The organism is Sutcliffiella halmapala (assembly GCF_050107295.1).
Classification (GTDB): domain Bacteria; phylum Bacillota; class Bacilli; order Bacillales; family Bacillaceae_I; genus Sutcliffiella_A; species Sutcliffiella_A halmapala_A.
In genome coordinates this window covers 230,102-287,772 of sequence record NZ_JBNIKR010000006.1, presented here as the reverse complement: position 1 = coordinate 287,772, position 57,671 = coordinate 230,102, and the positions used below count along the sequence as shown (strand labels likewise).

Genomic DNA, 57,671 nt, shown 5'->3' with positions numbered 1-57,671 from the left:
GAGAAAATGGAGTACGTTAGAATAACCAGTATTGAAGATCCCTTATTTAAACAGATGCATCAGTTAATGCAGCGGGTGTTTCCTGGTGAAGAGGTATTGGATTTCCATCTATGGAAGGAACCGCTGGAGGACCCTGGAATCCGAGTATTTGTCGCAGTGGAAAATAATCAAGTACTTGGAGCTACAGAATACCGTTATTATGAGGATTTCAACGTAGCTATGACCGATTTTACAATTATCGGGAAAGACGGACTTGGAATAGGGGCATTTTTAGCCCACAATCGTGCGCAGGATCTACAAACATTAGCAAAAAACAATGGAAAGGATCTCCGTGGCATGTTTGCGGAAATATACGACCCTTACAAGGTGGACTCCTATGAATTTGGTGGGGTAAGATCCATGAACCCTTATGTACGGAGGGAGGTATTATCTCACCTTGGCTATAGGCGGTTGGACTTCAGTTACGTTCATCCTTCATGGAACAATGATGGAGAGGCTGTCGAAGGACTGGATCTGTGTTTCTTAACTATGACTGCAAACAATGAAACATTGGAAGCTGATTTAATTGTGGCATTTCTAAAACGTTACTATACTGTATTACCAAATAAGCCACAGGCATGGTTACAAATGATCGAGAAATTGGAGAATGCGGAAACCATTATGTTGAAGGCAATCTGATATGAATAATCGAGTAGTCAGGGATGACTAACCCCCGACCTCTCACACCACCATACGTCCCGTTTGGTAAACGGCGGTCCAATTAAAAATGACGTAGACTTGGATATCTTGCATATAGACTTTGTGCCCTTGGGAACTTCAATAGGAGGTCCCAAGGGTTTTGTGTAAGAGTGAACTGTTGGAGATTCGCCAGTATTTCTTTTTAAGCTACCCCATTCGTATGCTTTAGGTGGGTGAACTCCTAAATTGTAATAATACATACCTCACGTTACTTTTACATCTACTTTAACTTCTTTATTACGAATTGAATCATTCGATTATCTTATTGGTAATAGGATTCTGGAGATGACAAGCATTCTTTATTATGCCATCATATAGTAAAGAAACATTAGGAGGATTCACTAATGGTCGATGTAATAACTGAAATTGATATACATGCTCCTTTGAACAAAGTTGCCGAATATGCAACCGACCCAGACAATGCTCCAATATGGTATGACAATATTCAGTCTGTGGAGTGGAAATCTCCAAAGCCCTTGAAAATAGGATCATTGGTTGCTTTTAAAGCTAACTTTCTTGGGAGAGAGCTTGCATACATTTATGAAATAGTAGAGTTTACTAAAGGGGAAAAGCTGGTGATGAAAACATCAGAAGGTCCATTTCCTATGGAGACAACATATAAATGGGAAACCAAAGGTGCAGATTTAACCACAATGACTTTGCGTAATAGAGGAGTACCTTCAGGTTTTTCAAAACTCCTGGCACCTTTAATGGCTTCTATGATGAGAAAAGCCAATAATAAAGATTTGAAAAAAATCAAAGCACTTCTGGAAAAAGAGTAAAAATATAAAAATGGATAGAATAAGCAGCATTTTGCAGCCTATTCTATCCATTGTCCTATTAATTAGCCTTTAGCAGCTTGAAGTTGAAGTTCCACTTTAATTTGGTCCCCAACAAGTACGCCGCCAGCTTCTAGTGGTGCATTCCATGTTAGGCCATAATCACTGCGCTTGAGTTTGCCTGAAACAGCAAATCCTGCTTTTTCATTTCCCCAAGGATCTAATCCGGTACCCTCAAAGGTCACAGCAAAGGTTTCAGGTTTTGTTGTACCGCGAAGGGTCAATTCGCCTGTAATATTATATTCATTGTCATCCGTTTTTTCGATGTTTGTTGATTTGAATGTCATTTTCGGGTGGTTTTCAACGTCAAAGAAGTCTGCTGAACGCAAGTGAGCGTCGCGGTCATCGTTGCGAGTATCAATGCTCGCTACATCTATCGTAAACTCTATATCCCCTGTTGTTAAATCTGTAGGATCCGCTACAATTGTCGCGTCAAATTCCTGAAAAGCCCCCTTTACTGTTGCGAACATCATGTGTTTCACAGAAAAATCCACTGAACTGTGTGCTTTGTCTACATTCCAATTTGTTTTTGCCATTAATTATTCCTCCTAATTTCCCTTGGTTTTAATTATCTTTAATTCAAGATTTATAACTTCAAGATAAATTATATGCTCTGTTGGATATATTGTCAACAATGTTTTTCCTTAAATTAACTTCAAAAAAAGTGTATATTTAATATATTGTATTTGGCATAGTTTGAGTCATAGCCAATTAAGCGTGGAAGAGGGTGATTAGATGAAAAGAGAGGAAGAAGAGGATTACATAAAGAGAAATCAGGATTTTGAGGAACCACCTCTAGAAGATTTTTTAGTGAATGAGGATGATATCAGAAGAAAAGAAGAAACATCAAAGAAAAAGAAAAAAATGATTAAACTTGTAAGTCTGATCATTATCCTGGTTTTGTCCGTTAATGTCTGGGGAATATTCCCGAAGCTATTTAACCTCCCATCCATACAATTTTTATTAAAATCAAAGGAATTATCAAATGATATTAGGATAGAAGAATGGAAAAAGGCTGTCGTTTCGATAAACGGTAATGGAATTAAAGGAACAGGTTTCAACATCGATCCATCTGGAAGAATCCTTACAAATTCTCATGTTGTTGAAGAGATGGATTCGATCATGGTAACTTTCCCTGATGGCCAACCTTTTTCAGCAGACGTTATCTCTGACTACCCGGAATATGATTTTGCCCTACTGGAAATAAAAGGTGACAGCCTTCCTACTTTAGATTTATATAGATCAACCGATCAGGAAGAGGTTGGCAAACATATCTATATCATCGGAAATCCCCTTGCCCATTCTTTCATTGTGATGGAAGGGGAGACTGCAGGATTATACCATAGTAGCCTTCCTAAACCGGTTCTACTTTTAGATGCTCCCATTCAATCCGGCAATAGTGGAAGTCCCGTGATTAATGAGGATGGTGAGGTGATTGGGGTCGTCTATGCCAGTATAGAAAAAATAAAGAACAATCAAAGATTCGGACTTGCCATACCTATTGAAAATATCATCCAAGAACTTGACATAGACTAACATGCAGTCTCTGAAATACTTGGCCAAGAAGGGAGACTTCCAATGAATCAATTAAATATCTTGTATCCGATAGCTGTAGATCAAACAAAATATAAAATTCAGGAAGACATTCAGCAATTTTTGGAAACAAAAGAAGAACTGCCGACATTTCAGGAGTATTTAGAAGAACGAGGCCATTATATTCAACAAATTTGGATAAATGTCTGGTTGAATAAGGTGACAAATGATGTGGCCAGAAAAGAAAAAAAGGCTTTCCTAAGTGAACGCGGCTATGAGGTGGAAGGGGTAGACAGAAAGCTTATTAACCAGCTGTTTCGTAATGAAATGCGTGAATACCAGCCTTTTGCGGCCCTGGAATGGGTAAGAGGGTTGGAAAAGGATAACTCCCTGGCTTGGGAACAGCAATATAAGAAGGCAAGGACCCTTTTTGAACAAAGGATCAAAGAAAAGCGGGCACAGTCTGAGCGGGAAGAGGTTGTCAATGCCTTGGAACTCCAAGCCCATCAAATAGTGGAAAAAAGCCAGCATGAATACTACCTGATTGTAAGGAATTTTGTTGCCGATAAACTTGATACCGATTTACATGAAGCTATTAAGTTTGAGGAGGTTGATACGTATAAGCTCGAGGAGCTGTTATTGGAGGCAGGACCCTTCAACCCGAAGGATTATTCCACAGTCGCTTCCTTTTTCACAGAGCTGACCGGAGCTGTACACAAAACCTACCATTACGGAGAACGCTATTTCGAATATGAAACGTATTATTTTAAATATGAAAAGCGGATAACGGATTTCCTGTTCGGAGTTATTCCTGAAAAGGTCCTGAAAGTGTTGGATACAGAAATTTTAAAAAGATATGAAGATGTAATGGGCGAGAGAGTTAATCCATCAAAGCTCAGAAAGATGTTGGCAAATGCCCTTCATTTAATCATTCATAGCTATATGGAAGAAGTACAGGAGGAATATGTTTCTGATTTGCTGGCATTAGTGCCTATTCCTTACGAAAAGGCAGTCCATCAGAGCATTTATGAACACGACGTTCTGGAACGTGAGCAAAGAAAGGCAGCAGAACTGGCGGAAATCGAGCGAAAAAAACAAGAAGAAGAACGGATGCTAGACGATATTTTCGGCAGGGAATATATCCCTTCGGCAGACAGGGACATCCGTTATATTCTTCACGTCGGAGAAACAAATACAGGGAAAACATACCAGGCACTTAAAAAAATGCAGGAAGCGGAAAGTGGTTTATATCTTGCTCCGCTCCGTCTCCTGGCTCTCGAAGTATATGACGTCCTGAATGCAGGCGGGATTCCATGTTCACTGAAGACAGGAGAAGAGGAAAAAATTGAACCGGGAGCCAGCCACATCTCTTCCACGGTTGAAATGTTTCACGAAAAGGATTTTTATGAAGTGGTAGTGATTGACGAAGCTCAAATGATAGCAGACAAGGACCGTGGTTTCTCCTGGTATAAGGCCATAACTAAAGCTAATGCCAAGGAAGTCCATATCATTGGCAGCTATAACATGCAATCCATGATCCTACAGCTTCTGGGGGAAGTTGATGTGGAAGTCCACCGTTATAGTCGGGATACTCCGCTGCAGGTGGAGTCCAGGATTTTCACTCTGTCTGATGCGAAGAAAGGAGATGCCCTTGTTTGCTTTTCCCGAAAAAAAGTGTTGGAAACCGCATCAGCACTTCAGCAAAGAGGTTTTTCCGTCAGTATGATATATGGAAGCATGCCACCAGAGACAAGGAAAAAGCAGATGCAAAACTTCATAAAAGGGGAAACATCTGTCATCATTGCAACAGACGCAATCGGGATGGGACTGAACCTGCCGATCAGAAGAATTGTTTTTCTTCAAAATGATAAATTTGATGGTATAAGAAGAAGGCGTCTAACTTCACAGGAAGTGAAACAGATAGCAGGGAGGGCAGGAAGAAAAGGCCTCTACGATATCGGGAAAGTGGCTTTTACGAATGATATCCCTGCAATGGCTCAGCTTCTTGAAAAAAAAGATCAAGAGGTTCACACCTTTGCAGTTGCTCCAACAAGTTCCGTTTTGGAGAGATTTCAGAAATATTCCAGAAGGCTAGGCACATTCTTTGAATTATGGGAGAAATTCGAAAGTCCGGAAGGCACTGAGAAAGCATCCCTTTCAGAAGAACAGTATTTATATGAAACAATTAAAGATACTGAAATTGAAGCCCGTCTTTCAGTCAATGATCTTTATGGATTTCTGCATCTCCCATTTTCAACGAAAGAGCAGGTATTGGTGAACCAGTGGCAGGAAACGATGTTTGCAATCGTACATGGCACGGAATTGCCAGAACCATTTATGAGAAAAGGTAGCCTGGAGGATGGAGAACTATCCTATAAGGCGGTTGGGCTGCATCTTTTGTTTCTTTATCGCCTGGATAGGAGGACGGAAGCGACCTATTGGGAGCGCGTCCGCGAAAGCTTCAGCGATGAGGTACATGAACGATTAAAAACGGATGTAAAAACTTTGACCAAACAATGCAGGAATTGCGGAGAAAAGCTTTCCAAGGACTTTAAGTACGGAGTTTGCGATCGTTGTCATTTTAATAAAATATATCGTAAGCATAGAAACTTAAAAAAATCCCCATGAAAATGAAAAGTTGATTCCTATTTGGAGTCAACTTTTTTTCTGGATTTTTTTTCAAAGGAGAGAAACAGGTTGGTCAACCATTTGGCAAGACAGAATATCACAATATAGAAAAGAAACAGAAAAAATGGGTTGACCCATTTATGCCAAATTATCAAATCAAAATATAAGAGAATCGGCTTAAAAAGAAAGGCTAGCACCGTTGATGATAAAAGGGAATATATATAATAATTCTTTTTATTCTTCAATGTCCATTGATATAGAAGCATAAAAATAACCGGAATCAAAGAAACATCCAGGCCGAAATTGACAGGAATGAAAGGAATTCCCTGATATGGATACGTCAATAACCCATACCTAACCAGTGCAGTATCGAAATAGGTAAAAATGATATGCACTGCAAAACCATAAAAACCAAAATGAAATGCCTTACTTCGATCAATTTTGAACCAAAGTATGATTAAGGGAAGCAAGAGAAATAATAGGTTCACCCAAAATTGCCAAGTTTCCAAAGAAGAATACTGTTGCCAGTATTCAATCCATCCATTTGAAACCTCTTCTTGTTGAGAAGTCAATTTTCTTATGGTTTCAATTTGATTTTTGGTCATAACGAAGTCACCCTTTTTGTTTTTGCTTATTCTTTTCTATAACATGATAATAATGCATATTACCAATATTAAGTTTAAAGTAAGACCACAAATGTACAGTCAGTTTCAAGCAAGCCAATGAATGGAAAATTAGTTCCCTTCAATTATTTCGAATGATTTACTTTCACTCTAATAAATTATAGGAAGAGACTATATTTATTGAGGAGAGAATTTTATGGCGTATTGGATCTTCCAGGGAAGCCCCTCCCATTTTGACTCATTTAAAGAATATACAACTATGTGGCCAATCCAATCAGCCTATCACGCAATGAAAGTACTCAAAGGGGATAGATTTTTCTTTGTTCAATCGGATAAGAGGGAAGTTGGGAACAACGCAATCATAGGTTTAGGAGAGGCTGCGGCAGATGCAGTATTAGAAGAAGAACAGTGGAAGATTTCATTTCATATCGAAGAGAAGAGAATGGTTGAAACCGAAAAAGTACTTTTTCTACATGAATTGAGTCAAGTACCTGTTGTAAAGAATCTTGAGCTTTTTAAAATAAAGGATAAAGAAATGTACGTTTTAACGGAAACAGAATTTAATCTGCTACATACCTTATGGCTCTCTCCCCAACTAATTAAAATCAAATCAAAAAACCCACAAATTGACAAATATCTATTTTTGTTCCAGCATTCAACTAGAGACAAATTCGAAAACGTACACAAGGCTGAAAAAAGATTTCAATTTTTTAAGCAGTTCAGCATCAAGGAATTTTTAGAGACGCTGCAATTGAAGGAAATACAAAAACTAAAGGAATTTCTACCTTCCTTTCAATTGCCATATTACCACGAGATGGTCTTATTCCATAATCCAGTGGAGCGGTATAGGGCCAGTTTACTATACCTTATATTTGGTGAGGATTCTCTAGAGCAGCGCATGGAGGCGCTGATAACGGATGACAGATATAAATTGAAGTGGTTTGGGGCAAATGCCATATGTGATCTTATCTCACATATTTTTCCGGAAACGTATTGCAGTTTTTCTCCTACCCGTTTAAAGGCCATGCAACTCATTCAAGAGATGTCTACTAAGGAGGAGGAAAAGGGGAGTTTCGCTAAAAATTTCATGTCCTATCAACATACTATTTCTCATAGTGGAATAATGGAAAAATATGAGGATATTGTAGGCGCTCAAACTGGATTACCGCTCCTATATGAAGTAGGTTGCTTTTTGGATTTTGTTTATGAAGAATTCAACTTGAAGAATTCCATCGAAACAGCACAAAAGAAAAGTGCCGCCACACCCAAAAACTATTGGATGTTTTCTTTGGATAAAGAATACCTCCCGTGGGAGCAATTAAGAAAAGAATCGATCCTCTTTTTGGAAAGTCATGGTTTAGGAGATTTTCTTCAATACAAAAGCAAAAAGGAAATGGAAGAAGCCTTAAAGGCAAATAAAAACATTCCACAAACTAGCACATACGATGCTCAAGTTTATTTTCAATTTAGCCACGAAATGCAAGTAGGAGATTTTGTCTTTGTGAAAAGTGGCCCGCATCGGATTATTGCACTTGGCATCATCGCTTCACACTATTGCTTTCATGATTCGCAAAGCGTACTCAAGTCATTTAGAAAAATGAAGTGGTTGGCAATAGGGTGCTGGGAAGTTAAAGGACATTTTATATTTACAAAAACCTTAACCAAAATTACTTCATATGAAGATTTTGTCACGTATCTCCTTGATTTGCTTTCAAAGGATTACCGTCCAATTGCAAACGGGGAGAGAGAAGAGATGGAAGTCTTGGACAAAATGGATGAAACATCTGAAAGAACAACTGATAAGGATAACTCTCGTAAATTTCAAACCTTACAGCCTGTAAAATCCTTAAATAATGCCTCACTAAACTATACACTAGATGAGTTCTTAGAAGAAGCATTCATTTCTGAAGAAAGAGCTATAGACATACTGGACGCTCTGGATACTAAAAAGAATATCATTCTTCAGGGGCCTCCGGGAGTGGGAAAAACCTTTCTTTCAAAAAGATTAGCGTATGCTCACATGAAAAGTATGGATGATAATAAAATTGTGATGATCCATTTTCACGAAGAATTTCAATATGAAGATATAATGCTTGGAGCCAGACCTAACAAAAGAGGACTCTATATCATCAAAGAAGGAATATTTTATCAGTTTTGCCAAAAGGCATTTGATGATCCTGAAAATAACTATTATTTCATTGTTGACGATATTCATCGTGGAAACTTCATTCATGTGCTAGGGGAGGCACTTTTTCTAATCGAGGCGGATAAAAGGCATCATAGGTATGCAGTAACACTTGCAAAAAATGTGAAAGAGACCAGCTTTTTTGTCCCTAAAAACGTATATATTATCTGTACTCAAAGTCCGGAATTCCCGACGGATCCCACGTTTCGCAGGAGATTTGCCACTATTAAGGTGGAACCTGCCTTTGGATCCGTAAAATTTCAATCCTTCCTTTTAAATAGAGGGCTAAGCGCATCATTTGTGGAACAGTTTGTTCTGTTGATGACGCAGATTAATAACAAACTGAAACAGAATCATAGGAAGAAAAAGGGTTGCTTTCAGATTGGTCATAGCTATTTCTGCACTTCTGCAGAACTAGTGCAGGATGAACAGAAATGGTTTGAGCAAATTGTTCAATTTGAAATCGGTCCTGTTTTATCAGATTATTTGGGGAATGAGAAGGATAAGTGGGAAGATTTTATAGGAGAATTAAGAGAAGAGTGAATCATCAAAAAAGGACGGCTGCGAACCATTCGCTATCCGTCCTTTTTTATTAATATTTAGAAATCATAATCATCGATATTATCCTTCGTAAATACCACACGCTCAGGAAGAAGAATGATTCCGCTATCTTCCGCTTCATAGTCATACCCCTGGATGGAGTTCGGTTCAATTTTCACTTTTCCGATATCCGGAACTTCAAATTCGTCTCCAACCTTCAGCTCTTTTCCTTCAACCGTCATAAGATAGGCCACATAAGCCGCTAAGGCACCCTGCTTTTTCACATCCCACAGACCGAATTGCTTGACCGTGTCTCGCTTTACATAGTCTCTCATAACATTTGGTGTAGAGAAACCTGTGATCACAACTTCGCCGTCCTTACCAAGATTCTCTGCTGCCTGAGCCATGGCAGGCAGGGCGGTTGCGTCTGGACAGATGATGGCATCTATATCCTGATAGGTTTGAAGAATGCTTTCCCCGACGGATAATGATTTTTGAGCATCATTTTCTCCAAACTGGGTGGTCACAATTTCCCAGCCAGGATAGTCTGCTGCAATGATTTCCTTCGCTTTCGTTACCCATTGATTTTGGTCGGTAACGGTTGGGCTGGAATAGAAGAACGCCACTTTTCCTGTATCACCAATCTGGTCGGAAGTCATTTTGATGAGCAATTCTGCCAGCTGTTCCGGGGTTCCTTGATTGATATAGAAGGACCGATCCTCCGGATTCACATCGGAATCCCATGTCAAAATTTTCACGTCTTTATCCTTGGCTCTCTTTAACGCCTGGCTCAGACCATCAACAGAGACGGAAGAAATCATCAAGGCATCATAGCCCTGATTCACGAAATTGTTGATGTATTGAACCTGGCCTGCAACAGTCGCTTCACTTGGACCATCATATTTCAATTCCACTTCCAGAGAATCTGCCATTTCTTTTGCACCTTGCCCCCCGGATGTGAAGAATCCTACTCCTGTCAGCTTAGGGATGAAGGCAAGCTTCACATCATCTTTACTTTTCTCCCCATTGTTGCACGCCATCAGGAAGCTGCCTAAAACCAGAATAATAATGAATATACCGACTAATTTAATTCGTGACATGTGATATCCCCCTTATTTCTTTTCTAGAAGATGTTTATTTTTTCTGATGCTTGTGAATAGAAGATTCAGTGAATGCCAATTGGAGTATTTCAAAATTACAGCAAGAATCAAGATTGTGCCTATCACGACACTGATGTATGAACTCGAAAGCCCAAGCATCTGGAGACCATATTGCATGATTCCGATGAAAATACAAGCAATCGCTGTTCCTAATACACTTCCTTTACCGCCGAAAATGCTCGTTCCTCCCAGAACTACCGCTGTAATAACAGGCAGGACCGCTTCAGAACCAAGATCCGATCTGGCGGAACTGAAATAGGATGTTAAGATGATTCCTCCGATACCACCTCCAAGGCCGGATAGCATATACGTACTCATGACCGTCCACTTGATAGGAATGCCACTGTACCGTGAAGCTTTTATGTTGATCCCCACCAGGAACACGTTTCTTCCATAACGTGTGTAATGGAGTAGAATCCCGAAGAATATAACACTTCCAACAATCAGCCAGATCGGATTCGGCAGGTTCAGGAATTGACCGTTGGCGATATCCACAAAGGAGGAAGGAAAACCGCTGATGCCTTCATAACCTGAGGCACTCGATCCACCAGAGATCACCAGACCTACTCCTGAAAACAAAAACATGCCGCCTAACGTTACTACCAAAGGCTGAACATTTGAAAAAGCAACTAAACTTCCATTTATTCCGCCTGCAATGACCGCAATGAAAAGTGCCAACAGGAGGGCAATCCAGATAGAGATTCCGTTCATCCATAGGACACCAAGAACGATGGAAGTGAGACCCATAATGGATCCGATAGAGACGTCGATGCCACCAGTAATTATGACAAATGTCAATGGTATGGCAGCAAGCGCGATATAGGAAAAGTCATTCATGCTATATAAAAGATTATTAAATTGCAGGAAACCGGGAGAGAGCATTCCGAACAAGAAACATTCAACTAGTATGAGCAAGAGAAGAATGCCCTCCCATTTACGTAAGATCATTAAGCTCTTTTTCAGAATCACCACCCCCATTGATTATGGATTTGTCTGCTAATCTTTTATGATGTTCCCGTTTTTTTAAGCTCTGACTTTTAATGATAGATTGAAATTTCGAGTCGCCAATGACAATCAATAAAAGCAATAAGCCAAAAATGGCATTGTTCCAGTATGCAGGTATTTTTAAATAGATTAAGGAATTTGTAATGGTTGTCAGAAAGAGTGCACCAAGCCCAGCACCAAGGACGGTTCCTAACCCACCGGTTAAACTGACACCACCAAGAACAGCAGCTGCAATAACCTGCAGCTCTATGCCTGTTCCGGTTTGATTGGGAACAAATCCGATATTCATAACAAATATCAAACCGGCTATGGCAGCAGATATCCCAGAAATAATGAATGCCAATACGGTTACTTTCTGTACAGGAATACCTACAAGACTCGCGCCGTCCTTGTTATCTCCAACCGCAAAGAAGTATCGGCCAAATCGAGATTTAGTAAGCCAGACATGCGCGAACACCAACAGTAGTAGGACAATCCAGACAGAGAGGTTGATTCCCATAAGCTTGAGATTTGCCAACTTTTTATAGTAGTTCGGGATATTTTCAATCCACATGCCTTTGGTATAAATCAGCATGATTCCTCTGATTACACCAAGCATCCCAAGTGTCATAATGATCGAAGGAACCTTCAGATAAGATACCCCGATGCCATTCACCAATCCAACCAGACAGCCCACGAAAAGTACAACAGGAAGAACAATCCAAAGTTCCACACCCGAAGTTAAAAGAACCCCGCATACTGCTGCTGACAATCCCATGGAGGATCCTACCGATACATCTATATTTGAGGTGAACAGCACAAAAGCCTGGCCAACTGCCAAAACAAGGAGAATGACACTTGCTTTTATTAACAGGGAAAATGAGTCCCTGGAGAAAAAATCAGTATTGATGCTGCTTACAAAGAGGACGTAAACAAATAATAATAAGACTATTGAGATCTCCCTGGCCCTGAGTATCCGCAAGAATAGAGGGCTCATTTATGAATCACCTCACTATTTACTCCAAATGCATATGCAGCGATAGTATCAGGTGATAGCTCTTCTTTTTGCATGGTCTTTACAAGCTTTCCTTCATAGAGGATGACGACCCTTTCGCTAAGGCTGACAATTTCTTCGATGTCAGACGAAATGAGAAGAACTGCCAACCCCTGCTGACTTAATAGATGGATAATATGATAGATGTCTTTTCTGGCATTGGCATCAATTCCACGAGTAGGTTCATCGAAAATAATTACTTTGGGATCGGCAGCAAGGCATCTTGAAAGCACTACTTTTTGCTGATTTCCACCTGATAGGTCTTCCAAAAGCTGAAGAGTGGAAGTAGCTTTTATTTGAAATTTCGAGACATAATCCGACGCAAGGGAGCTTTCTTTACTAAAAGGCAAAAATACTTTACTGAGGCGATGAAGGATGGTGGAGGATATATTGCTTTGAATAGAAGTAAGAGAGAAGATGCCATGTTTATGCCTGTCCTCAGGTACATAGATTAAACCTTTATCAATCCTTTTCCTTATGGGTAAGTTGCCGATCTCTTCATTATTTAAGTTGATTGAACCGCCTGAGGGTTTGGATATTCCAGCAATGGTCTCAGCAAGTTCTGTCCGTCCAGCACCAACCACTCCTGCAATTCCTAATATTTCTCCAGGTGAAAGGGAGAGGGAAATATCTTCGAATCCTCGTCCTGTCAGGTTGGTGACTTCCAATATGCTGGTTGCCTTTTGCCCTTTTGCGTAACTATGGAAATCACCTGCAATCAATTCAGCTCCCGTATTTTCGGGCAGTAAACTGGCTAAAAGCTTTTCATACGTAAATTCTTTAACATGTCCTTGAGCGGAAATGACTCCATCACGCAAGACGGAAATTTTATCTGCCATCTGGAAAATCTCTCCAAATCGATGAGTGATGTAGAATATTCCGATTCCATCTCGTTTCAGATGATTGATTGTGGAAAAAAGGGAGTCGATTTCACCAAATGTAAGAGTAGAGGTAGGTTCGTCAAAAATTAAAATGTCCGCCTCCCTGACAAGCCCTCGAATGATCTCCACCAACTGTTTCTCCGCAATGGATAATGACAGAGCTGTTTCTTGAAGGCTCAGCTTCCAACCCAGCTTTGAAGTAAGATCTTTGATTTTGTTCTGCAATATGTTTTTTTTCCCAGGGATACCTATGAGAATGTTCTCTTCAACCGTCATATTGGGAAAGATGAGAGGTTCCTGTGGCACAAGGTATATTCCATGTTGATGTGCTTCATGTGTGGACGAAAATTGTATCGTTTTTCCTTTGACGATAATCCTGCCGCTATCCGCTTTATATAAACCGGTAATTATTTTCATCAAAGTGGATTTACCAGCTCCATTTCCACCAACTATGGCATGGACCTCTCCACTAGCCAAGGATAAAGAGACTCCTCTTAGTACTTGATTTCCTGAAAATTTCTTAGTTATTGCTTCCACTTGCAGAAGTGGATCGGATTTGCCAGTCATTATTGCCTTCACCACCTTCATCGGGGTTCAAATGGAATTTAAGCGCTTTCAATTGAACAAATAAAGCCGCACTCATAATTTGTTCAAGTGTCTTTGCATGCTTGTTATTTATTTACACAGCAGATATAGCATTTATTCCAGCAACTTCATTATTTTTTCCAAAAGATTTTTTTCAGTTCTTTTATAAAATCATGATGGATATATTGGTCATAAAGCACGAACATTAGTTTACATGGCGCACATTTGTTGAGGAGTGTACAGCAGATGATACAGGATAAGTTTACCGAAAACCTTCTAATAAAAGTTGCATGGTATTACTATAAGGACAATTTGACCCAACAAGAAATTGCTAAAGCTTTGGAGATTTCACGTACAAAGGTGGTAAGACTACTCGAGCGGGCCAGAATGGAGGGCGTTGTCCAGTTCAATATTAAAGGGATGGGAACGAATTGCTTAAGCATGGAGAAAGAATTCAAAGAGGCTTTTTCATTGGCAAATGCTTTTATCGTTCCGACACCTCCCAATATGGAGGATTTGAGTGATAGTCTATCAAGGGCAGCTTCACAATATTTGCATCACAAGCTCCAGCCGGATGACTTGATAGGACTCGGTTGGGGTAAAGCGGTTTCCCGTACCATCGACTATTTGACATTGGATCCCAGCTTAAATGTAGGTGTCGTCACATTGACAGGCGGGGTCAACTATTATCTCCATAATCGAAGTTCCAACGATAGAGGGATGGAGAAATTCCACCATATATCCGTTATTCCGGCACCTTTCCTTGCTTCATCGGAAGAGATGGCGGAAAGCTTTTTGTCGGAGCCTTCCATCAAGGAAATTCTGGAGCTTGGCACCCTATCCAAGTACATTTTGGTAGGGATAGGTGGGGTATCTCCTGACGCCACAATCATCCAGGAAGAAAAAATGACACTGAATGAACTTACTTTTATCAAGCAGCAGCATGCAGTCGGAGACATACTGGGACAATTTTATGATCGGGAAGGAAAAGTGATTGCACTGCCTCACCATAACAGATTAATAGGATTGAATATTAACAGATTGAAAGAAATGAACAATGTCCTTGCAGTTGCCGGAGGGGATAAAAAGGTTGATGCCATTTATGGAGCTTTAAAGGGTGGCTATATTCATACATTAGTAACAGATGAAACGACTGCAAGAGCATTAATGAAAATGGAGGTGAACGTATAGCATGGAATACGTATTGGCTTTTGATGCAGGAACAGGGAGTATTAGAGCCGTCTTATTTGATCGTAACGGAAAACAAATAGGTGTGTCGCAAAAAGAATGGAACCACCTTTCAGAAGAGGATGTTCCGGGATCGATGAACTTTGATACCGTTTACAATTGGAATCTGGTCATTCAATGTGTCAAAGAAGTGTTGCAGGACACAGGTATCTTTTCATCAGAAATAAAAGCAGTAAGTGCAACAAGTATGAGGGAAGGGCTTGTCTTATACGACCGGAACGGCCAGGAAATCTGGGCATGTGCCAATGTTGACGCAAGAGCGGGAGAAGAGGTTTCGGACTTAAAATTGATGGATGAAAAATTGGAAATGGAATTGTATGCCGAGTCCGGTCAGACTTTTGCGCTTGGTGCCATCCCGCGCCTGTTGTGGTTAAAAAGGCATAAACCTGAAATCTACGAGGCAACCACTTTTATAACGATGATAAACGATTGGATACTCTATAGATTGTCAGGCGTCCTTCAAGTGGATCCATCCAATGGGTGTACGAGTGGAATTTTTGATCTTGAGACAAGACAGTGGCAAAAACAAATAGCTACAAGATGTGGAATCAAAGATACTTTCTTTCCTAAGGTACATGAAGCAGGAACTGTTATAGGAAAAATCTCAAAGGAAGCAGCATCTCTAACTGGATTAAGCCCGGAAACACTGGTTGTTTCAGGTGGAGGGGATGCACAGATGGCATCAGTGGGTGTTGGTGCCATTGAGACAAACCAGACAGTCGTCTCCGGAGGGTCATTTTGGCAACAAGAGGTGAACGTGGAAAAACCATATTTTGATCCCAAAGGCAGGCTAAGAGTAAATTGTCATGCAGTAGATGGACAATGGCAATTGGAAGCCATTGCATTTTTCCCGGGACTTGTTATGCGTTGGTTCAGGGATGCCTTTTGCGAGAAGGAAGTGGAAGAGGCAAAAATAACCGGCAGGGATGCCTATGAAATATTGGAAGAGAAAGCCAAACTCGTACCTGCTGGATCTAACGGGATCATTCCTATATTCTCAGATGTCATGAATTATATATCCTGGCGCCATGCAGCACCATCCTTCATTAACCTCAGCATCGATCCTCAAAAGACCGGAAAAATGGAAATGTTCAAATCACTCCAGGAAAACGCAGCACTTATTACTCTAGGAAACTTAAAGCTAATAGAAGAGGTAACCGGTCACTATCCGGAAGAAGTAATATTTGCAGGAGGAGCTTCCAAGGGGAGATTGTGGAGCCAGATCCTTGCCGATGTTCTTGGTGTCCCGGTAAAAGTGCCTGTGATAAAAGAAGCCGCCGCACTGGGTACCGCTTTATATGCAGCTATTGGAGCAGGAATCTATTCATCTATCAAGGATGGAGTAGATCAAGTTGTCGTTTGGGAGCGTACCTTCCAGCCAAGAATGGCCAATCATCAGGAATATGCAAAAATCTATGAGAATTGGCGGAGGGTGTATGAAGCACAGCTGAAACTTGCTGATAGGGGGTTAACAGCACATATGTGGAAGGCACCAGGATTATAGAGACGAGCGAAAGGAGGGATAAACATGAAGAAGGTGAATGAAAATGATTTTGAATATCGTTTTGGTGATAACGGTCCCAAATATTTGACAAAAGGCCCGAATGTGGATGTCGGAGTTGTCGTATTGAAGCCTGGTCAGGATTTCCCCAACCATTATCATACCGAGTGCGAGGAGATTTTCTACATTTTAGAAGGAAAGATTGATTTCTATATTAATAGTGAAAGGGTGGAAGCGAAACCGGGAGATATGATCCAATGCAGTCCCGGCGACTCCCACTATCTGATTAATCAGTCCAGTGAACTTTTTAAAGCTGTCTTCATCAAATCACCGCATATAGGAAAGAATGACTCAGTTGTCATCAATAAACCACAAATATAGATTTAAGAAGGAGTGAAGTGCAATGACATGGGGTTTTAAAAACAGACTAAATAAAATACTTCCAAATGGAAGGGCAGTTATGCTTGCGATAGATCATGGATATTTTCTAGGGCCGATATCCGGTCTCGAAAAGCCGGGGGAAACAGTCAAGAACCTTCTACCATATACGGATTCCTTATACCTGACCAGAGGTACCCTTGCTGCATGCATACCCGAAGATACAGAAAAGCCGATGGTGCTCAGAGTATCAGGTGGGCCTACAGTGTTGAATGATCTGTCCAACGAAACCATCGTCACTTCTATGAAAGAGGCAGTCCGCCACAATGTTGTGGGAGTAGGAGTTTCCGTTTTTGTAGGGTCGAAATACGAAACACAGACAATAACCAATCTCGCCCACGTGGTAAGTGAAGCGCATGATTTCGGCATCCCTGTCCTGGGAATAACGGCAGTGGGGAAGGAGCTTGAAAAAAGGGATACCAGATTTCTGGCACTTGCATCCCGGGTGACGGCTGAAATGGGAGCAGATATTGTAAAAACCTATTACTGCGAAAATTTTGAACAGGTAACAAGTAAATGTCCTGTCCCGATTGTCATAGCAGGAGGGCCAAAGTTCGATACAATTAAGGAAGCGCTGGAAATCACCTACAATGCCATGAGGCAGGGAGCAGCGGGAGTGGATATGGGGCGGAACATCTGGCAATCCGAGCAGCCGGAAGCAATGATTAAGGCCATTCATGCCATAGTCAAGAAAAACTACAATGTCAAGGAAGCATTGGAGCTATATGAATCTTCCGCAAAGGTGAAGGCCTGATCTGAGGAGATGTATATAATCATAAAAATGATAAAAGCCCCCATTTGAGTTCAATTGGGGGCTACTGCTTTATTTATTCACCTTTCGACTTCTGATTCTCGAAGTCAACATTACAGAGAAACCTACCACAAGCATCCCTGACCCCATAACCAGATAGTTATAAGAGTTGGTAGCTGTATTCGGAAGCTTATTACCATTTGTCGGCTTTTTCGTTTCCTCTTTAACTGGTGGTTTCTCTTCCTTAGGTTCTTCTTTTAAAGGAGGCTTTTCTTCTTCAACCGGGGGCTCTTCCTCTTCCACAGGGGGCTCCTCTTCCTCTACCGGCGGTTCTTCCTCTTCGACTGGCGGAGCTTTGATATTTTCAATGGTGAACTCCAATAGAACAAATTCTTCATAGGATTCTACATAGACGGTGTACGTTCCATTCTCGGTGACTGTAAAAGAGAAGGTTTCCATACTGATTTCATTGCCTTCACCGATGAAATTTTCCTCTGTCAAACCAGATCCCTTGAGCCACTTGAGTGCAGTAACATAGTCATTTTTGTTGGTTTCGATAAAGACTTCAATTGGACCTTCTGTTTCTTCTTCATCAGAAACCGATAATTCCACTTCCAAGGACGGGACCTCTTCTTCTGGATAGAGAATCGCCAATTGTTGATCAGCTAATCCCGCAAGAACTTCGTGACCAACTTGGTTAGGGTGAATGTCACCAGGGATGACAAGGTTCATTTGATTTCCAGAAAACGCACTATAGGAATCTATAATATAGGTCTCTGAGATTGCTACCATTGGATTAATAACCGTTTGATTTACAGTCTTTGAAATCGCCTCGCCAAAAATATGTATCGAGCCAGCGAACGGATCTTGACTTACAGCAAAAGGGTTATAAATATTGTATAAAAAGATTGGGGCATCAGTCTGTTGTCGAATAGTTTGAAGGATAACACCTAAATTACTTCCCAGTTTCTGAGCGGCAACTGTTGCTTTCTGCATAAGTTCCAATTTCTTCGCTTCGTCAATCGGAACACCAGAAGCTAAAATCTCAGAGAATTCCACTGCTTGTAGTAGATCGTTACTTCCAATATTCAAAGTAATTAGATCCGCACTTTCCAATGTCATTAACACTTCTTCATTCATACCAGCCAAAAGGACATCTGATGTTAACCCGGGTTTACTCAGATTAAGAACATTTGGATATCCCCCTGCTATTAGATTTGGAAAAGCTAAACTGGAAGGAATAGAGTTATCACCAGACAAGTTATATCCATAAGGAATGGAATCACCCAACGCAACAATCGTTGGTGGTTCTTCCGCATCGCCCTCCGCAAAAACAGAGGTGGAAGCAAAAACATTAAATACTAGCAAAATAGTAAACAATAAAGAAAAACGATTAATCTTCAACCATAGTCCCCCTTAAAAGTAAAATTTTTCATGAATCTATCATATTATAAGTTCTTTATATAGAATAAACAATATGAAATTAAGGACTAAATTATCATTTTAATAAGAGAGTTTTCCTAGAATAGTATCGAAGGAAATAAACCATATTCCCTATAAATAAAACAATTTCAAATATATTTTATCAGTATATAAATTCTCACCGAAAGCTCCGACATAATTCTCAATTAAGAATTCCCATCAATTAAATAGCACCTAGTCCTAACTACAGTTCCTATTTATTAAGAATTTTCTGAAATTATTATTGACAACGCTTTCATAGATTGGTTACGATTCTCTTGTATACATATTTAAGGGGGGATATGGGTGAATTCCATATGGTTGGCGATTATTGGGGGTTTTGTGTTTGCTGTGGGTTATCGTTATTATTCTAAGTTCATCGCAGAAAAGATTTATCGCTTGGATCCGAATTATGTTACACCTGCCCATCGATATGAGGATGGGGTGGACTTTGTACCAACTAAGAAAGTGGTTCTATGGGGACATCATTTTTCCTCGGTGGCAGGAGCTTCACCGATACTTGGACCTGCCATAGCCGTTTACTGGGGATGGGGACCAGCATTCCTATGGGTAGTCCTTGGGACTGTATTTGCTGCAGGAGTTCATGACTTTGGCACACTTGTCCTATCAGTTCGCAACAAAGGACAATCGATCGGTACCATAACTGATCGTCTCATTGGAAAGCGCGCGAAAATGCTGTTTCTTTTTATCATTTTGATTCTTGTGTTAATGGTAAACGCTGTTTTTGCTTGGGTCATTTCCAATCTATTCATTAAATTCCCGGCATCTGTACTGCCAATCTTTATAGAAATTCCTATTGCAATTTGGATTGGTTATGCCGTCTACAAAAGAAAAGCTAAAATGCTTATTCCGTCTATCATCGCATTAGCAATTATGTATGGTACAGCTGTATTGACGAGTAAAGTACCAGCCTTACAGATTGATCTGGTGCGTTATTTCGGGGGAGCGGATAACACTGTCATGTTTGGTCTGGACGCAGTTTCCATGTCTTTCTTTGTATGGATTATCATTCTCCTTATTTATTGCTATTTCGCTTCCACATTACCAGTCTGGAAGCTTTTACAGCCGCGTGATTACATTAACTCACACCAATTAGTCGTAGGGTTGATCATGCTCTATGCAGGCTTAGTATTTTTACGTCCAGAGTTGACGGCACCTATGACAAATGAGGTAAGTGATGTGTCCTGGTTTCCGCTGCTCTTTATAACTATTGCTTGTGGAGCCATATCAGGATTCCATGGATTGGTTGCTTCCGGTACAACGTCCAAGCAATTGGACAAAGAGACTGATGCAAGATTTGTTGGTTATCTCGGCTCAGTGGGGGAAGGGATCTTAGCCTTAATTTCCATCATTGCAGTAGCTACCTTGTTTGCAAACGCAGCAGACTTCAGAGCGGCCTATTCCGATTTTGGTGCTGCAAGCTTGGGTGGAATGGGGAACTTCATTAATGGTGCATCCCAGCTGGCAACTGGCATACTTATACCTGCTGATATAGCAAGGACCATTGTAACGGTTATCGTTGTAAGTTTTGCTGCAACCAGCTTGGATACATCACTTAGATTGATGAGATATATCATTGCAGAAATTGGTAGTGAATATAACTTCAAACCATTAACCAATATGCATGTTGCTACATCTATTGCTGTAGTGTCTAGCGCTGCACTAGTACTTCTTCCCAAGGGACCGAATGGCTTTGGATCTGGTGGTTACCTGTTATGGCCTTTATTCGGAACAAGTAATCAACTGTTGGCAGGAATAAGCTTACTTCTGATATCCATATGGTTGAAAAGGCAGGGACGAAACTTCTTCTTCACCTTCGTACCAATGGTTTTCATCTTCGTAATGACCTTGTGGGCCATGATCAAACAAGTTGTTTTCCAATGGTCCGGTCTCGGAGAACCTGATGCTAATATGCTCTTGTTCATTCTTGGCGGAATTATCCTGGCATTCGTATTCTGGATCATTCTGGAAGCCTTCAAGGCATTTACAAGCAAAGATCAAACACCACCAATCGATCCTTCCATGTAAAAAGAATAAGAGGATGATCGTTTTCATGGTCATCCTCGTTTTCATTTCAGAAAGGAGCTTTAGTATGGACTTTCTTGAGTTATTAAAAAAAGTGGCTTCTACCTATGATGAAATTTTGCAACAGCCCCATCGAACAGAAATAGCAAGGGAACTGCGTGATGAAGAAGATCTATTCACACTATTATGTTTTTCGGAAATGCTGGGACTTCCAAACCCTGCGTTTTACTTTACACTCGAGCTTTATCCCCTTGTCATTGAACGGTTTCATGATTGGCATTTGCGGATGGGGATGGAAAAGTCTCCATTGAACGGAATCCGATGCTGCTAGGAGGAGAATTATGGAGAATACACATAAGAAAGTAATGTTTGTTGGAGGGAAGGGCGGTGTGGGAAAATCAACAACCGCTTCTGCCATTGCACTTAAATTGTCAAATGAGCATAAAAAAGTGTTACTGGTTTCTACAGACCCGGCTCATAATGTAGGTGATATCTTTCATGTATGTCTGAAAGATACTACTTTGAGGATAAACGACCATCTGTCCCTGTTCGAAATCAACCCCCAGACTGAATCAAAACGATACATATCCGAAGTGAAAAACAATATTAAAGGACTAGTGAAGGCCACTATGCTAAATGAGGTATACCGCCAGATTGATTTGGCAAGCGCAACACCCGGTGCAGATGAGGCGGCCCTTTTTGATAAAATCACCTCTATCATACTCGATGAATTAAATAACTACGACCATATCATCTTTGACACAGCGCCAACAGGGCATACCATCCGATTGTTGACGCTGCCGGAACTGATGAATGTTTGGATCAGCGGGCTGTTGGAAAAGAGAAGAAAGGTCCAGGACAATTACACCCAATTGCTTAATGATGGTGAGCCGATTGAGGATCCCATATTTGAGAAATTACAGGCCAGAAAACAGAAATTTGCAAAAGTCCGGGATGTGCTGCTCGATTCAGCCATCACAGAATACACATTTGTTCTGAACGCTGAGCGTCTGCCCATCATTGAAACAGAAAAAGCCATAGCTGTTTTGGAGAAAAACGATATCCTTGTATCAACAATCATTGTTAACAAAGTCATTCCTTCCCATGCAGACGGTAATTTCATGAAGAACCGGCGTGATAATGAGGCGCAATATCTGCAGCAGATAACACATAAATTCCAAAAGCAGGAAATAATTCATATTCCCTTGTTTGAACATGATATTTCATCAATCAAACATTTGGAAGCATACGCTGATGTACTTGGAGGTCTCACTATTAATAGCAAGTGATTTGCCAGGAAAGTATGAATCGTAACTCCTTAGTTATACTAAAAGTGAAATGTCACAACTTAGGAGTTACGCTCATGATTTTAGCTTTTTCCATCACTGTTGCCGTTTCCTTCCTCATATTATTCTTTTTTCGCCTCTACAGAAGAAGGTTTACTGCCTTTCAACTGGTATTGTTATTTCTTCTGACTTCCTACCTCTGTCAAAATACCTATTATAAATTATTTTCGCCATATGACCGGATAAGCATCTCGGATAGTCTATGGGCTAAAATCTCTATAAAGCTGCATTTCGGTATCATTTTGCCTGTTTTGTTAATAGGGATAATATACTTGTCAATATCGAAAAACGCACTGACCAAATCTTTCAGTATTATCGGCTGGGCTGCATTTATAGTAGCCAGTGAAAGATTCTATCTATCCATGGGAATTATGGAACAAAAGGGTGAGCACTGGTATCCGGTAATTGATATTGTATTTGCTTTTATTGTCGTATTCATTACCTTTATCATAAAGAAGTATTTAAACCGATTGTTAATGAGAGAAAGGTTGCAGACATGAAAAACATGTATTCAAAAGTCATGGATCCAATTTTACCGAAGCAATTTGATGCGAATGAAATATATACAATTGTTATCACCATTTTCGTACTTTGTTTACTCTTCTACTTGCTGAAAAGAGAGAGGCATTTGTCAGCAGTCGAGGTTTTCTCTGTATATTTGTTCAACCTTTTTCTTACTACTACACTAGAATCCCTTTTTGCAGAACATCCCTTGGATTTATACGATACGATTGATTACGCCCATGCAGAGATTTTTGATGTAATCCTGCAGACATTGGTATATCCTCCGCCTATTGTCATTGCAATCTACTTTTACTCGAAATATAAACCGAATTGGATTATCTACACTTTATGCTGGGGAATAATTCTTACTACTTTGGAACTGATATCCTTACAATTCAATCTTTTTCAATTCAAGAATTGGACATCCCTCTATTCCTTTTTCTTTTATATCTTTATCATGGCGCTGAATATACTTTTCTTCACCAAAGTGAGATCTATGACCAAATCTATACCACATAAGTATCGTCGATGAGGAAAAGATAACTTGTAAGACAAAAAGATAAGGTGAAAATAATGAAAATACTTTGCATTGATGGAGGAGGCATAAGGGGTGTTTTCGCCCTGGCTATTCTAAAGGCTATCGAAGATCAGTATAACAAGCCGATTTCGGAACTCTTTGATGTCGTTGCAGGTACAAGCACAGGTTCTGTCATTGCAGCTTCAGTATGCTTAAAAATGGAAATGAAAAAAGTATTGGAGAGCTATATAAGTTCTGGAGAGAAGATATTTTTCAGGCAAGCCAAAGTGGGGCTTTTTAAGAGCATCTACAGCGATAAAAATCTTAGAAAATTTTTAACTCAGGCTTTCGGTGAACGAACATTGGCTGACATATCTACCCCCTTATTGATACCTGCAGTTGACGTTACTCATGGAAGACCTTTTGTTCATCGATCCAATTATGGAAATACAGATACAAAGGATCTAACGATTAAACTTTGGGACGCAGTTTTATCTTCCTGTTCCGCACCCGTATACTTTCCACCAAACAACATCGGCAATCACTATTTATCAATCGACGGTGGACTATGGGCAAATAACCCATCGATGGTTTGTATTACTGAGGCTTTGGAGTATTTTAAACTTGGCCTTAATGAAATTAACATATTATCAATTGGTACTGGCCTTCAGAAAATTGATTTTACTATATCTGACAACAAATACTGGGGCGTAAAGCAATGGCTTCCTTTTCGTATTCCATCCATGAAGGTGACACCTAAACTGTTGGACCTTGCTTTGCAGTTGTCATCTGAATCCGTTACCTATCAGTGTAAGCAGCTGCTTGGCGGGAATTATCTCCGCATTAACAAAGAACTCGGTGGGGAGGTGCCTTTTGACGACATTACCTTCATGGATCAGTTAATAGAAGCAGGTAGAAAGGCCTTTATCGAACGAAAAGATGAGATAGCTGATTTTATTGACATGGACTAATTGTTTTTTTCCTAGGTGGAAGGGGTACTATAAAAATAATAAAAGCACTACCATATTCAGTGCTTAGGAAAAAAAGGGGGAAGTAACTTTGAAAATCACTCCAGAGCAGAGAATCACGCTTCATGAATTCAATAACCTCACTAAGTCGCTCAGCTTCAACATGTATGATATCTGCTATACAAAAACCAAGGAAGAGCGTGAGGCCTATATTGATTATATCGATGAACAGTATAATGCCGATCGATTGACAAAGATACTGACTACAGTTGCCGATCTGATTGGAGCGCATGTGCTAAATGTAGCCAAACAGGATTATGTGCCCCAGGGAGCGAGTGTGACTGTACTTGTTTCGGAAGGTCCTGTGGTGGAAGTGCCGAATGAATCGTATGAGGAGTCTCCAGGACCTCTACCTGATAATGTCGTAGTTCAGTTGGACAAAAGCCATATAACCGTTCATACCTATCCTGAGTACCACCCAGTAGAAGGAATAAGTACATTCCGCGCTGATATTGATGTTTCCACCTGTGGAGAGATATCTCCTCTGAAAGCTCTGAATTATCTCATCCATTCCTTTGAAACAGACATCATGACAATGGATTACCGTGTCCGTGGGTTTACACGGGATATCAACGGTAATAAGCTATTTATCGATCATGATATAAATTCGATACAAAACTACATACCAGAAGATGTGAAAAGTCTCTATGATATGATCGATGTCAATATATATCAGGAAAACATCTTTCACACCAAGTGTCGTCTCAAAGATTTTGATTTGAATAATTACCTGTTCGGCTTTTCAAAAGAATCCTTGGACGATGACGAGAGGTATAAAATCACTGAAAAGCTGACAAATGAGATGGATGAAATATTCTATGGAAAGAATATAAATTTCGGACATACCGACTAAAAATAAAAATTTCATCATCAAGCCTCCGCCTATTCTAGCGGGGCTTGTTTTTTGAATAAATAAGGATGTAGTAGTAATGACCTATTACTTTACAGAATAAATATAAATAGTAAAAAACAGGGAGGGGACACAATGGCAAAAATGATTGTAATCTATGAAAAGCCTCATGATGAGGAGGGATTTAATAATTACTATCAATCTGAACATATTCCATTGGTACAAAAAATGCAGGGACTTAAAGGAGCATCAATCCATAAGGTCTTACAGTCCATGCATACCGATCTGCATTTAAATCTCATAGCAGAACTTGAATTTAATAGTGTAGATTCTATTTTACAATCACTGGTTTCACCTGAGGGGCAGGCCGTACAACATGATGTGCAAAATTATGAAATACTTGAATAAACCACCGATTATCTCAATTGCAGAATAATAAGTAAGCGAGACAACTATTAAAAATGTAAAAGGTTGTCTCTTTTTATTTTCAAACAGATATAAAACAATTATTGGATCTAGGAAGGCTTCACTAGGAATTAAGCAATAATTGAGGCATAATAGCTTTTGTATACATATGCAAAGGAAAAGGTGTTAATTATGCAAAAGTTCGTTGTTATTGGCGGAGGTGTTCTTGGTGCCTCGACAGCCTATCACCTAGTGAAAGCTGGAGCGGATGTCACCCTCATAGACCGATCTGATAAAGGGCAGGCAACCGACGCAGCAGCAGGAATCATCTGTCCGTGGATTTCACAGAGGAGAAATAAGGCATGGTATGAACTAGTTAAGAACGGAGCACGATACTATCCAACACTCATTGAACTGCTTAAAGAGGATGGTGAAACCGAAACGGGCTATAGCCGGGTTGGGGCAATCAGTTTACATAAAGAAATAGAAAAGCTTGAAAAAATGGCGGAAAGAGCAAAAAAAAGACGAGTGAACGCGCCTGAGATAGGGGAAATCTCCATTCTTTCACATTTAGAAGCAAAAAAGCTTTTTCCCCCATTGGCAGAAGGGTATGGGGCAGTTTTTGTAAGTGGTGGGGCAAGGGTGAACGGCCGTGCTTTAAGAGACGCCTTGCTAAATGCTTCAAGAAAGATTGGCCTAAAAGTAATTCACGGAAATGCTGAAATTGTACATAACGAAAAGATAGTTTCAGGGGTTACCGTAAATGAGAATCTGTTATATGATGCTGACATGGTCATTGATACAGGAGGTGCCTGGTCCAGAAAGACGATTGAATCGCTTGGACTTCAATTTGAAGTGGTTCCGCAAAAAGCACAGATTGTCCACTTGGAACTGCAGGAAGAAGATACTGCCAAATGGCCGGTAGTAATGCCTCCTACCAATCAATACATCCTTGCCTTTGAAAACGGCCGGGTAGTAATAGGAGCTACTCACGAAGATAATACGGGTTTTGACACACGTGTAACTGCAGGCGGAATACATGAAATACTGGGAAAAGCATTTGATGTGGCACCTGGATTGGAGAATGGTACCCATATTGAAACACGAGTAGGATTTCGACCTTTCACCCCAGGATTCCTGCCAGTGATTGGACCCCTCCCTTCGTATGAAGGGATTCTTGTGGCGAATGGGATGGGTGCTTCAGGATTGACCAGCGGACCTTTTATGGGTGCAGAGTTGGCAAGACTCGCCCTTGGCAAGCCGACCGTTCTTGAGCCCATAAATTACCATGTTGGTGGAGCATTGTTGTAAGGACTCAAACAACTCATAGCTTTTCCACATGAGATGTGGTAACATTTAGCTCTACAAGAAAAGAGGACGTGACTAAACGTGATTAATATCAGCATACCTAAACCGAGCGTGTCCATTACGGAACGCCAACAAATAAGAAGAAATGACGAACCTATCATCACTCCTGTCTTCGGATTTATTGACCTGCATCAGATCCCAAGAGATAAAGCCGGGATTTTCATGTTCTTTAATATCAATGATGAACTGCTTTTTGTCGGCAAGGCAAGAAAGCTTCGTCAGCGTGTAAAGAAGCATTTGGAAGATAACGTATCTCCAATAAAGAACCACCGTGATGAAGTCTACCGAATTGACGTCTGCATCGTGGAAGATGCGATGGAGCGCGAGATTTATGAAACATACATCATTAACGAGCTCGAAGCAAAATATAACGTAGATAAAGTTTTCTATAAGTAATGAGAAGTCCTCTTCATTTTGAAGGGGACTTTTTATTAATTCATAAAATAACTACCATCTTTACATAACAGATAAGGAATTAACGGAATAATAAAACTGCTCTAGAAAGAACAAAATAGCTTACATAGTACTTCATTGAAATTAAAAGATTTGGTGGTTTGGAAATTGCAGAAAAAAAGAAGAAAACAAAAAAGTTTTGTACGATGGCTATTTGAGGAAATCAGAGATTCGATAATCTTATCCATCCTTTGGAACATCATTATATTTATTCCCAGAATGGTTATTCGCCTAGGGAAGCATTTATTATAAATCAAAGTAAAAGTCTAGCATAGTAGAAATGCTGGACTTTTTTTCATTTTAGGAAATAAACACCATTTTATAACTCAAAAGTGCATTATTATCCTATTTACTGGAATAATAACAAAAATATCCTATGCATCCTAAAGAATAATTAGGTGACTGTAATGAAAAAAAGACCTATAAAAAAACTGATCAATCATGATCCTCCAGAACCAAAACCAATTGAGACGGTGGAGGAGACCAAAACTTTTGATCAATTACTAAATCTCTTTAAGAAATCAGACGATTTTGTAGATTCGTTCTATGAGAAATGTAAAACACCATTTCATCTCTATTATTACAGCTCTTTGGTTGATAAGGATATCATTCAAAAGGAGATACTTCCATATTTCCATAAATATAGAATAGATAAGATGGAAGACCTGCCTTTAACTATTCCGATTGATGACATCAAAATGACGGACGATTGGAATGAAGTTCAAGAAATGCTATTGTACGGCTACGTTGGCATTCATTTGTCTAATGAAACAACCACTGTGGCATTATTACCGGCAATAGCAAATAAGGGACGGCAAGTTTCCCTACCTGAAGTGGAATTCAGTGTTGTAGGGCCCAAAGAATCTTTTGTGGAATCGTTGGATGTGAATTTAAACCTGGTCCGAAAAAGGCTGCCTGTACCAGAGCTTGAAGTGAAAGAAATTACTGTTGGTAAGTTATCCAAAACTAGAGTTGCTGTACTGTACTTGGAGGATGTTGCAAATAGTGAAAATATCCATACGGTCATTCAAAGAATTGGGGACATCTCATTTGATCAAATTAATGACAGCTCCTACATCACTCAATTAATCCAGGATAATAATAACTCTCCATTCCCTCAATTTATTGACACAGAACGACCGGATAGGGTTGCATCTGTATTGGCTGAGGGGAAAATTGTCATTCTTGTGGATGGTGCGCCGCATGGGCTGATTGGCCCTACGACGCTTTTTGAGTTCTTTTCTGCATTTGAAGACTATTTTCTTAATTGGATCATTGCATCCTTTTTCCGTGTCGTTCGACTGTTTGCTGTCATTTTTTCCATATTAGTGACACCTATTTATGTAGCGGTATTGACCTATCACTATGAATTGATACCAAAAGACCTCGTAAGTACCTTGGTCACGTCGAGAAATGCGATACCTTTGCCACCCATCATTGAAGCAATCATTCTGGAACTGGCAATAGAATTGCTAAGAGAGGCAGGGGCAAGACTACCTACAAAAGTCGGCCAAACAATCGGTATCGTAGGAGGGATTGTAATTGGAACTGCATCAGTGGAGGCTGGACTGACAAGTAATGTTCTCCTAATTATAGTGGCACTCTCTGCATTGGCCTCCTTTACAACACCAGTCTATCAAATGGGTAATACGATAAGACTGATTCGGTTTCCCTTTCTCATTTCAGCCCATTTTTTAGGTTTATTGGGAGTAACCTTATGCTTTTGTTTTTTGCTTATTCATTTACTTCGATTGACATCTTTAGGTCGGCCTTTCTTGGAACCTATAAACCCTTTGCGTCTTGCAGACTTGAGAGATGCAGTCATCAGATTACCTTTTTCTCTGCAATCCAAGCGACCTATTGAGGTTCAATCGGAAGATACGGTTAGGTTTGATAATAAGAAAAACAAGAAAAAGAAGCTAAAAGATATTGATGAGTATTACTGATAGGAAGATGGCAAATGAAAAAAGGCATTCCTGAAGTTTTCCAAGTTTCTCCATATTTTGTGTTTTTTCTCGTACACTCCGTTCAGATTGGTGTTGGGATTTTAGGATTTCAGCAAAGCCTGGTTTCTGTAGCAGGAAATGATTCCTGGATAGCTGTTATCATTGCAGGAATCGCTGTTCATATTGTCATCTGGATCATCTTCCAGTTATTAAACCGGGCTGAAATGGATCTTATCGACATAAATAAATTCGTTTTTGGTAAATGGCTTGGTGGTTTTTTTAGTCTTATTTGGATGTTCTATTTCCTAAGTGTTGGATATACTGTTCTCTATTCCTATTTTGAAGTCATACATGTTTGGATGTTTCCAGAAGTAAATAACATTTTATTGTCCATTCTTCTTGGGGTTCTGATCGTGTACACAATCCTAGGGGGCTTTAGAACAGTAGCAGGAATCTGTTTTCTTGGTGTGGTGATACCGGCATACTTGATTTTCACATTCCTTTTTCCCATTCAATATACCCAAATCATTGCTCTATTCCCTATTTGGAACCACGGTATAAAGGATATGTTTCTGGCTTCCAAGGAGATGACACTTAGTTATCTAGGTTTTTCCACCCTTTTGATGTACTATCCTTTCATAAAGGAGGCAAAAACGTCCCATAAATGGGCTCAGATGGGAGCATTATTAACCCTTTTAACCTATCTTCTAATCACAATTATTTCATTAAGCTATTTTAGTGAAGAACAGCTGGAAAAACAGATTTGGGCAACTTTAACCTTGTGGAAAATAGTTGAAATGCCGGTGGTGGAGCGCTTTGAGTACATTGGCATCACATCCTGGGCGCTCATCATTCTACCAAATGTTTGTTTATTATTTTGGGCGTCAACAAGAGGCCTGAAAAAGATACTGGGAGTTAATCAAAAGTATACATTGTTAGGATTTGTATTGTTGATGATCATCCTCAGTACTTTTTTTCAGAAAAGGGAGCAGGTTGCCATGCTAGGTAGCTGGACCACCAAAGTCGGCCTTTATTCTGAGTTTGTCTTTGTGCCTTTACTATTTCTACTATACCTTGTTGTGTCCAAGGTAAGGAGGAAGAAAAAATGAAGAAGAATTTGTGCTTTTGCCTGTTTTCTTTCACTTTAATATTGTCAGGCTGCCTAAATCAAAAAATATTGGATGATGTCCAATTGGCTAGTGCTGCTGGATTTGAATTGGGTGAGGATGAGGATACCATTATCGCTACCGCTGTATTTCCCGTATATAAGCCTGATTTAACAGTGGAAAACAAAACGTACACCTCTTCCTCGAAGCTTAGTAAGATCATTAGAGATAAATTAAATAGAAAATCTTCAAAACCGTTTGTAAGCGGGAAGATTGAAGTAGCATTATATAGCAAAGAGCTTGCTGAAAAAGGAATTTTTGAAATCATCGATACGTTCAGAAGGGATCCTGCCACTGGAGCAAAAATGTTCCTCGCTGTAGTAGAAGGAGACCTTGGAAATTCCCTGAAGATTCAATACGGGGAAACAGATAATGGAATGTTTCTTTCCAAATTGATCCAGCATAATATTGAAAGTGGCATACTCCCGAAAACCAATTTGCATCTTTTTACCAAGGCCTATAGGGAAGAAGGGAGGGACCCTATTCTTCCTTACTTGAAATTAACCGACAAAGAAGCTGACATAAAGGGAGTTGCTCTTTTCAAGGAAGATCAATTCGTTGGATCGATCGAAGGGGAAGAATGTTATATCTTTATGTTCTTGGTTGAAAAGTTCACTTCAGATGCTTCCATGAGCGTCAAGTTAGGTGATGATGGGGTATTTGCATCAGTTTTTCATATTGATTCAAAGAGAAAATATGAAATAAAAAATATCGAAAATGATCCAAGTATTACAATCAAAATTAAAACGAATGCAATCATCCAGGAATATTCAGGGGACGACATTACATCGAAAGTTAAAAAACAAATTGAACGGAGTATGGAAGAGGAAATAGAAAAGGAAGGAGAGGAAATGATAAAAAAGTTTCAAGGTTTGAAAATTGACCCGCTTGGTATTGGATTTCAGGTAAAGCATCGCTCAAGAAAATGGTCGAAAGAAAAATGGGATGAGCTTTATCCTTCCATTCAGGTTAACGTAGAAGCTGAAGTGGAAATTTCGGAAGCTGGAGTAATAAGCTGAAAGATCAAATCTATTTCTATTTTAAAATACAAGTGGTTATCGTTCCGCAAAAAATTCAAAAAACTCAGTTGATTGAAGTGGAAGGCACGGAGACTCCTGCGGGAGGAAGGGACAAGGGAGTCCCCGCAGACGCGTAAGCGTCGAGGAGGCTCCTGGACCGCCTAAGGATAAGCGCAGTGCCTGGAATGGAAATCAACGGGCTTTATGATACAGGCACAAAAAAAATCTCTGTCAATGACAGGGATCTTTTTGTTGTAAAAGCATTTTACTTTTCTAAAATTATCTATTGAATAAGCAAATTATTTCTCGAAATTTGCTAGATTAATGGTAAAATAGTCGATATGACAACATATGGAATATAAATTTAGGGGGCTATCAGGAATGGATCAACAATTAAACAGACCAAAAGGGTTCGGGCAAATATTGGATGTCACGTTTCGCCTAAGCAGAACCCGCTTCAAAGATTTTTTCTTAATATTACTTATCCTCTTAGGACCTGTCTATTTGATACAGGCACTGGTTCAATTAGCAACTGGCACCAGTTTTTTCAGAGAAGTAGGGGAGGGCAATGGTTGGTTGGAACAGATGGTTGCAGGCTTGGAGGCAAGTGATCCTGCATTTAGTTCCAATATAGCTGCAGATATCGGAGTTATGCTGGTTGGATTGATCAGTTTGTTTCTGTATCCTGTAGCACAGGCTGCCATTCTTTATGGTGTAGACCACGTTCGAAAAAACGAGGAGTTTACTTTTGGGACATTGATTAAAAATGGATTCTCCCGTTTTTGGGCCATTATCGGAAGCAGTATTCTATACGGTATCATCGTCTTTGGATTGATAATCGGGACTATTTTATCCGTTGTGCTAATGAGCCTCGTTTTCTTTGCAATTGATCCGATAATCGGAGTTATTCTGACAATTCTACTATCCATTGGATCAGCAATATTTGTCGGGTATTTTTCCACTCGCTGGAGCTTTTATTTCGGTTCGGTTGTCATCGATGGAAATTCACCGGGGTTGGGTCGCAGCTGGAAGTTGAGCCAGGGACGTACATGGGTGTCCATGGGACTGTACCTCATCTTCTTTTTAATCATCAGCTCCATTACATTTGCCATAGAACTTTCATTCGCACTTTTGCTTGGCGGAAGCGTCTTGTTGGGACTTATCGTCAGTCTTGCTACTTTATTTACTACTCTCATTATGTCGGTCGGCTATGCCGTCATGTATTTGGATTTAAGAAGTCGACACGATGCTGATGACCTAAAAGATCTCATTGACGACTACCATGTCGGGCAATAACCTTTGTCCTATTGAAAGACAGGTGATGATGTATTGATGAAGGAAGAAAAGGCAAGAGAAGAAATAAAGGAGATACTCAAGCATCACGAGTATCAGATATATTACGAGGATAATAGAAATACATTGCAAGTTTTATGGGATGACTTAAAGGCTTGGCTGGCGGATCTGCTGGCCAAGTTCTTTCCATCATTGGAGGCGACAAGTTCTGTTGCTGGTAATATTCTTATCGTGATTATTTCGGTTGCAATCGCTATTTTAGCGATCATATTCATCTTTTTCGCTGTAAGATATCGTCAGAGAAGGGCCATAGGTAAACAGCAGCCTTTTCATTCTCCAAATGAATTGGAGTGGAGTTATCAGCAACATCTCAAACATGCATTGAAACAAGAGGAATTAAATGATTTCAGCTTATCTACACGCCATCTATTTCTCGCACTTCTACTCTATTTCCATGAAAAAAGCTGGTTGGAAGCTAGAATCTGGAAAACCAACTGGGAGTATTACGAAGAGCTCCGATCTGCAAAAAAAGATAGCGCAGATTTATTTTTTAACTTTGCCCTCCTTTTTGATCGAGCAACCTACGGAAAGCAGCAGATTAAAAAAGAAGAATACAGCCTTTACCGGGATAAGGCCTTGAAATGGTTGGAAGGAGGAGGAAGGTAGAATTGCTACAGGTATCAAAAAACCGCGGATGGATTTGGTTTGCCGCAATATTAATTCTATTTTTGCTTGGCACTTACTTTATTCTTTCAAAAGGGACCAAAACCTATTTACCCTATGACTCCCATTCCCCTTCACCTACAGGTATCAAAGCTTTTTATACATATGTACAAAAGGAAATCGGTGGAATAAGCCGATGGGAGGAACCGCCAAGTAAGCTTTCCGGCTCGGAAAATCAGCTACTTTTGATGGTGGAGCCATATACGGTACCAAACCAGGAAGTCATGGATGAGTATATTGCATTTATGGAGCAGGGTAATACAATTCTGCTTCTTATGAACAACCCGGACTCCATGTTCGGTCTTAACACCAATTATACTGAATTCCCTTCATCAGACGGACGGATTTTCATGGAAGACTCTAAGGAATATCGAGCACAAAATTTTTCATCTGTTCGAATAGAGGCGGAAGAAACAGATGAAGTACTGCTTAGTGATGAACACGGAACGGTCGCATTGAAACGGCATTTTGGACAGGGTTCCCTCGTTGTTTCCAATACACCGGAATGGATCACAAATGATGCAATCCTAAAAGAGGAGCACCTGGAACTTCTGTTGTACCTACTGCAGAAGGATAATCAAGAGCTGGGTGTGCTATTAATTGACGAGTATTTACATGGTGAGAACAGTGGTTCCACTTTCACGACCACATATCCTCAATGGTTTATTATAATCATCATTCAAGGAGTGTTATGGACCATTCTCTTATTATGGAATCGTGGAAAAAGATTCGGTCCCGTCCTCGTGTCCAGGGAGGAAACTGTGCGTTTCAGTGATGAAAATTTGCAGGCTCTTGCAGCCTGGCATATAAAGGGGAACAGGTATCAGGATTCTCTTTCCATACAGGCGGACTATCTGACATTTGTATTTCAAGAAAAATGGGGCATTCCATCAAGCAAAGAATGGATGGACCGTGCCGACTCGCTTGAACGAAAATCTAAAACAATGGACCCGAAGAGTGTGAAAATATTTTTATATGATTTAACAAACATATTGGCAAAAGAGAAGATAACCAAACAGGAATATATGCTCTGGTCAAAAAAATTGGATCAACTTAGGAAAGAGGTGGAGGAAGGATGAAACCTGAATTAGCATCCTTACTTGAAAAATATGAACAACGGATCTTGGGACAATCTTTAAATCTTAAACTCTTGATTTCTTCTATTCTTGCAGGTGGACACGTGCTATTGGAGGGAGTACCCGGAACCGGGAAGACGCAAATGGTACGGACGCTTGCCAGCCTTCTTGGCGGAACGTTTACACGTATCCAGTTTACACCGGACTTACTGCCGAGTGATATTACAGGAAGTACCATCTACAATATGAAAGAAGGTTCTTTTCAGACGCTGAAGGGTCCGATCTTCACAAATATTCTGTTGGCAGATGAAATAAATCGTACCCCTGCCAAGACGCAGGCTGCCTTACTTGAAGCAATGGAAGAGGGTCAGGTAACCATCCAGGGGGATACCTATTCTCTATCTGATGTATTTTTTGTTGTTGCAACACAGAACCCGATTGAATTTGAAGGTACATATCCATTACCGGAAGCACAACAGGATCGCTTCCTATTTAAATTACATGTTAATTTCCCATCCTTGGAAGAGGAGACGAATGTATTAAAGCAAGTGATTGAAAAAAGCTATGACGCGAGTAACGTTCAACCAGTTTTAGATATGGAAACCTTTTTATACATCAGAAGAGAAATTGAAATGATTACGGTCAGCGAGAGTGTGCTTCATTATATTATGCAGATAGTACGCAAAACAAGGGAAGTAGACTCCATCCGTTTTGGGGCAAGCACTCGGGCCGGAATCTCCATCGGAAAGGCAGCACAATCCTTTGCATATTTAAGTGGCAGGGATTACGTTACGCCTGATGACGTTAAGATTGTAACCAAGCCTGCCCTGCGCCACCGTATCCAATTATCTCCACATACGGAATTGGAGGGATCTACTGTTGACCAGATCATTGAAGAGCTTGTGGGGTCGATTCCTGTTCCGAGATAAGGGGATTGTTCCAACCAATCGATTACTTATAGTATTTGCCATTCTTACAGGGATCCTTTTAACAGCGACATTATGGAATTTGCCATGGTCATTTGTCCTACTTGCCAATATCCTGGTATTAATTTTCAGCTTGGTGGATTTGATTTTTTCCCCCAATAAGAATCAGCTTCTGGTGAAACGCTCATGTCCGGGTGAAATGGAGAGGGGCATCAACTATGGGGTACCGATCACGGTTCAGAACGCATCCTCCTACGATGTTACTTTTAGAATCATAGACGGTCTGCCTCAATCATTCGAAAGGCCTTTTCCATTATCAGGTAAAGCAGAAAGAGAGACTTCGGTAAAGTTTGTTTATCAGACAAAAGCACCAGTCCGCGGCGATTATCAGGTTAATAAAATGTATATCCGTTACCGAAGTTCATTGGGGCTATGGGAAAAACAAATCTCCATTTCTTTAAAAGAGAGCATCAAGGTAATACCGGACATGACCCAAACCAAACAATTTTTGGAGGATGCCCAAAAATTCTTAAACTACGAAGGTATAAAAATCAGAAAATATAAAAGTGGAGTAGGAGAATTTTCAAAAATCCGTTCCTATGTGGTAGGGGATGACCCACGAAAAATTAACTGGCGTCAGACCGCTAAGCTGCAGGAAGTAATGACAAATGAATATGAACCTGAGCATGGAAAGCATATTACCATATTGATTGATTGCGGAAGAATGATGGGAGCTGAACTGAAAAATGGGAACCGATTGGAGAAATCCATCGAGGCTGCCCTGACCGTGACCGCTGCCGCTTTACAAAAGGGAGATTATGTAGCCGTTCTTGCTTTCTCCAAAAAAGTGAAAGTTTATATTCCACCAGCTAAAGGCATGTCTCATCTTCAAACCATTCTTCATGGTATCTATAATCTGGAAGTGGATGCTGCGGAATCCAATTATGGGGAGATTTTAAATTATCTTCAGCTTGTACAGAAAAAGCGCAGTCTCATTCTGTTATTCAGTGATATTCAGACTTTCCTTCATGAAGAAAGTGCATTGATCTATCTGAAAAGATTGAGACAAAGGCACTTGTTCCTGATGATTGGAGTGGAGGACGAAATGCTGGTGAGTAGAAGCAAAGAGGCACCTGTAAATGTACAACAAACCATGGTAAAAAGTATCGCACAACAGCAGATCCTGATCAAGAAGGATGGAAAAGCAAAATGGGAAAAACAAGGCCTCCTAATGATGGAGGCCCGGGAAGAAAAGCTTGCAACAACCGCAGTATCCTATTATATTGATATGATCAATAGAGGATTATTGTAGCAGTTGCTCCTGCTTTAGGAGTTTCATTTTCGCAATACCGATATAGAGGATCAGCCCGACAACAGTAAGGACAGCTACAAAGTATTTCGCTTCAAACGAAATGGCTGCAGGTGTAATGAATCCTTCAATTACACCTGCTATGATGAACAATGGAATCGTTCCAAGTAAAAGCTGAACGGACCTTTTTGCATTTTCTTTCAACTGGTAACCTCTTGAATAAGGACCGGGTACAAATAGCCTGTAACCCATAAGAAGGCCTGCTCCACCTGCAATAAAAATAGCGGTAAGCTCAATCATTCCATGAGGTACGATGTATGCCCAGAACTCATAGGTTTTATCATAGTGCCAAAATAAGGCTGCAATGGCACCAACAATAATCCCATTATAGATCAATACATAAACGGTAAGGAGACCAAATGTAATTCCTCCTGCAAAAGCAAGGAAAGCTACCTGAATATTGTTTGTCATGATGGAAGCTGACATGAGGGGTGCATCCACGTGACCCTCATTTGCACCAAGCTGGTCCGGATCGAAGCTATTGGCCATTCCGGCAGGCAGTACCGAGTATAGTAGAAGCTCATCATTCGCCACAGCCGCATAACTTCCAAGAAACCCGATTGTAAAAAGCGCCATAGCGATGATGACAAATTTCCATTGCTCAATAAGCATGCCAACAAATTTCACTCCAAAGAATTGACGTGTCTGCTTCCAGCTCGAAACCTGATCCTTATAAAGCAGATTATGAGATTTGGAGACGAGGCCATTCAAATACTGTGTAACTTCTTCATTAGGAAAATAGGTTTGACTATAGGAAAGATGCTGTGCTGCTTTTCGGTAAAGACGATGAAATTTGCTGATTCTTGTTCCGGTAATATTTTTACTCTTATGTAGTTCTGTCACGATTTCTTCGAGCTCTTTCCATACATCTCGATGCTGTTTCACGAATTGTTTTACATTCATACAGGTTTACACCTTCTTGTCATTTATTGTTATTAACCTTTATTATAGTAATATTATAGATAAATAGAAACACTATTGGTAAAATTCATCCATGAAATGAGGTAATACCTTTGAACGCTGAGCAAGTGGACATAAAAACACCAGAATATGTATCATTACAATTCCAATCTGCAGGTCTTGGAAGCCGTGCAGCCGCGTTTATCATTGATCAGATTATCCTGTTGATCGTCAATATTCTTATCATCATAGGATTGTTATTCATGATTAATGGAACTTTCATGGATTTCTTTTCCGCAAATATGCCTTCCTACCTTGTTGCAGCGGCAATCATTCTAATTTTCATCATCAGATGGGGTTACTTCTTTGCATTTGAGTATTTTTCAGGCGGAAGCACGCTAGGCAAGAAGATGTTGGGAATTCGAGTCATCCAGGAAAATGGTCACAGCATTACCCTTTTATCAAGCCTGATACGCAACCTCCTGCGTATCATTGATAGCCTGCCAATGAACTATCTGGTGGGTATGTTGATGATTTTCTTCCACACCAAGCATAAACGTCTTGGAGACCTGGTGGCAGGTACCATTGTAGTCCACGAAAGACGGAAGAAGAAAAAGAAAATGACTGCAATTGAAAAAGAAATCCATAACCGGGGACTTTCCCGCGAGAATCTACCGTTGAATGAGTACGATTTAAAGCGATTCAACGAAAAAGATTGGAACCTATTGAAAACCTATACAAACCGTTTCCTTCAGCTTCCTGTTGATGAGAGGATACTCTTGACCCGGCAGGTTGCAGAAATTGTAGCGCCTAAACTCGGGATGACGGTGGGAGACAAAGGCTACGAGGAGCTAGAGAATTTGTTGCTTGTCCTTTATCTATTGTTGAAGGATGAATGGGAGTTTGAATTGTAAATTAACATAAATTCAATTAGTCCAATTTCTCCAGGTGAGAAATTGGACTTTTTAAACTTACATGAGGTTTTTAAGGTAATCAGTTTTGACTTTTTTATATAGGTTTGATATATTTATCTCGAATTCAAGATATTTTAAAATCGCAAATATTATTCTCAAAACAGGAGGTCATATAAATGAATGGTTTAAAAGGCATACACCATGTTACTGCCATTACGAGCAGTGCTGAAAAGAACTATGAATTTTTCACTTATGTATTAGGGATGAGACTCGTTAAGAAAACTGTAAACCAGGATGACATCCAGACATATCATCTTTTTTTCGCCGATGATAAAGGGAGTCCTGGGACAGATATGACATTCTTTGACTTCCCGGGCATACAAAAAGGCTCTCATGGTACTAATGAAATATACCGGACAGCGTTTCGAGTACCGACAGATGCGTCCCTCGACTATTGGTTAAGTAGATTTGATCGTTTGAAGGTGAAGCATTCAGGAATAGAAGAGCAGTTTGGAAAAAAAGTGCTCAATTTTGTTGACTTTGACGATCAGCAATATCAATTGATTTCAGATGAAAAGAATAAAGGTGTCGCTTCGGGGACTCCATGGCAAAAAGGGCCGATACCTTTAGCGCATGCAATTACAGGTTTAGGTCCTATAACAATAAGAGTGGCGAACTTCGATTTCTTTAAAGAAGTATTAGAAAAGGCGTTGCTTTTTAAAGAAGTATCAAACAGTGGCTCCACCTACCTATTTGAAGTTGGCGAGGGTGGAAATGGTGCTCAGATAATAGCGGAGCATAACAAGGATCTTCCTCAGGCAATCCAAGGCTATGGTACAGTTCACCACGCAGCATTCAGGGTGGAGGACCGTTCTGTTATCGAGGAATGGGACCAAAGGCTGAAGAGTTTTGGATTCCATACTTCCGGTCATGTGAACCGTTATTTCTTTGAGTCCTTATATGCTCGAGTAGCACCTCAAATATTATTTGAATTTGCGACAGATGGTCCAGGATTCATGGGTGATGAGCCTTATGAAACACTAGGGGAAAAATTATCCCTTCCTCCCTTTCTTGAAGCGAAAAGAGAACAGATTGAAAGCATTGTTCGCCCTATAAATACAGTAAGAAGTACTATCGACTTTCAAAAAGAATAAATAACAAAAAGTCCATTCTTCATCAAAGGAAGAGTGGACTTTTTAATATCCCCAAATTAAACAAAAAGAACATTATGCCTGATGCGACACAATGTTCTTGCAAGGGAAACTATCTTATAGTCTCTCTTCGAAACAGTCTAAACCTTTTCTAGCGCTATTAATTAATCTAGCTGCTACAAGTTTTCTTAGTGCTCCACACACTTCCAATTCTTCTTTGAATTCTTCTTCGATATTTTCCAAGATGCTTTGAATTCGATTCACGAATTGTTCACCCCTTTCTATTATCTATCATATGTAAATTAATAAAAGTAGACAGGGTCTTTGACCGGTTAAGACACCCTTTTTTTGCTATCAGATAGGGATGGGAGATAATAAGAATGCATTTACACCCATCCTTTATTGTAGATACAGTATTTATGCATCTGTCAAATATTTACAAAAATACCACTTTAATAATTATCCCATATACAATTGCAAACAGGAAGGAAGTCAAGGTGCCTAGCAGAAAATACTCCGCCCAGTCACGATCATCCATCTGCTTGAAACGGGTCAAGGATTTGGCAGCAACGATAAATCCGACAGCAGAGAAGGAACCCATCAGGATGAGTGCCACTACAAGCAACCGCTCGAGATAGCCGATCACTTTGCCACGGGATAGGTCCTGATGCTTCATTACCATATATGTATACTCCTCGGATAAGCTTTTTTGACTTGTAGAGCTTATTTCTACATCACGAAGTGTATATTTTCCTTCGAAAAGAGAGAGATGCCGGGTCAAGGAACCAAGCAGAATCTTTATGAAGTGACCTGTGACCGACGTAATCAAAATAAACATAATAATGATAAAAAGAGTACTGTCTATCAATGATTTGTCAGCAATCATTCCATCTTTTATATGTAAGTTTACTAAAACCGTATTAAACAAGTGATAAAGGTTCACCTCAAGGAAGTAATAGCAAACTGCTAAAATAGTAAATAGGTGTAATACTTGATCTGCTATGAATAAGAGAAGATTCCAGCCGTTTTTTTGTTTCATAAAAGTGACTTTTTCCTGCAGGTGCATTTTTGCCAGATCAATCAGCGCATGGAAAATAACGATAGTTAAGGTAGGTAATAATACGGCTACGATGAAATTAAAATCCTGAAAATAATACAGGAGGCACAGTGTCACGATGGTGACTAGTGTGTGATGGAAAAGATGAAGCTTCAGGAACTTCTTTTTATCGTTCACCATTTTTTCCGTCTGAAGGTAAAAATCCGCTACAAGATGTGCAAGAATGAGGCTAAGAACAATCATAGTTCCGCTCCTTACTAATTCGTAATAATATCCAGGTTCTGTTTCAGATGATTCTTTATTGTGTTTTGCAGTTCTTTCGTGATATTACTCGGATAGGTCCCGGATTGTGTCTCCTCTAGGTTGTTTAAGGTGTTTTGTAAGGTATTCAAGGTTTTAAGTATTATCTCACAATTTCCTTTCTTGTAGTGGCTTGAGATGGTAGAAGGGGACTTTCCTAATAGGCTTGCTATTGTTTTCTGTTCATCCAATACGGAAAATAGTCCCGAAATGAGACGCTGAAGCTTCGTTTGCTCAGCAATGAGTTTTCCTTGATATTCAAGTAGCAGGTTGCTCATCTCCACAGATGGGATGGACATCGCATTCGAATCTGGGAAGAGAAGGATAGGTGACCGATTTGTGGACTGCTTGATTTTCTCATTTGCCATTCTGGCATGTTTCATCAGGGGGTGATTCCACTTATCAATATCAATATCGGAAATATCTTCATCCACAAGACCAAATGACATGCCGAAGTAGGGTGGCTGATCCGCAAACCTCCAGATTTGACCAATATAAAACGCGACCGTATATGCAGTGGCATAATGGTCAAAAATACAGACAATTTCATCACCGAGACGGTGCTTGACATGGACATTCGGCAATCCTTTTGTCCAGATTTTTATGTAAGCTTCGACCGTTTCCAAATAGGAGGAAACATCTTTCCAATTTCTGCTGGAATCCGTTACATCCATCATAAACACCGATACGGGTCTTTTCATAAGCTGTCCTCCTCCATCATCCAACTAAACATTTAACTAGTTTATGCATATATTTTAAATTAATTCGACTATATAATCAAATTATACATTAATTCGATAGATTAATCGAATCAAAGATAAATAGATGATATAATCAATAAAATCTTGTTGTATTTATCTGGAATATCCATTAGAATAAATAAAAATTAAATAACATAAGTTTTGATAGGAATCCAGTAGTATATTATCTCCCTGTTAGAGAGAACTGATGGTAGGTGGAAATCAGTACAAAGATAATAGCGAATTACCTCCTTGAACTTCTTTTGTGAACTTTAGAGTAGCAGAAGACGGCCGAACCGTTATTCGTTTGAGTGGAAGAGAAATCTTCAACAAAGGGTGGTACCGCGTAAACCACGTCCCTTTTTTAGGGGCGTGGTTTTTTTATTTTATATAATTGGAGGAATTGTGATGGGGACTGTGATCAATAAGCTGTCGAAAGAGCAACAAATAGAAATGGAGAGGCAATTCACGATATACCAAAATGGGGTATCTGAAATTATACCTGCACATGAAATGAAGGAAAAAATCGGAAAGTCACTTATAACAGGGCGTCCGCTTAAAATTAAGCTCGGCTTGGATCCATCCGCTCCAGATGTACATTTGGGGCATACGGTTGTGCTGAATAAGCTGAAGCAGTTTCAGGAGAATGGCCACATCATTCAGTTGATCATAGGAGATTTCACCGGGAAGATCGGCGACCCTACAGGCAAATCAACTGCAAGAAAGCAATTGACAAACGATGAAGTAAAGCACAATGCAAAAACGTACTCTGAACAATTCAGCAAGGTTCTGGATATGGAGAAGGTGGAGCTGTACTACAATTCAGCATGGCTATCCAAATTAGGTCTGGAGGACACCATAAACCTTTCCGCCAGTATTACAGTTGCACGGTTGTTGGAGAGAAATGACTTTTCGGAAAGATTGGCGGCAGGAAAGCCGATTTCCCTTCATGAGTTTTTCTACCCGCTGATGCAAGGCTACGATTCTGTGGAACTGGAGAGTGATGTGGAGCTTGGCGGTACAGACCAGCATTTCAATGTACTGATGGGGAGACACCTTCAGGAGCATTTCGATAAAGAAAAACAGGTTGTCATCATGCTGCCTTTATTGGAAGGCTTGGATGGAGTGGAGAAAATGTCTAAGTCAAAGAATAATTACATCGGTGTTGATGAAGAGCCTAACGAGATGTTTGGGAAAATCATGAGCATTCCCGACAAGTTAACAATGAAATACTTCAATCTGATAACAGATCTGTCGCATGAAGAAAAGACTGAACTTGCCGGGAATTTGGAAAAAGGAAACTTGCATCCAAGGGATGCGAAGATGCATCTTGGAAAAGTAATTGTGCGAATGTACCACAATGAAGAAGCGGCAAAGCTTGCTGAAGAGCATTTTAAAACCGTTTTCCAACGCGGTGCCATACCGGAAGATATTCCTGAAGTCACCTGGAAAGGTGAACAGGCAATACCAATAATAGATCTGCTTGTCCAATTGGGATTGCAAAGCTCTAAAAGTGAGGCTCGCCGCATGATACAGAATGGCGGAATAAGAATCAATGGCGAAAAGGTAATGGAAGTTAATCTTCTTGTAGGTTTCGAGAACGACTTTATCATACAGGTAGGGAAAAGGAAGTTTTTAAAGGTGATCATTTAATAGGTCGAGCAGGTTTACCTGCTCGATCCATAAAGAGAAGAATAGCAAAGGAGGCATGGAGGTTGGAGTCGGAATCCTTAAGGGTATTTGATGAAAGTGGAAATTGTGTAGGTGTAGAGACCAGAGAAGAAATACATAAAAAAGGCTATTGGCATGAGACGTTTCATTTCTGGCTTGTCAGCAGGGAAGGGGGAGTAGAATACATCCACTTCCAGCTTAGAAGCAAACAAAAGAAGGACTACCCGAATCTACTGGATATTACCGCGGCTGGGCATATTTTGGCTACAGAGACAGTGGAGGATGGAATCAGGGAAGTGAAGGAAGAGATAGGAATCGATGTAAGCATGCGAGATCTCATGCCATTGGGTGTGATTCCGTACACTAACGTTCATCATGAACTGATAGACCGTGAATTTGCACATGTATTTTTACTAGTCAGGAAGTATGAAATGGAGGATTTTATCCTGCAGCCTGAAGAAGTATCAGGGATGGCAAAAGTGAGGTTGGATGATATGATTGAACTGTGGAAAGGAAAGACAGAAAAAGTAGAGGCGGATGGATTCAAGATGGATTCTAACGGGGAAAGAGCAGAATGGAAAGAGACTTTGAAAAAAGGTCATTTCGTTCAGCATGAAAATCACTTTTACCTGGAGACATTTGCAGCTATAAAAATGAAAATGGAGGAGATTCCCTATGAGTGAGATGAAAGCGGTTATCCCTATACTACGTATTTTCGATGTGGAAAAAGCAGAAGAATTCTATATGGACTTTTTGGGTTTCGAAAGACAATGGGAGCACCGTTTCGAACCGGATTTTCCTTTGTATATGGAGGTTTCCAGGGGAGATTGTATTTTGCATCTCTCTGAGCATCATGGTGATAGTACACCGGGGTCTGCGGTAAGAATCGAAACGAGTTCTATTGAAGACTACCACAAAGGGCTAATCGAGAAGAACTACCGTTTTGCAAGACCCGGCCTGGAGCAAAAACCATGGGGAACCAGGGAAATTTCCGTAGGCGACCCATTTGGCAACCGAATTGTCTTTTACGAAAGAATCCAGTAGAAGGTTTCACTACAAAAAAAGAAAAAAGCGCAGACGGCCTGCGCTTTTTTCTTTTTATTTATACTTCTCTTTGCCTGCAGCTCCCCACAGAAACAACACACCAATCGCCACGACAATGATAAGAGGGGGAGCGACCATAATTAAGAAATTCTCCATTTTGAACCTCCTTACTTTTTACCTTGGACATATTGATTATCAAAAAGGAATAGACGCATTAACAGATAAAGCGATGGAATCAATAAGCATAGACCACCGATGAAAGCGGTAATCAAAGCAATTGCCATTGACTCATTTGTAAACCCATCATAGATCGTCAAGTATGGATACAGAAGGTATGGCATATGGGATGCCCCGTACCCAAAGAATGCAGTCGCGAATTGAAGCATGACGAATATGAAAGAGAGTCCAAGACGCTGTTTCTTCCACATCAAGTACACCGCTCCAAGGAAGAACAGGAAAGAAAGACTGAACATCCAGGAAAGATTCAGCATTCTGTCAAAGTGGCTCGGATTGTGGTCGCTAAGCGCGAAGAATACGAGTACACTTGCCAAGATGGTAGGAAGACTCCAGTTAAGCGCATATTTTCGAAGCACTTCAAAAGCCTTTTCATCCTTGGCTGTTCTTGCATAGAATGCCAGAAAATAAGCGGAAATATAGAGCACGCTGACAAGCGCCAAAATGACAACCGTCCAGGAATAGAAGCTAGAGAACAAAGCACCATAATCCAGTGTAACGACATCACCGGCAAGGCTGATGAATCCGCCCTCGGATATGGTCAATACAACAGAAAGTGAGGCTGGTATTAACAGGCCGGTAGCTCCATATAGAAGCTGATAAAACTTACTGCCTTTTGCACCATAATGATGGAAGGCATAATAGCTTCCACGGATTGCCAACAGGATAATCGCGATACTACCAGGTATCAGCAAGGTTGTTCCATAATAATAGGCTGTGGAAGGGAAGAATCCGACAATCCCAATAAAGAAGAAAACAAGAAACACATTGGTTACCTCCCAAACAGGAGAGAGGTAACGGACAATCACTTTATCAATGAGATGGTCCTTCTTTGTAACAGAAGAATAGTAGCTGAAAAATCCGGCACCAAAGTCAATTGAAGCAACAATCAAATATCCGTACAGAAATGTCCATAAAACCGTAATACCAACAACTTCGTAACTCATGTTTTCCCCTCCTTTACTCCATGCCTTTGTCTTGCAGTTCTTTTTCAACTGGATTATTTTTAAACATTTTTCTTAGTACCGTAATACATGTAGTACAAAGTACAGCATAAAGGATGATGAACAGCACCAGCATGAGATCGACATGCTCGGATGTGGTAGCCCCTTCTGAAACAGTCATATATCCGACAAGCAGCCACGGCTGTCTTCCTAGCTCCGCGAAGAACCAGCCCATCTCTATGGCAAGTAATGCTAATGGGGAGCCGGCTGCTATTGCCCAAAGTAGCGGCCTGTTCCATTCATTCCATTTTTTCACCTTGGCAATAACAACATAAAGGATAGAGACAAGGGCCAGGAACATTCCGATTCCGACCATCAGGTCAAAGAAGTAGTGTACGACCATTGGCGGAAGCTCTTCCTCAGGAAATTCCTCGAGTCCGATTACCTCCGACCCAGGATCACCATGCGCAAGGATACTTAAGGCATATGGTATTTCAAGTGCATATTTGACTTTGTTGTCCTCTGTCAAATATCCCCCGATAAGTAGCGGTGCCTCAGTCGAAGTTTCAAAATGCCATTCGGCAGCAGCCAGTTTTTCAGGCTGATACTCTGCAAGATATTTACCGGACAAATCCCCAATTACCGCAGTGGAAATGGCGAATACTGCTGCAGCTGTCATTGTCAGGTGCAGTGCTTTTTTATGATAAACATGATTTCTTCCACGCAGAATCGCAATCGCAGCAATTCCTGCCAGAACAAATGCTGTTGTCAAATAAGCTGAAGATAACACGTGTGCCACTTTGGTTGGTGTGGCCGGGTTGAACATTGCGCCCAGAGGACTAATATTCGTCAATACACCATTCTCGATTTCGAATCCACTTGGTGAATTCATGAAGCTGTTGACAGTGGATATAAAAAAGCCAGAAGCCATGGCACCAATAGCCACAGGAATCAATAGGATAAAATGATAGATTTTCTTTTTAAATCGATCCCAAGTATATAAGTAGATACCTAGAAAAATAGCTTCAAAGAAGAAAGCGAAGGTCTCCATGAACAACGGGAGACTTATGACATGTCCTGCAAGCTGCATCAAATTCGGCCATAAAAGGCTTAATTGCAAGCCGATGGCAGTACCCGTCACTACACCGACTGCAACGGTGATGACAAATCCACGGGCCCACCTGCGTGCAAGAAGACGATAATGTTCGTCATTCCGTTTGATTCCCATCCATTCCGCAAGAGCAATCATAAGCGGAACACCTACACCCACAGTTGCGAAGATGACATGGACCGCAAGCGTCAGACCAGTTAATATTCTGCTGTATAAAACCGGATCATACTCTAAACCAAACATAATTTCACTCCTCTGATCACTGATAGAACCATCAATCATAGTTTCTTAACAAAAGTATACAACAGTTTGCTCAATACTTCACAATATAAGTTTTAAGTTTTTGTATGTTCTTAAGTATATTCCCTTTTACCTTTTAACAAAACAGGGTAGAGCGCATTCTTTTTGACAACTTTATGGCAGGACAGCGACGAATTTGTGTCCGGCTAAAAGAATATCAAACATGGTACTAACGTCCCTACAAGCACGCTTTATAGGAAATTTTCACAGAAAAATGTATATAAATGCAGATAATGATGGTAAAATATTCTTATAATTCAAACAAAGGGTGTTGGCATTGAGAAACGGAGAAATGATCGATTACTACCGGAACAAAAAAGGGATCTCACAGGAAAATGTATCTCAAGGGATTTTTCCCGCTTCACACCTATCGGATATAGTGGACAAGCTATTAAGCTGCTACGAGAGTACTGTCAGGCAGGACCCGAAAGAGTCATGGAATAAACTGAGCTATATTAATGAGGAATACAATATTGGAAGTCAAACCATGGATCACGATACATTGTTGCTTTATTTATGCGTAAAACTGAAATATTTCCTTTTAATCCTTGATAAGAAGGTAATTGACAGCCTTTATAACCAGATAGCCGTCCTTCCGACAAGCAATAATAATATCATAGAGTATATCCGGAAGAAGTCGATCGGAATCTACTATTATCGGGTAAATGACAACCTACAATCCATTTTCACTTTAAAACAGGCTTTGGAGATGCATATTAAACTTTCATTACCTGAAGAAGATAGGGCCGAGCTATTTTACCAGATTGCATTGACAAGCCAAAAAACATCTGATTACTTCGAAGCGATTACCTATGCTGAAAAAGCGCTTGATATTTATCAATCCCTTTATTATAACCGGAGATCAGCAGAGTGCCACGTTATCCTTGGATTGAGTTATCATAAAGTCCACCAATTGGAAAAGGCCGAAGAAAACTATCTTTATGCAAAAAAAATAGGGGTAGACCTGAAGGATGTCTATCTGGAATCCATGGCACTGCATAATCTTGGCTGTATGCAATCTTTCTTGGGAAACTCAGAAGATGCCATCTATTATTTTTTGGAATCCCTAAAACTTAAGAGAGAGGAAGACAGAAGTTTGTTTTCCATCAATACCCTTGTAAAGGAGTATTACAAGCTTAATCAAAATGAATTTGCACTTGGCTGGGCAGAAGAAGGGTTGGTTTTGGCCCAAAGAAATAAAATAGAGGAATATATTATCCATTTTAATGTTCACATACATTTAATAAATAAAAATCCGGAAATCGAAAAATATATATCCGATTATGTAATCGATTATTTTACAAGAGCAGGAGACAAAGATAATGTAGCCAAATATGCCGAGATTTTGGCAAAGTATTATACATCAACTGACAGATACCAGTCAGCCTGTGAATATTACGAATTAAGTTTAAAAGTTTGGAAGAATAAAACGACCCTCATATAATACTGAAGCCCATTCGTTTCAGTATGACACACCCTTAAAAAAAATGGTGTGTTTTTTTCTATGCATTTAGGGGAAAGAGACTTCTATTTACTTGTATAAAATCAGGTTTAGGAGTGGTTGCTGATGTTCGGATTTAATGATCTATGGAAGTTCTTTGTCTCTTTCTTCCTCGTTTTGCCAATGGTCACCGCCTTACATGAATTAGGGCATTTTTTCTTTGCAAAATTATTTGGCGGAAAAGTGATTGTTCATATCGGTACTGGAACCGTATTGTTTAAAATTGGTTCGGTCAGAATTAGAAAGCTTTACTTTTATGATGGTTGGTGTGAATATATCACAGTCAGTAATAGAGCAGGGAAAATAGAAAAAGCGTTGGTATATTTAGGTGGGTCTTTGTTTAACATAGCTTCCATATTAATATTGAATGGATTGATCATGAAAGGGGTGCTCGAGCCTAATATCCTAATCTATCAGTTCACTTATTTTTCCTTTTACTATGTCTTTTTCTCCCTATTTCCCATCGACCATCTGAATGGATGTCCAAGCGATGGAAAGGCTGCCTTAAATGTACTGACCAACAAAAAGTTCGATAAAAATCCCTCCAATTGAAAAAGATGGGGCTCCCCTGTTCTTGCGCATCCATTTTGGCCATACTTTAGAATAAATGGAATGTGGAGGAGTACGGAATATGAGATTGATTGCACTTTTAATTATATTGGTTGCAGGCATTAGTTCTATAGGATGCTCCATGAAAGAAATGAAAGAGGTGGAAGACCCAGAACCTGTTGCGGAAAAGGAATTAAGCGCAGAGGATACTGCCTTTGCTGCTGTAAAGCTATTAAAAGTAAAAAACTTTTCCGCTTTAAAAGACCTGATACATCCTTCCAAGGGGGTCCGTTTTACCCCATATGGCTATATCGATGTGGAAAAAAATCGTGTATTTTCAGCTAAAGAGGTGGGTTCGCTCCATGAGAATCAGCAGATCTATCAATGGGGGGAATATGACGGAACAGGCGATCCGATGGAGCTGTCCTTCGAGGAATACTATAAAAAGTTTGTTTATGACGCTGACTATATACAAGCAGAGGAAATCTCCATCAACAAAAGGCTGGGTCATGGCAATAGCATAGATAACAGTATGGAGGTTTATCCGGGTGCAACGGTGGTAGAATTTCATTTCCCTGGATTTGAGGAGAAGTATGAGGGGATGGACTGGAAGAGCCTCCGGGTGGTAATAGAAAAGCTTGATGACAAATGGTATGTGGTGGGAATCATTCATGATCAATGGACGATTTGAAGAAAAATGATGTAGAATGTACTTGAAATAAGAGGTTAGGAATGGTCAAATTCTGAACCCCATTATTCAATTTAGTTGGATGATATCGTTGGATATATCTCTTAAATACCACCTTTAAATAATCTATACATTTCATCAGTAGCACAGAGCTGCTTCGGGGATCAATATTCACGGTATCCCTCTTTAGTAAAACATCTTTATCACTTCACGTGTTTTTTAATTATATTTTAAAAATATCCGTGGTTATCGGTCCGCAAAACGTTTAAAAAACTCAGTTGATTGTAGTGGAAGGGACGGAGACTCCTCGAAAATGCGAGCATTTTCTTCGTGCGATGTATCGCTGCCGCAGCTTTCCTTGTCCTGCGGGAGGAAGGGACAAGGGAGACCCCGCAGACGCGCAGCGTCGAGGAGGCTCCCGGACCGCCCAAGGATAAGCGCAGTGCCTGGAACGGAAATCAACGGGCTTTATTATACGGGTTCACAACAAAATCTAGACAACCTCGAATTACCTACAGCCTAGAATGTACTTGAAATAGGTACATTTTTTGTTACCACAAAACTCTGGTTTTACATTACTTTCCTATTAAATATGGTAAAATAGCAGAAAGACAAAACTTCCCTACAGAAAAAAGAGGTTTACATTATGCAAAAAAGGTATTTGATTTTTCAAAAAGGATCAGGAATCAATCCGTATATATGGAGTGTTTTCAGTATCCTGCCGTTTTATTTCATCTTTCAATCCTCCTCAACACTGGAGGTTATTATCGGAATCATCCTGACCATCTTATTTTTTGTATCTTACCGTTTTGCGTTTTTATCAAAAAAATGGCCGGTCTATCTGTGGACATGTATATTGATTGCCATTTCCATTACCATGACCATCGTTTTTCATTTTATTTATTTCGCTTTTTACATCGCTTACTATAATGGGAAAATAAAAAATCGAATAGCCTTTATCACGCTTTATATTATTCATCTCGTTGCAACAACCGTTGCAATCAATATTAATCTGGCATTAAGGGATGATCTATTCCTGACTCAATTGCCTTTTATCGTAATTATCTGGATCAGCGTTATCCTTTTACCATTCAATCTTTTCAACAAAGGAAAGCAAGACATACTGGAAGCACAACTGGATGTTGCAAACAAGCGTATTTCCGAGCTGGTGAAGCAAGAGGAGAGACAGAGGATTGCAAGGGACCTGCACGATACTTTAGGGCAGAAGCTTTCACTTATTGGACTTAAAAGTGATTTGGCGAGGAAGCTTATTAATAAAAATCCCGAGCAGGCAAAAAATGAGCTGAAGGATGTCCAGCAGACCGCGAGAACCGCATTGAATGAAGTGAGGAAAATGGTCTCACAGATGCGGGGAATTCGACTTAAGGAAGAAATGGTACGAGTAAGACAAATCTTGGATGCAGCAGAAATCACGTGCACGATTGATCATGACCTTCCTTTGAAAAACAGCTCACTGTTTCTGGAAAATATATTAAGCATGTGTCTAAAAGAATCCGTAACAAATGTGGTGAAACACAGTAAGGCAACCGAATGTCATATCCAGATAGAGCAAAAAGGGAAGGAGCTGCGCCTAACCATCACAGATAATGGGATCGGTATGGAAGAGGAACAGGACCTTTTGAAAGGCAGCGGCATATCTGGTATGAAGGAAAGACTTGAGTTTGTGAACGGTACGCTAGAGATAGAAGCAGAAAAAGGGACTACCGTTCTCATCAAAGTACCGAATGTTGTGATGCAAAGAGATAAGGGGGAGTATGTATGATTCGTATTGTAATAGCCGAGGATCAGAGAATGATGCTGGGTGCTTTAGGTTCATTACTGGATTTTGAAGATGATATGGAAGTGGTGGGCATGGCCGGAAACGGCGAGGAGGCCATTGCCCTCTACAATCAATACAAGCCGGATATTTGCTTGATGGATATTGAAATGCCCTTGAAGACGGGATTGGATGCAGCAGAAGAATTGAAGGGGACGGATTGCAAAGTCATCATCTTAACAACGTTTGCCCGCACCGGCTATTTCCAGCGTGCATTAAAAGCCGGCGTGAAAGGGTATTTGTTGAAAGATAGTCCAAGTGAAGAGCTTGCAAGCTCCATTCGCACCATCATGGAGGGAAAACGGGTCTATGCTCCTGAGCTGATGGATGATGTATATGGAGAGGAAAACCCATTGACTGAAAGGGAAAAGGCGGTACTTGAGCTTGTGGCAGATGGGAAGAATACACAGGAAATTGCAGAAGAGCTCAGCATCAAGAGCGGCACGGTAAGAAATTATATTTCTACCATTCTCGATAAGCTTGAAGTGAAAAATAGAATTGAGGCCATTACCCAATCCAAGGAAAAGGGATGGTTCAAATAATATCATTATCAAAAACGGATTCCATCGGGGCCGTTTTTTATTTTTTGTTAATCTTGGTTATGTTATAGTTAGGAAGCAAAATAGCAACTTAATAGAAGAGAGACGTGATCTACATGCCTGACTTTATACAATTGGGAATAAAAAAAGAAGTGAACCATACATTGAAATCCCTTGGACTTGTGACACCAACACCAATACAGGAAAAAACGATTCCAGCCGTATTGGACGGAAAAGATATTATTGCACAAGCGCAGACCGGTACTGGAAAGACTTTGGCGTTTGTCCTGCCGATCCTCGAGAAGATCGATGTTAACAATCCCGAAACACAAGCTTTAATCTTAACACCTACTCGTGAGCTTGCTCATCAGATAACGAAAGAAATAAAGAAGATGATGGAAAACATAGATGGAGTGAGTGTACTTGCGATATTTGGGGGGCAGGACGTCCAGCATCAGCTGAAGAAGCTCAAAGGTGCGCAGCATATTATTGTGGCGACACCAGGCAGACTTTTGGATCATGTCAGACGCGGAACAATTGATCTTTCGACCTTGAACATGCTTGTCATAGATGAAGCGGATCAGATGTTGTTGATGGGCTTTTTGCCTGATGTGGATACTATTATCCACGAAACATTCCCATCCCGCCAGACTCTTTTATTTTCCGCGACCATCCCTAAGGAAATTCATGCACTTGCCAATAAGTATATGAAAAGCCCTGAGCATATTGAAATCAAAGAAAAACAGGTTACCGTCCATAAGATCAGGCAGTACGCTGTTGAAACCACCGATCGACGCAAAGAAGGCACTTTGCTGCACCTGATACAGGAACATCAGCCATATCTGGCCATCATTTTCTGCCGGACAAAAGCAAGGGTGGAAAAATTAAATGCTACCCTGAAGGAGAAAGGTTTTTTATCGGATGAACTGCATGGGGATATCCCTCAACCCAAGCGCCAGCGTGCAATGAGAAACTTCCGTGATGCTAAGCTACAGTATCTTGTTGCAACGGATGTGGCGGCAAGAGGGCTCGATGTAGAAGGTGTTACTCACGTCTATAACTACGATGTCCCTGAAGATGTAGAGACATATATACATAGAACCGGGAGAACAGGCAGAGCAAGCGGTGATGGTGCTGCTTATACTTTGTTTGCACCAAGGGACGTCGATAATCTACATTTGATAGAAAAGGGAATCAAGCAGACCTTGGAGCGAGTCGTCATAAAAGGAATCAGCATTCCCGATCGAGAAGATTACGAGAAGGAAAGAGAAATGAATATCAAAAAAGCAAGAAAAACAGCTCAGAAGAAAAAGGAATTTCCCGCAAGCCAAAAACAAGACTTCAATCGAAGAAAACGATAGTAGAGAAAGGATGTCAAATATGAATATTACCGGACATGAAGCAGAAAAACTGAAAGACCCAACAGGAATATTGACGGGAGACCGCTATGAATTCCTGATAGATATTGAAATCCCGGAAGATGATGAGATGCATATGGAGAACGGTGTCTTTATCAAAGCGATTGTCGCTGTAGATGACAACGGTACAAGAATTGTCCAGTATCATCTCTACGAGGATACAACCCATACCTTGCTTGACTTTGAACTGGAAGAGGAAGAACTGGCAATGGTGAAAGAGTATTGCATAAAGCAGCTCGAGAGTGGTGTCATTTAACCAAAAGGACAACACTAGCCAGAGTGCAGATAATAGACGGATAATTTCAATGATTCCACCTAATAGATGATAGTTGCATTTCAATCTATTCTCCTGTACTATAATAAAACAAGCTGCGATGCACGTAACCATAACAAAGTTTTAACCTTTATACTTAACTAGGGAGTTTTATATAAAAGCAGGAATGTCAAGCCTCCGAGATAGAGGACGACATGAATGTTTTTGCGAACACCCACTTTCAGGAGTGGTGGTTTAAAACTTTCTTATACTAAGTTACGGCAGTTGTGGCTTGTACTTCCATACTAATTTAAACGTAAAACTACCCAGCATCCGATTTGGACGCTGGGTTTTCTTTTGCTATTATGACGTTTTCGTAAAGGCAGGCATTCTACCAGCCCATGGACGTGCCTCCTCAAGCTGACCTGCAAGACGGAACAGGGTGGCCTCGTCGCCATATGGGGCAAAATATTGAACACCGATTGGTAGATTGTCATCATTCCAATAGAGAGGCACATTCATCGCAGGTATCCCAGTCGCATTGGCAAGAGGTGTATAAGGAACCCAGCCATTTGCTAGTCTTGAATACTCCTCAAGATCTCCCTTGTATACCAATTCCCCTATTTTTACAGGTGGCTTAGATAGGGTTGGTGTAAGAAGCAAGTCATAGTCGGTGAAGAATCGTGCCATTGTACCTGCCAATTGTTGCATATAGGACATGGCAGTCAGGGTTTCCACCCCGGTATACTTTGCTCCAGCCTGACCTATTTCCCAAGTCAGGCGTTCAAAATCCTCAACGCTTGCCTCTTTTCCGACAAGGGCAGGGAGAGAAGCGATTCCGAGCGTTACCATCTGATACCACAAAACGGTAAATGAGTTCGTAAATGCTTCCACATCAATTGCCGGGCTTGCCTCTTCCACATGATGACCCAGTTCCGTACACAGTTTGGCTGCATCCACTACCGCATCCCTGCAATCAGAGTCAATCGGCTTACCGTCGAAAGTGGTGGATAGAAAACCTATGCGAAGCCTACCTGGAGGGGTCGCTACTTCATTGATAAAGGACTGACTTGGTGAGGGTGCAATATATGGATCTCCAAGTCCTGGTCCATGTGTAGCATCGAGTAATGCGGCACTATCACGTACACTCTTCGACACGCAATGGCTGACACCCAATCCGAGAGTATCTGGATTTCTTGGGTTCCGTCCTCTACTGATTTTCATCCCGAAAATTCCACAGCAGGAAGCAGGTATCCGGATAGAACCACCGCCATCCGAGGCATGGGCCATGGGAACAATTCCTGCTGCCACAGCAGCAGCAGATCCACCGCTCGACCCTCCAGCGGTAAAGCTAAGATTCCAAGGGTTTCGAGTTGGTCCGTAAAGCTCCGGTTCGGTAATTGGTTGAATGCCAAGCTCACATGTGTTCGTTTTTCCAATTGTAATCAATCCGGACCTGCGTATCCGTGATGACAATACTGAATCTGTTGGACATAAGAAATCCTTCATAAGTCTCGAACCACCTGTATAAGGTGCTCCGGCATAAAACTCCAAGTCTTTCATTAGGAAAGGAACACCTGCAAATGGTGCAGACAGATCATCCGATGCAGCCAAGCTCCTTGCTTCATCGAACATCTCGATTATTACGGCATTGATGAGGGGATTAATCTGCTTACTCCTGTCTATAGCCGACTCCACCAGTTCAATAGGTTTTACTTCTTTCTTTTTTACTAGTTCACTTAGGCCGATTGCATCCATCTCCATATAATCTTTCATATGTACACCTCATTTCTGTAGTTTGACTATTAATAGATTAGCACATTATGGTAAGATAGGAAGGTCCATTTTCTACAGTACGAAGGTATATTAATTTTCGTAAAAGGGAAGATAGGATCATAGTGAATATTATCGATAGCAATGGAAAGGAGATATAAGGATGGATAAAGTGGAAGTAGGAGATATTTTCATCGTTCAGGATGAAAATGAACAGGATCAGGAACTTGAAGTATTAGGAACAATGGATGTGGAGGGCTCCACATACGTAGCTGTAGCGTTTGTCGAAGAAATCGAGAAACAGACCACTGGTGACGTAGATATCTTTTTCTTGAAAGTGGAAGAGGATGGGGAACTTTCTGAAATAGAGTCTGACGAAGAATTTGATAAAGTTTCCTCTGCATTTGAGGGAGTAGTAGAAGAGCAAGAATAAGAAGCAGGAAAGTAGAACAAGTACCCGATCAAGGTGCCTGTCCTACTTTCTTTTTTTATTGTCAAAGGCATGTTCATCGAATAAGTCCATAAGATGTAGAGAAGCCTCAACGCTTCAGTAATGAAGATAAAGGGAGGAAAGACAGCATGGATAATTTTTTACTCGTCCTTAATATTTTTCTTTTACTCTTACTGTGTTTTGGGCTGTACAAGATGCAAAAGAAGGGAGTCTCCTTTGCCAAACGTGTATTTGCAGCTCTAGGAATCGGGATTGTTTTCGGTCTGGGATTGCAATACGCATACGGAACAGATTCGGAGGTGCTCGCAGGTTCCATCGACTGGTTCAATATCGTCGGGTCAGGCTACGTGAAGTTTCTTCAGATGATTGTCATGCCGCTTGTCTTTATCAGCATTATCGCCGCTTTTACGCGACTGACGCTAAAAAGCAATATAGGAAAAGTGAGTGCTCTTATCATCGGTATATTGCTCGGTACGACAGCGATTGCCGCTGCAGTCGGTATCGGTACGACTGTCCTGTTTGATCTAGAAGCAATTGAAATAGAGAAGGGTGATGCAGAAACAGCCAGGGGGGAACAATTGGAATCACGTGCTGGAGACCTTGCTTCCAAAACCTTCCCACAACAGATGCTAGATTTATTGCCTTCGAATGTATTCCTTGATTTCACTGGAGCGCGCTCCACTTCGACCATTGCTGTCGTCATATTTGCAGCATTTATAGGTATCGCATATCTTGGGGTTCGAAGGAAGAATGCCGAACAGGCTGAATCTTTTGCGAAACTGGTGGATACGTTCTATACGATTATTATGCGTGTGGTAACATTGATTCTTCGTTTAACACCATATGGAATTTTGGCCATCATGACGCGTGTGACCGCCACCAGTGATTACGGCGCCATAGCAAAGCTGGGAGAGTTTGTAGCAGCTTCTTATGTCGCGCTTCTCATTGTATTTGGTATTCACTTGCTGCTTTTGATGTTTGCCGGATTGAATCCTTTAACATATGTAAAGAAGGCATTTCCGGTTCTATCCTTCGCTTTCACATCCAGAACAAGCGCTGGTACGTTACCGCTAAATATTAAAGCTCAAACGAAGGAGCTGGGAGTATCAGAC

At 40.5% G+C, this 57,671-nt stretch carries 56 protein-coding genes, 1 other RNA gene and 1 other annotated feature (1 of these 58 cut by a window edge); of the genes, 42 read left to right on the top strand and 15 right to left on the bottom strand.

All coding sequences use genetic code 11. The annotated features are described in order from the left end of the window. Window positions 1–6 precede the first annotated feature (6 nt). Window positions 7–678 carry a GNAT family N-acetyltransferase gene (locus ACQCT5_RS12525; RefSeq protein WP_499642354.1) on the top strand — a complete coding sequence of 224 codons (672 nt, stop codon included), beginning with the start codon at window positions 7–9 and terminating at the stop codon, window positions 676–678. Window positions 679–1,082: 404 nt separating this feature from the next. Next, window positions 1,083–1,520: an SRPBCC family protein gene (locus ACQCT5_RS12520; protein ID WP_499642353.1), complete on the top strand. Its 438-nt coding sequence runs from the start codon at window positions 1,083–1,085 to the stop codon at window positions 1,518–1,520. A 62-nt stretch (window positions 1,521–1,582) separates the two neighbouring features. Here ACQCT5_RS12520 and ACQCT5_RS12515 read toward each other — a convergent pair whose 3' ends face one another. After that, complete coding sequence (locus tag ACQCT5_RS12515; protein ID WP_499642352.1) at window positions 1,583–2,113, bottom strand: YceI family protein; 531 nt, start codon at window positions 2,111–2,113, stop codon at window positions 1,583–1,585. Between the two features lie 199 nt (window positions 2,114–2,312). Between ACQCT5_RS12515 and ACQCT5_RS12510 the strand changes: the two genes are divergently transcribed. Beyond that, on the top strand, window positions 2,313–3,113 hold the full coding sequence (locus ACQCT5_RS12510) for a S1C family serine protease (RefSeq protein ID WP_499642351.1): 801 nt from the start codon (window positions 2,313–2,315) through the stop codon (window positions 3,111–3,113). A gap of 42 nt (window positions 3,114–3,155) precedes the next feature. Then, complete coding sequence (locus tag ACQCT5_RS12505) at window positions 3,156–5,738, top strand: helicase-related protein (RefSeq protein ID WP_499642350.1); 2,583 nt, start codon at window positions 3,156–3,158, stop codon at window positions 5,736–5,738. A gap of 17 nt (window positions 5,739–5,755) precedes the next feature. On the opposite strand, the gene ACQCT5_RS12500 is transcribed toward ACQCT5_RS12505, so the two are convergent. Further along, window positions 5,756–6,343 carry a CBO0543 family protein gene (locus ACQCT5_RS12500; RefSeq protein WP_499642349.1) on the bottom strand — a complete coding sequence of 196 codons (588 nt, stop codon included), beginning with the start codon at window positions 6,341–6,343 and terminating at the stop codon, window positions 5,756–5,758. A gap of 214 nt (window positions 6,344–6,557) precedes the next feature. Here ACQCT5_RS12500 and ACQCT5_RS12495 point away from each other — a divergent pair, with 214 nt between their 5' ends. Next, window positions 6,558–9,089, top strand: a complete 2,532-nt coding sequence (locus ACQCT5_RS12495; protein WP_499642348.1) for a DUF8426 domain-containing protein — start codon at window positions 6,558–6,560, stop codon at window positions 9,087–9,089. Between the two features lie 56 nt (window positions 9,090–9,145). Here ACQCT5_RS12495 and lsrB read toward each other — a convergent pair whose 3' ends face one another. From lsrB to ACQCT5_RS12475, 4 genes are read right to left on the bottom strand one after another with little or no spacing between them, the layout of a single operon-like run. Then, window positions 9,146–10,186, bottom strand: coding sequence for an autoinducer 2 ABC transporter substrate-binding protein LsrB (gene lsrB / locus ACQCT5_RS12490; RefSeq protein WP_499642347.1), 1,041 nt, complete (start codon window positions 10,184–10,186; stop codon window positions 9,146–9,148). A 12-nt stretch (window positions 10,187–10,198) separates the two neighbouring features. Continuing rightward, window positions 10,199–11,194, bottom strand: a complete 996-nt coding sequence (locus ACQCT5_RS12485; protein ID WP_499642346.1) for an ABC transporter permease — start codon at window positions 11,192–11,194, stop codon at window positions 10,199–10,201. After that, window positions 11,181–12,227 carry an ABC transporter permease gene (locus tag ACQCT5_RS12480; protein ID WP_499642345.1) on the bottom strand — a complete coding sequence of 349 codons (1,047 nt, stop codon included), beginning with the start codon at window positions 12,225–12,227 and terminating at the stop codon, window positions 11,181–11,183. The genes ACQCT5_RS12485 and ACQCT5_RS12480 overlap by 14 nt, the downstream gene beginning before the upstream one ends. Then, a complete protein-coding gene (locus ACQCT5_RS12475) occupies window positions 12,224–13,732 on the bottom strand; it encodes a sugar ABC transporter ATP-binding protein (protein WP_499642344.1) in 1,509 nt (502 codons plus the stop codon). Before ACQCT5_RS12475 ends, ACQCT5_RS12480 begins: the two co-directional genes overlap by 4 nt. 264 nt (window positions 13,733–13,996) lie before the next feature. Here ACQCT5_RS12475 and ACQCT5_RS12470 point away from each other — a divergent pair, with 264 nt between their 5' ends. Genes ACQCT5_RS12470 through lsrF form a run of 4 tightly spaced genes read left to right on the top strand, consistent with a single transcriptional unit; the run spans window position 13,997 to window position 17,691 of the window. Beyond that, the gene (locus ACQCT5_RS12470) at window positions 13,997–14,941 is read left to right on the top strand and encodes a sugar-binding transcriptional regulator (RefSeq protein WP_499642342.1); all 945 of its coding nucleotides are present in this window, start codon (window positions 13,997–13,999) and stop codon (window positions 14,939–14,941) included. Window position 14,942: 1 nt separating this feature from the next. After that, window positions 14,943–16,502, top strand: a complete 1,560-nt coding sequence (gene lsrK / locus ACQCT5_RS12465) for an autoinducer-2 kinase (RefSeq protein WP_499642340.1) — start codon at window positions 14,943–14,945, stop codon at window positions 16,500–16,502. 24 nt (window positions 16,503–16,526) lie between these two features. After that, window positions 16,527–16,880 (top strand): cupin domain-containing protein, encoded by a 354-nt coding sequence (locus ACQCT5_RS12460; protein ID WP_499642338.1) that lies wholly within the window; start codon window positions 16,527–16,529, stop codon window positions 16,878–16,880. Window positions 16,881–16,902: 22 nt separating this feature from the next. After that, on the top strand, window positions 16,903–17,691 hold the full coding sequence (gene lsrF / locus ACQCT5_RS12455) for a 3-hydroxy-5-phosphonooxypentane-2,4-dione thiolase (protein WP_499642337.1): 789 nt from the start codon (window positions 16,903–16,905) through the stop codon (window positions 17,689–17,691). A gap of 69 nt (window positions 17,692–17,760) precedes the next feature. Here lsrF and ACQCT5_RS12450 read toward each other — a convergent pair whose 3' ends face one another. Further along, window positions 17,761–19,092: a GDSL-type esterase/lipase family protein gene (locus tag ACQCT5_RS12450; protein ID WP_499642335.1), complete on the bottom strand. Its 1,332-nt coding sequence runs from the start codon at window positions 19,090–19,092 to the stop codon at window positions 17,761–17,763. Window positions 19,093–19,455: 363 nt separating this feature from the next. Between ACQCT5_RS12450 and ACQCT5_RS12445 the strand changes: the two genes are divergently transcribed. The 18 genes from ACQCT5_RS12445 to ACQCT5_RS12360 all read left to right on the top strand — a co-directional run bounded on the left by ACQCT5_RS12445 (window position 19,456) and on the right by ACQCT5_RS12360 (window position 37,127). Further along, window positions 19,456–21,198: a carbon starvation CstA family protein gene (locus tag ACQCT5_RS12445; protein ID WP_499642333.1), complete on the top strand. Its 1,743-nt coding sequence runs from the start codon at window positions 19,456–19,458 to the stop codon at window positions 21,196–21,198. Between the two features lie 64 nt (window positions 21,199–21,262). Beyond that, complete coding sequence (locus ACQCT5_RS12440; RefSeq protein WP_499642331.1) at window positions 21,263–21,526, top strand: cory-CC-star protein; 264 nt, start codon at window positions 21,263–21,265, stop codon at window positions 21,524–21,526. A 10-nt stretch (window positions 21,527–21,536) separates the two neighbouring features. After that, window positions 21,537–22,484: an ArsA family ATPase gene (locus tag ACQCT5_RS12435; RefSeq protein ID WP_499642329.1), complete on the top strand. Its 948-nt coding sequence runs from the start codon at window positions 21,537–21,539 to the stop codon at window positions 22,482–22,484. Window positions 22,485–22,558: 74 nt separating this feature from the next. Beyond that, entirely contained in the window at window positions 22,559–23,041 is a 483-nt protein-coding gene (locus tag ACQCT5_RS12430) for a hypothetical protein (protein WP_499642327.1), read from the top strand. Further along, entirely contained in the window at window positions 23,038–23,577 is a 540-nt protein-coding gene (locus tag ACQCT5_RS12425; RefSeq protein ID WP_499642325.1) for a hypothetical protein, read from the top strand. Before ACQCT5_RS12430 ends, ACQCT5_RS12425 begins: the two co-directional genes overlap by 4 nt. A gap of 41 nt (window positions 23,578–23,618) precedes the next feature. Next, window positions 23,619–24,533 (top strand): CBASS cGAMP-activated phospholipase, encoded by a 915-nt coding sequence (locus ACQCT5_RS12420; protein WP_499642323.1) that lies wholly within the window; start codon window positions 23,619–23,621, stop codon window positions 24,531–24,533. An 88-nt stretch (window positions 24,534–24,621) separates the two neighbouring features. After that, the gene (speD, locus tag ACQCT5_RS12415) at window positions 24,622–25,443 is read left to right on the top strand and encodes an adenosylmethionine decarboxylase (RefSeq protein ID WP_499642321.1); all 822 of its coding nucleotides are present in this window, start codon (window positions 24,622–24,624) and stop codon (window positions 25,441–25,443) included. Window positions 25,444–25,575: 132 nt separating this feature from the next. Continuing rightward, the gene (locus tag ACQCT5_RS12410) at window positions 25,576–25,848 is read left to right on the top strand and encodes an EthD family reductase (protein WP_499642319.1); all 273 of its coding nucleotides are present in this window, start codon (window positions 25,576–25,578) and stop codon (window positions 25,846–25,848) included. A 189-nt stretch (window positions 25,849–26,037) separates the two neighbouring features. Further along, window positions 26,038–27,156, top strand: coding sequence for an NAD(P)/FAD-dependent oxidoreductase (locus ACQCT5_RS12405; protein WP_499642317.1), 1,119 nt, complete (start codon window positions 26,038–26,040; stop codon window positions 27,154–27,156). 78 nt (window positions 27,157–27,234) lie between these two features. Then, entirely contained in the window at window positions 27,235–27,609 is a 375-nt protein-coding gene (locus ACQCT5_RS12400; protein WP_499642315.1) for a nucleotide excision repair endonuclease, read from the top strand. Between the two features lie 464 nt (window positions 27,610–28,073). Continuing rightward, a complete protein-coding gene (locus ACQCT5_RS12395; protein WP_499642313.1) occupies window positions 28,074–29,612 on the top strand; it encodes a spore germination protein in 1,539 nt (512 codons plus the stop codon). A 14-nt stretch (window positions 29,613–29,626) separates the two neighbouring features. Then, a complete protein-coding gene (locus ACQCT5_RS12390) occupies window positions 29,627–30,721 on the top strand; it encodes a GerAB/ArcD/ProY family transporter (protein WP_499642311.1) in 1,095 nt (364 codons plus the stop codon). Next, complete coding sequence (locus ACQCT5_RS12385) at window positions 30,718–31,797, top strand: Ger(x)C family spore germination protein (protein ID WP_499642309.1); 1,080 nt, start codon at window positions 30,718–30,720, stop codon at window positions 31,795–31,797. The genes ACQCT5_RS12390 and ACQCT5_RS12385 overlap by 4 nt, the downstream gene beginning before the upstream one ends. Before the next feature lie 381 nt (window positions 31,798–32,178). Next, the gene (locus ACQCT5_RS12380; RefSeq protein WP_499642307.1) at window positions 32,179–33,093 is read left to right on the top strand and encodes a hypothetical protein; all 915 of its coding nucleotides are present in this window, start codon (window positions 32,179–32,181) and stop codon (window positions 33,091–33,093) included. Between the two features lie 33 nt (window positions 33,094–33,126). Next, on the top strand, window positions 33,127–33,756 hold the full coding sequence (locus ACQCT5_RS12375) for a DUF4129 domain-containing protein (protein WP_499642305.1): 630 nt from the start codon (window positions 33,127–33,129) through the stop codon (window positions 33,754–33,756). 2 nt (window positions 33,757–33,758) lie between these two features. Then, window positions 33,759–34,892 carry a DUF4350 domain-containing protein gene (locus tag ACQCT5_RS12370; RefSeq protein WP_499642303.1) on the top strand — a complete coding sequence of 378 codons (1,134 nt, stop codon included), beginning with the start codon at window positions 33,759–33,761 and terminating at the stop codon, window positions 34,890–34,892. Continuing rightward, complete coding sequence (locus ACQCT5_RS12365) at window positions 34,889–35,818, top strand: AAA family ATPase (protein WP_499642300.1); 930 nt, start codon at window positions 34,889–34,891, stop codon at window positions 35,816–35,818. Before ACQCT5_RS12370 ends, ACQCT5_RS12365 begins: the two co-directional genes overlap by 4 nt. Continuing rightward, window positions 35,769–37,127, top strand: a complete 1,359-nt coding sequence (locus tag ACQCT5_RS12360; protein ID WP_499642297.1) for a DUF58 domain-containing protein — start codon at window positions 35,769–35,771, stop codon at window positions 37,125–37,127. The genes ACQCT5_RS12365 and ACQCT5_RS12360 overlap by 50 nt, the downstream gene beginning before the upstream one ends. Here the strand turns inward: ACQCT5_RS12360 and ACQCT5_RS12355 are convergent. Next, a complete protein-coding gene (locus ACQCT5_RS12355; RefSeq protein WP_499642294.1) occupies window positions 37,119–38,087 on the bottom strand; it encodes a stage II sporulation protein M in 969 nt (322 codons plus the stop codon). The genes ACQCT5_RS12360 and ACQCT5_RS12355 overlap by 9 nt on opposite strands. Window positions 38,088–38,197: 110 nt before the next feature. Here ACQCT5_RS12355 and ACQCT5_RS12350 point away from each other — a divergent pair, with 110 nt between their 5' ends. Both ACQCT5_RS12350 and ACQCT5_RS12345 read left to right on the top strand, forming a co-directional pair. Then, complete coding sequence (locus ACQCT5_RS12350) at window positions 38,198–38,998, top strand: RDD family protein (protein WP_499642291.1); 801 nt, start codon at window positions 38,198–38,200, stop codon at window positions 38,996–38,998. Window positions 38,999–39,174: 176 nt separating this feature from the next. Further along, complete coding sequence (locus ACQCT5_RS12345; RefSeq protein ID WP_499642288.1) at window positions 39,175–40,152, top strand: ring-cleaving dioxygenase; 978 nt, start codon at window positions 39,175–39,177, stop codon at window positions 40,150–40,152. Between the two features lie 114 nt (window positions 40,153–40,266). Here ACQCT5_RS12345 and ACQCT5_RS12340 read toward each other — a convergent pair whose 3' ends face one another. The 3 genes from ACQCT5_RS12340 to ACQCT5_RS12330 all read right to left on the bottom strand — a co-directional run bounded on the left by ACQCT5_RS12340 (window position 40,267) and on the right by ACQCT5_RS12330 (window position 42,207). Continuing rightward, the gene (locus ACQCT5_RS12340) at window positions 40,267–40,413 is read right to left on the bottom strand and encodes a hypothetical protein (RefSeq protein ID WP_499642285.1); all 147 of its coding nucleotides are present in this window, start codon (window positions 40,411–40,413) and stop codon (window positions 40,267–40,269) included. Window positions 40,414–40,585: 172 nt separating this feature from the next. After that, window positions 40,586–41,449: a DUF3307 domain-containing protein gene (locus tag ACQCT5_RS12335; RefSeq protein WP_499642282.1), complete on the bottom strand. Its 864-nt coding sequence runs from the start codon at window positions 41,447–41,449 to the stop codon at window positions 40,586–40,588. A 14-nt stretch (window positions 41,450–41,463) separates the two neighbouring features. Further along, window positions 41,464–42,207, bottom strand: coding sequence for a hypothetical protein (locus ACQCT5_RS12330; protein ID WP_499642279.1), 744 nt, complete (start codon window positions 42,205–42,207; stop codon window positions 41,464–41,466). A gap of 192 nt (window positions 42,208–42,399) precedes the next feature. Then, window positions 42,400–42,610: a binding site (T-box leader), on the top strand. Window positions 42,611–42,654: 44 nt separating this feature from the next. Between ACQCT5_RS12330 and tyrS the strand changes: the two genes are divergently transcribed. The 3 genes from tyrS to ACQCT5_RS12315 all read left to right on the top strand — a co-directional run bounded on the left by tyrS (window position 42,655) and on the right by ACQCT5_RS12315 (window position 44,961). Beyond that, the gene (gene tyrS, locus ACQCT5_RS12325) at window positions 42,655–43,899 is read left to right on the top strand and encodes a tyrosine--tRNA ligase (RefSeq protein ID WP_499642276.1); all 1,245 of its coding nucleotides are present in this window, start codon (window positions 42,655–42,657) and stop codon (window positions 43,897–43,899) included. Between the two features lie 62 nt (window positions 43,900–43,961). Next, a complete protein-coding gene (locus ACQCT5_RS12320) occupies window positions 43,962–44,600 on the top strand; it encodes an NUDIX hydrolase (RefSeq protein ID WP_499642273.1) in 639 nt (212 codons plus the stop codon). A gap of 1 nt (window position 44,601) precedes the next feature. Continuing rightward, entirely contained in the window at window positions 44,602–44,961 is a 360-nt protein-coding gene (locus tag ACQCT5_RS12315) for a glyoxalase superfamily protein (protein ID WP_499642372.1), read from the top strand. 54 nt (window positions 44,962–45,015) lie between these two features. On the opposite strand, the gene cydS is transcribed toward ACQCT5_RS12315, so the two are convergent. The 3 genes from cydS to ACQCT5_RS12300 are packed head-to-tail and all read right to left on the bottom strand — an operon-like array spanning window position 45,016 to window position 47,493. Next, a complete protein-coding gene (cydS, locus tag ACQCT5_RS12310; protein ID WP_499642270.1) occupies window positions 45,016–45,117 on the bottom strand; it encodes a cytochrome bd oxidase small subunit CydS family protein in 102 nt (33 codons plus the stop codon). Window positions 45,118–45,128: 11 nt separating this feature from the next. Then, the gene (locus ACQCT5_RS12305; protein ID WP_499642267.1) at window positions 45,129–46,142 is read right to left on the bottom strand and encodes a cytochrome d ubiquinol oxidase subunit II; all 1,014 of its coding nucleotides are present in this window, start codon (window positions 46,140–46,142) and stop codon (window positions 45,129–45,131) included. Window positions 46,143–46,155: 13 nt separating this feature from the next. Further along, the gene (locus ACQCT5_RS12300) at window positions 46,156–47,493 is read right to left on the bottom strand and encodes a cytochrome ubiquinol oxidase subunit I (RefSeq protein ID WP_499642264.1); all 1,338 of its coding nucleotides are present in this window, start codon (window positions 47,491–47,493) and stop codon (window positions 46,156–46,158) included. A gap of 334 nt (window positions 47,494–47,827) precedes the next feature. On the opposite strand from ACQCT5_RS12300, the gene ACQCT5_RS12295 reads away from it, so the two are divergent. The 8 genes from ACQCT5_RS12295 (at window position 47,828) to ssrS (ending at window position 54,633) form a co-directional block, all read left to right on the top strand. Further along, on the top strand, window positions 47,828–48,994 hold the full coding sequence (locus ACQCT5_RS12295; protein ID WP_499642261.1) for a tetratricopeptide repeat protein: 1,167 nt from the start codon (window positions 47,828–47,830) through the stop codon (window positions 48,992–48,994). 123 nt (window positions 48,995–49,117) lie between these two features. After that, window positions 49,118–49,603 carry a hypothetical protein gene (locus ACQCT5_RS12290; RefSeq protein ID WP_499642259.1) on the top strand — a complete coding sequence of 162 codons (486 nt, stop codon included), beginning with the start codon at window positions 49,118–49,120 and terminating at the stop codon, window positions 49,601–49,603. A gap of 79 nt (window positions 49,604–49,682) precedes the next feature. Beyond that, entirely contained in the window at window positions 49,683–50,291 is a 609-nt protein-coding gene (locus ACQCT5_RS12285; RefSeq protein ID WP_499642257.1) for a hypothetical protein, read from the top strand. Between the two features lie 643 nt (window positions 50,292–50,934). Further along, complete coding sequence (locus ACQCT5_RS12280; protein ID WP_499642252.1) at window positions 50,935–52,071, top strand: sensor histidine kinase; 1,137 nt, start codon at window positions 50,935–50,937, stop codon at window positions 52,069–52,071. Next, window positions 52,068–52,667, top strand: coding sequence for a response regulator (locus ACQCT5_RS12275; RefSeq protein ID WP_499642249.1), 600 nt, complete (start codon window positions 52,068–52,070; stop codon window positions 52,665–52,667). The genes ACQCT5_RS12280 and ACQCT5_RS12275 overlap by 4 nt, the downstream gene beginning before the upstream one ends. A gap of 113 nt (window positions 52,668–52,780) precedes the next feature. Then, window positions 52,781–54,025, top strand: a complete 1,245-nt coding sequence (locus ACQCT5_RS12270) for a DEAD/DEAH box helicase (protein ID WP_499642246.1) — start codon at window positions 52,781–52,783, stop codon at window positions 54,023–54,025. Window positions 54,026–54,044: 19 nt separating this feature from the next. Beyond that, window positions 54,045–54,338 carry a DUF6509 family protein gene (locus ACQCT5_RS12265; RefSeq protein ID WP_499642244.1) on the top strand — a complete coding sequence of 98 codons (294 nt, stop codon included), beginning with the start codon at window positions 54,045–54,047 and terminating at the stop codon, window positions 54,336–54,338. 107 nt (window positions 54,339–54,445) lie between these two features. Then, window positions 54,446–54,633: non-coding RNA, 6S RNA (gene ssrS, locus ACQCT5_RS12260), on the top strand. 65 nt (window positions 54,634–54,698) lie between these two features. Here the strand turns inward: ssrS and ACQCT5_RS12255 are convergent. Further along, entirely contained in the window at window positions 54,699–56,111 is a 1,413-nt protein-coding gene (locus tag ACQCT5_RS12255) for an amidase (RefSeq protein WP_499642242.1), read from the bottom strand. A gap of 160 nt (window positions 56,112–56,271) precedes the next feature. On the opposite strand from ACQCT5_RS12255, the gene ACQCT5_RS12250 reads away from it, so the two are divergent. Together ACQCT5_RS12250 and ACQCT5_RS12245 are read left to right on the top strand one after the other, a co-directional pair. Then, a complete protein-coding gene (locus tag ACQCT5_RS12250; RefSeq protein ID WP_499642240.1) occupies window positions 56,272–56,541 on the top strand; it encodes a DUF1292 domain-containing protein in 270 nt (89 codons plus the stop codon). A 146-nt stretch (window positions 56,542–56,687) separates the two neighbouring features. After that, window positions 56,688–57,671: the 5' portion of an L-cystine transporter gene (locus ACQCT5_RS12245; RefSeq protein WP_499642238.1), read on the top strand. The gene runs 411 nt beyond the window's last position; 984 of the gene's 1,395 nt are visible here — the first part of the coding sequence; its start codon is at window positions 56,688–56,690; the stop codon falls past the right edge of the window.

Bases quoted from the DNA above. Each gene is read 5' to 3' on its own strand.
- ACQCT5_RS12430 (WP_499642327.1), top strand. From the start codon at position 22,559: ATGATTTTAGCTTTTTCCATCACTGTTGCCGTTTCCTTCCTCATATTA.
- ACQCT5_RS12290 (WP_499642259.1), top strand. From the start codon at position 49,118: ATGTTCGGATTTAATGATCTATGGAAGTTCTTTGTCTCTTTCTTCCTC.
- ACQCT5_RS12390 (WP_499642311.1), top strand. From the start codon at position 29,627: ATGAAAAAAGGCATTCCTGAAGTTTTCCAAGTTTCTCCATATTTTGTG.
- ACQCT5_RS12250 (WP_499642240.1), top strand. From the start codon at position 56,272: ATGGATAAAGTGGAAGTAGGAGATATTTTCATCGTTCAGGATGAAAAT.
- ACQCT5_RS12305 (WP_499642267.1), bottom strand. From the start codon at position 46,142: ATGAGTTACGAAGTTGTTGGTATTACGGTTTTATGGACATTTCTGTAC.
- ACQCT5_RS12510 (WP_499642351.1), top strand. From the start codon at position 2,313: ATGAAAAGAGAGGAAGAAGAGGATTACATAAAGAGAAATCAGGATTTT.
- ACQCT5_RS12270 (WP_499642246.1), top strand. From the start codon at position 52,781: ATGCCTGACTTTATACAATTGGGAATAAAAAAAGAAGTGAACCATACA.
- lsrF (WP_499642337.1), top strand. From the start codon at position 16,903: ATGACATGGGGTTTTAAAAACAGACTAAATAAAATACTTCCAAATGGA.
- cydS (WP_499642270.1), bottom strand. From the start codon at position 45,117: ATGGAGAATTTCTTAATTATGGTCGCTCCCCCTCTTATCATTGTCGTG.
- ACQCT5_RS12435 (WP_499642329.1), top strand. From the start codon at position 21,537: ATGGAGAATACACATAAGAAAGTAATGTTTGTTGGAGGGAAGGGCGGT.
- ACQCT5_RS12385 (WP_499642309.1), top strand. From the start codon at position 30,718: ATGAAGAAGAATTTGTGCTTTTGCCTGTTTTCTTTCACTTTAATATTG.
- ACQCT5_RS12520 (WP_499642353.1), top strand. From the start codon at position 1,083: ATGGTCGATGTAATAACTGAAATTGATATACATGCTCCTTTGAACAAA.
- tyrS (WP_499642276.1), top strand. From the start codon at position 42,655: ATGGGGACTGTGATCAATAAGCTGTCGAAAGAGCAACAAATAGAAATG.
- ACQCT5_RS12475 (WP_499642344.1), bottom strand. From the start codon at position 13,732: ATGACTGGCAAATCCGATCCACTTCTGCAAGTGGAAGCAATAACTAAG.
- ACQCT5_RS12405 (WP_499642317.1), top strand. From the start codon at position 26,038: ATGCAAAAGTTCGTTGTTATTGGCGGAGGTGTTCTTGGTGCCTCGACA.
- ACQCT5_RS12525 (WP_499642354.1), top strand. From the start codon at position 7: ATGGAGTACGTTAGAATAACCAGTATTGAAGATCCCTTATTTAAACAG.
- ACQCT5_RS12280 (WP_499642252.1), top strand. From the start codon at position 50,935: ATGCAAAAAAGGTATTTGATTTTTCAAAAAGGATCAGGAATCAATCCG.
- ACQCT5_RS12410 (WP_499642319.1), top strand. From the start codon at position 25,576: ATGGCAAAAATGATTGTAATCTATGAAAAGCCTCATGATGAGGAGGGA.
- ACQCT5_RS12395 (WP_499642313.1), top strand. From the start codon at position 28,074: ATGAAAAAAAGACCTATAAAAAAACTGATCAATCATGATCCTCCAGAA.
- ACQCT5_RS12355 (WP_499642294.1), bottom strand. From the start codon at position 38,087: ATGAATGTAAAACAATTCGTGAAACAGCATCGAGATGTATGGAAAGAG.
- ACQCT5_RS12335 (WP_499642282.1), bottom strand. From the start codon at position 41,449: ATGATTGTTCTTAGCCTCATTCTTGCACATCTTGTAGCGGATTTTTAC.
- ACQCT5_RS12380 (WP_499642307.1), top strand. From the start codon at position 32,179: ATGGATCAACAATTAAACAGACCAAAAGGGTTCGGGCAAATATTGGAT.
- ACQCT5_RS12485 (WP_499642346.1), bottom strand. From the start codon at position 11,194: ATGATCTTACGTAAATGGGAGGGCATTCTTCTCTTGCTCATACTAGTT.
- ACQCT5_RS12365 (WP_499642300.1), top strand. From the start codon at position 34,889: ATGAAACCTGAATTAGCATCCTTACTTGAAAAATATGAACAACGGATC.
- ACQCT5_RS12480 (WP_499642345.1), bottom strand. From the start codon at position 12,227: ATGAGCCCTCTATTCTTGCGGATACTCAGGGCCAGGGAGATCTCAATA.
- ACQCT5_RS12420 (WP_499642323.1), top strand. From the start codon at position 23,619: ATGAAAATACTTTGCATTGATGGAGGAGGCATAAGGGGTGTTTTCGCC.
- ACQCT5_RS12440 (WP_499642331.1), top strand. From the start codon at position 21,263: ATGGACTTTCTTGAGTTATTAAAAAAAGTGGCTTCTACCTATGATGAA.
- ACQCT5_RS12495 (WP_499642348.1), top strand. From the start codon at position 6,558: ATGGCGTATTGGATCTTCCAGGGAAGCCCCTCCCATTTTGACTCATTT.
- ACQCT5_RS12505 (WP_499642350.1), top strand. From the start codon at position 3,156: ATGAATCAATTAAATATCTTGTATCCGATAGCTGTAGATCAAACAAAA.
- ACQCT5_RS12345 (WP_499642288.1), top strand. From the start codon at position 39,175: ATGAATGGTTTAAAAGGCATACACCATGTTACTGCCATTACGAGCAGT.
- ACQCT5_RS12255 (WP_499642242.1), bottom strand. From the start codon at position 56,111: ATGAAAGATTATATGGAGATGGATGCAATCGGCCTAAGTGAACTAGTA.
- ACQCT5_RS12515 (WP_499642352.1), bottom strand. From the start codon at position 2,113: ATGGCAAAAACAAATTGGAATGTAGACAAAGCACACAGTTCAGTGGAT.
- ACQCT5_RS12500 (WP_499642349.1), bottom strand. From the start codon at position 6,343: ATGACCAAAAATCAAATTGAAACCATAAGAAAATTGACTTCTCAACAA.
- ACQCT5_RS12285 (WP_499642257.1), top strand. From the start codon at position 49,683: ATGAGATTGATTGCACTTTTAATTATATTGGTTGCAGGCATTAGTTCT.
- ACQCT5_RS12300 (WP_499642264.1), bottom strand. From the start codon at position 47,493: ATGTTTGGTTTAGAGTATGATCCGGTTTTATACAGCAGAATATTAACT.
- ACQCT5_RS12470 (WP_499642342.1), top strand. From the start codon at position 13,997: ATGATACAGGATAAGTTTACCGAAAACCTTCTAATAAAAGTTGCATGG.
- ACQCT5_RS12460 (WP_499642338.1), top strand. From the start codon at position 16,527: ATGAAGAAGGTGAATGAAAATGATTTTGAATATCGTTTTGGTGATAAC.
- lsrB (WP_499642347.1), bottom strand. From the start codon at position 10,186: ATGTCACGAATTAAATTAGTCGGTATATTCATTATTATTCTGGTTTTA.
- ACQCT5_RS12265 (WP_499642244.1), top strand. From the start codon at position 54,045: ATGAATATTACCGGACATGAAGCAGAAAAACTGAAAGACCCAACAGGA.
- ACQCT5_RS12315 (WP_499642372.1), top strand. From the start codon at position 44,602: ATGAAAGCGGTTATCCCTATACTACGTATTTTCGATGTGGAAAAAGCA.
- lsrK (WP_499642340.1), top strand. From the start codon at position 14,943: ATGGAATACGTATTGGCTTTTGATGCAGGAACAGGGAGTATTAGAGCC.
- ACQCT5_RS12330 (WP_499642279.1), bottom strand. From the start codon at position 42,207: ATGAAAAGACCCGTATCGGTGTTTATGATGGATGTAACGGATTCCAGC.
- ACQCT5_RS12425 (WP_499642325.1), top strand. From the start codon at position 23,038: ATGAAAAACATGTATTCAAAAGTCATGGATCCAATTTTACCGAAGCAA.
- ACQCT5_RS12275 (WP_499642249.1), top strand. From the start codon at position 52,068: ATGATTCGTATTGTAATAGCCGAGGATCAGAGAATGATGCTGGGTGCT.